Here is a 54629-nt window from a genome sequence, read left to right as displayed (position 1 = left end):
TGGAGTTTATTGCTGACGGTATCCAGCCGGGGGTACTCGATAAACTTCGGCAGGGCAAATACCCACCGCAGCTCAATTTAAATCTGATCAAGCAATCGGCCGAAAACAGCCGCCAGATGCTGTACCTGTTTATGCGCCAGGCGCTGAGAGATGATATCCGCAATTTGCTGATTATCCACGGCAAGGCGCGTCACGACACATCCCATGCCAATATTATTCGCAGCTATCTGATGCGCTGGTTGCAGCAGTTCGATGAAGTGCAGGCCTTTTGCAGCGCTCAGCCTCACCACGGCGGTAGCGGTGCGTGTTACGTTGCGCTGCGCAAAAGCGAACGGGCGCGGCTGGAGAATCGCGAGCAAAACGCCCGCCGCACCCTTTGAGGTCTAGCCGGAGTGAGATTTTCGAATAGTAGCCAGCAGGATCTCCGCACTCAGGCTCAGCGGGACGCCGGACCGGGTCAGAATACCGACCGGCTCTCCTGGCCCGTGTGAGGCAATGGGCAGGGCGGCCAGAGAATTGTGCAGCAGATCCCCCTTAATTGCACCGGAAGGAACGAACCAGACATAGTTGTAGCGCAGCGCTAGCTGGCGGGCCAGCGACGTGGCGGAGGTTTCGACCAGCGTCGGCGGCAGGCTGCATCCCTGCTCTTTTAGCATCGCTTCGGCCAGCCTGCGTGGGGCGGTACCCTCAGGTGAGATCACTACGGGCCAGGACATCGCGCGGGAAAGCGTGACGTTGTCACTCATTAGCGGATGATCGGGGCGAACGACCAGCCGCAGCGATTCGAGAAACAGCAGTTCATAAGTCAATCCGGTCATCAGTTCGGCATCCGCCATGCGTCCAATGCCGACATCAAATTCTCCGGCCTTCAGCCCGGCTATCAATACGTTATTGTGCAGCGTAGCCACCTGTACGATGGTTTGCGGCCGCTGCTGATGGAACCGATCGAGAATAGAAGGTAGCATACCGAGCGCCACGGTGGTTAACACGCAAATCCGCAGCACTTCCGGCTCCTGCGGCAGTGGCGTATTAAACGACTGTCCTGCATGATTGAGCGCATCAAGCACTTTCACGGCGTGAGTGAGAAACTGTTCGCCCATTATGGTCAGCTGCGCGCCAAGCCGTCCTCGCTCGAACAGTCTGGCTCCGGCCAGCTCTTCCAGTTCATTCAGCGTTTTTGATAACGCGGGCTGACTCAGCGACAGCGTTTCCGCAGCGCGGCCGAGAGTGCCCTGTTGCGCAACGGCAACAAAGGTGTGCAGGTGGCGCAGTCGAATGCGCTGATTAAATTGATAATTTTTATTCATAGCCCAGATTAGTTACCTGGCGGTATGACTGGCAAGCTTGCTTTGTGGTTTTTGTTAACCTTATTGCAAAATTTATTTAACATTTGCCGCTTATAGCGCGGTAACTATTACTTTTCAGGGCGTTAAATCACTCAATCTTAATGTGTGCTTATGCTTTGGTCAGGTTAAAAGTACATGCAATTAATCAGGAGAACTTCATAACAATCCGTTATGATAACCGGCTATTTTTCCGCTAGATCGTACAGCAGCGCCTCCGGGGCGCAGCAACCCGCTTAGCAGGCTGGGGCGGGGTGACGATCGACCAGCCAGGGAGTACGCAGTGAACAGTACCGCGGCCATTGATATCCATGCATTAATCAACCGTAATGCATTAAGCCGTTACCAGAAGTGCGTCATTGCACTGAGTTTTGCCGTTGTCGCCATGGACGGGATGGATATTGCGCTGATAGGTTTTATCGCACCGGCGCTTAAAACGGCGTGGGGTGTCAGCAATCATCAGTTGGGTGCGGTCATTAGTGCTGCTCTGATTGGCCTGGCGCTGGGCGCGATGTTTGCCGGACCGCTGGCTGACCGGTTTGGCCGGCGAGTGATGATTATCAGCAGCGTGTTTTTCTTTGGCCTGTGGACGCTGGCAACCGCATTTTCGCAGAACCTCGACCAGCTAATGTTGTTCCGCTTTCTCACCGGCTTAGGGCTTGGGGCTGCGATGCCTAATGTCGGTACTCTGGTGGCGGAATATTCCCCCGAGCGTAAACGTGCTTTCCTGATCACCGTAGTGTTTTGCGGCTTCACCTTTGGTGCAGCCAGCGGAGGCTTTGCCGCATCGTGGCTGATTCCTAACTACGGCTGGCATTCGGTACTCATTCTGGGCGGCGTTTTGCCGCTGATAATTGTGCCGTTCTTACTCCGCTGGCTGCCTGAATCCGTGCGTTTTATGATGACGCGCAATGCCCCAGCCTGGAAAATTCGCCGGATTGTCGAAAAGATGCACCCTGGAATGACGACCGATCGCTGCCATTTTGCCCTCAGCGAAATAGCCACGACCGGCGGAGCCGTACGTCTGGTGCTGTCCCGACAGTATCTGTTTGGCAGCGTGATGCTGTGGGGCAGCTACTTTATGGGGCTGTTCCTGGTCTATCTGATCGGCAGCTGGCTGCCGACGCTGGTCAAAGACATTGGCATGACGGTCACCCAGGCCGCGCTGGTCACGGCGATGTATCAGGCGGGAGGTACGATTGGTTCTCTGTTTGCCGGTTGGGTAATGGATCGCTTTAACGCCAATCTCGCGCTGGCGGCAATCTATTTCACCGGTGCGATTGCCACCGTATGCATCGGCTATGCACCGGCAGACGTTTTGGTGCTGAGCACTATCGCTTTTTGTAGCGGCTTCTGCCTTAACGGAGCGAATACCGGAATGAATGCGCTGTCCGCCAGCTACTATCCAACGCGTGCGCGTGCCACCGGTTCCAGCTGGATGCACGGAGTGGGGCGTGTCGGGGCGATCATCAGTGCTTTTGCCGGTGCGCAGATGTTGTCGATGGGATGGAATATTACCGATGTCTTTTCCTTCCTGGCGATCCCGGCGGTGCTGACCACCCTGATGCTGATGGCAAAATCGCGTTATGGTTACCGGCCATAGCAGGGTATAACATCTGCTTCGCGGCCGCAGGCTAACGAAATCAGGGGAGACAACGCCCCTGATTTCGTCTGTAAATATCGAAATTTCTCGTACTCCCCACCCTCTATCTCTTCATTTTTTACCTGCCTGATAAAAAAATATCTGACGCTTTTTTTTGGCTGCCTGTGCACCAAATTGGTTAGCTGCTGCATTAACTCGTTCTATTTGCGTCGTCCCGCATTGTTACGACTTAAATATCCTTAAACCACCTCCGCCAGGAGGTGGTTTATCTTATCTACTGCAGGCGGCTGTCCTGCACTATCGTAAAGCGCCCCGGTCCCAGCAACATGACCGCCAGCGCCCCAAACAGATACAGTGCTTCTCCCTCCAGCGCCCAGGCACCGACTGAGGTGCGGTCCCAGAATGCGCCGGTTTTCACCAGCAGCGTGGCGACCACCAGGTTAATCACAATAATGAACGCCGCAGGACGAGTCATCAGCCCGATAATCATCATCGCCGGGGCCAGAACCTCACCAATATAGACACCGTAAGCCACCAGCCCGGGAATGTTATGAGCCTGCAACAGCCCGGCGATCCAGCCTACTCCGTGCTGTAGCTTAAATACGCCATGAAACAGCAGCAGTGCGCCCAGCGAAACGCGCAGCACCAGCCTGCCCAGATCGGGGCGATCGCTGAGCCGGGTAAAACCGTTATTAAGCGAGGAGAACATAAGTGAAGTCCTTAACGTTATGAGGAAATGCTCGGCGGCAAAAGGCGTGCGCCGCAGGCTGGCGATGGTGACATACGTCAGGATCGGCCTCCTATTAGCATAATCTGCAAATCAATTTTCACCAGCCGGGGGCGAAACGTAACTGACCTGCCAGGCTCATTTTTCTGTGCTAAGGACCGTTTCATCATGGGAAGAAAGCCACGCCACCAGCTCATCCAGCAGCGGTGGGGCTTCCTCTGCCGGACGACGAATCAGACTGTAAACCGCGCCGGTTTTCACTCTGCCGCTGAATGGCGCAACCAGCCGCTGCATAGCCAGATCTTCCGCAATCAGCGTTACGTCCGCCACCGTCACGCCGTAGCCCTGTATGGCTGCGCTAATCGCCAGATCCATAGTGGCGAAATGCTGATTGCGCTGCATGGCAATGGACATCTGCTGCGATTTCAGCCACAGCTGCCAGTCGCGGCTGTCGGCGGTGGGATGCAAAAAAGTCATGGCGGTCAGTGTAGCGGCATCTGCGGAGCGCGAAGTCAGCAGGCCACCTGCGAGCACCGGCGTCAGCTCCTCCTCGAACAAACGCAGGCCGCGCCCGCTGCTGCCGTAAAGGATCGCAGCATCATAGTGTTCAAGCAGAGTGCTGTGATCGACGGTGGTAGTCAGCGAAACGTGCAGTTCGGGTCGCAGTTTCTCCAGCGCTACCAGCTTCGGCAGCAGCCAGCGCATGGCGCAGGTTGGTGCCTTAAGCCGAATCACCGCCTGCTGTCTGCTGGCCTGCGCGGCGTCGAAAATCTGCTGATAACCAGCCTGTAGCGCGGGGAGCAGGGCGGAACCCTGCGGCGTCAGGCGCAGCCCGCGCGCGTGGCGATCGAACAGGCTGAAGCCCAGCCAGGATTCCAGCGAAGCGATCTTACGGCTGACGGCCCCCTGAGTGATGCACAGCTCCCCGGCGGCACGGGTCAGATTGAGGTGGCGTGCGGTGACAATAAAAGCGTGAATGGCGTTCAGCGGCAGCGGACGCTGGGACATAGGTACACCCTGAGCTATGTTTAAAAGTCATAGCTATTATGACAACAATTCGCTTGTCGCCTCAAGCCGCGCCACGTTGAATAGCATAAGCAAATTCACCCGACGGTTTACCCTCTGACTGGAGCTTCCATGACTATCACCTCTTCGGTGCAGCAGCGCTCAAAATTACCCGATGTCGGCACCACCATTTTCACGGTGATCGGCCAGCTTTCCGCGCAGCATAAGGCGATTAACCTTTCGCAGGGCGCGCCAAACTTCCCCTGCGACCCGGCACTGGTAGCGGGCGTCAGCAGGGCAATGCAGCAGGGCCATAACCAGTATGCGCCGATGACCGGCGTCACGGCTCTGAAGCAGATTCTGGCGGAGAAAGTCGAAACGCTTTACGGCCAAAAATATGATGTCGCCAGCGAAGTGCTGATTACCGCCAGCGCCAGCGAAGGGCTGTACTCGGCGATTGCCGGGCTGGTGCATCCGGGTGATGAAGTGATCTTCTTCGAACCCGCCTTCGACAGTTATGCGCCCATCGTTCGCCTGCAGGGCGCAACCCCAATCGGCCTGAAGCTTCAGGTACCGGACTTCGCCATTAACTGGGATGAAGTCAGCGCGGCGATCACCTCGCGTACCCGGATGATTATCATCAATACGCCGCACAACCCAAGTTCACAGGTGCTGAGCCGCGAGGATCTTGACCGCCTTGCCGCACTGACCCGCAATACCAATATTGTGGTGCTCTCCGACGAAGTTTATGAACATATTCTGTTTGATGGCCGCAAACATAACGGCATGGCAACCCATCCCGAACTGGCGCAGCGCAGCGTGATCGTCTCCTCCTTCGGTAAAACCTTCCACGTGACCGGCTGGCGCGTGGGCTATCTGCTGGCTCCGGCCGAGCTGATGGAAGAAGTGGTGAAAGTGCATCAGTTTATGATGTTCTCTGCCGATACGCCGATGCAGGTGGCGTTTGCCGACTATCTGCAACAGCCGGAAAATTATCTCGGTTTAGGCGCTTTTTATCAGCAGAAGCGCGATCTGATGGCCTCTCTGCTGAAGGATTCGCCGTTTACCCTGCTGCCGTCCGCCGGATCGTTCTTTATGCTGGCCAGCTATGCGGATTTCAGTGACGAAACGGACAGTGAAATGGTACAACGTCTCATCGTTGATTACGGTGTGGCAACTATCCCACTGTCGGCGTTTTATACCGATGGAACCGACAATAAATTGATCCGTCTCTCTTTCGCAAAAGACGAAGCCACCTTGCAGGCCGGCGCGCGCGCGCTCTGCCAGGTCAAGCCTCGCTAATCAAAAATCATAAGGGGAAGTGAATGAAGAAATTGAATGCGCTGTTTGTGGCAATTGGCCTGCTGACATCCGTCTCCGCGCTGGCGCAGGAAACGCTGCGTTACGGTCTGGAATCTCAGTATCCGCCGTTTGAAAGCCGCAACGCGTCAGGTCAGCTGGAAGGGTTTGATATCGATCTGGGCAACGCTATTTGCCAGGCCGGTAACTTCAAGTGTAGCTGGGTGGAGAGCAGCTTTGATGCGCTGATCCCGGCACTGTCGGCGAAGAAGTTCGACGCCATCAACTCGGCGATGAATATCACCGAAGCACGCGCGAAGAGCATCGGCTTCACTAAGCCTATTTACCGTATTCCAAGCATGCTGGTGGGTAAAACCGACGCGGGCCTGAAGGATGCGACCCCGGAAGCGCTGAAGGGCAAGAGCATCGGCGTTCTGCAGGGTTCTATTCAGGAAACCTACGCCAAGCAGTACTGGGAGCCGAAGGGGGTGACTGTAACCTCCTATCAGGATCAGAACCAGGTCTATAACGATATGGTTGCCGGCCGTCTGGACGGTACGCTGGTGATGTCTGCTGCGGGCCAGTCTGGTTTCCTCGATAAGCCACAGGGCAAGGGATTCGGCTTTATCGGCAAGGCGGTTGAGGACGATACGATTCTCGGCACCGGTATTGGTTTCGGTCTGCGTAAGGACGATACCAAGCTGAAGGGCGAGCTGGATGCGGCGATTACCAAGGTGCAGACCGACGGTACGATCACCAGGCTGGCAGCGAAGTATTTCCCGGGTATTGATGTTTCTGTGAAGTAAGCCCATTAAACCTCCGGCATGCCGCTTTGCGAGATGCCGGAGAGTGAGCATTTATCTGGCCGTTATCCTTGGTGATGGCGGTTTTTTTTGCGATGAAATTCAACCCCAGCGACTTGTTGCGGTGACACTGGCGATCGGCGTGCAGCTTCCGCGACAGTCGGGCGGTCCTCGCGCCGCCTTGCGGTACCTTCGGTTACAGCAGTGTGCCTGTCGGACCGGCCTGGTGCGGGCGTCCTGCCCGCGCCAGGCCTGATGTCAGCATCCCTGCTGCCATCTCCTGGCCCACCGCCTTCACCTCAGTGCTGCGGATTACCCGTCAGCCGCGGAGGCTGCGCGCCTGTGGGCAATCTGCTCGCTGCTTAAAATAGCGTGATCGCAGATATATTCCCAAGTTCCGGGCACTTCAATTCTGTAATGAACCGGTGTTTTCTGTGAAACCTATCAGCAAGGCTTAAATATCAAAGAGTGATTTCTTTTCACCAGATGTCGATGTCTTAATTACTGAATTGTGATTTTTTCATTTCCAGCCAGCAGACACTTATGCAGCAAAGCAGGCGGGCAGGTGGCTTACTGAAGGGCCATCCGCAGCGCTGAACGGAGAGAGGAAGCCCGGATTTGCCCACACGGACGTAGGCAAAAGACGCAGCCGCGCAGGACGCGCGTCTGCGGCGTTCCGTGAGGCTGACGAACGAAGAGAAGGCACAGCGAAGCTGCGCGAGGACCGGCCCGGCAGGAAGACACCCGCCCACCAGCGTCAGCACCCAACTCACAGGCAACATACCCAGTCCACCAGCGTGGACACTAAACTCACCGGCAACACACCCAGCTCATCCCTACTGACAGAAACTGTCACCCGCCAACGCTATCCTTCCCGACATCAAACCAACCCACGAAATCAAAGGAAATCACCATGAACGCACTCAACTACACCATCCTCTACGTCGAAAACCCGAAAAAAAGCGCTGAATTCTACCAGCGCCTGTTCCAGACCGAACCGGTGGTGACGGAGGACATCTACTTCATGTTCGTCCTGCAAACATTGATACATAAGCGGGCAGAGTCTGCCCGCTAACCGGCTTACTTAACGAAAGGACGCGCCGCCAGCAGGCAGATTTTCTCCGCCAGCTCATAGGACTTCACAAACGAGGGAATCGGCAGAAACTCAAACTTCGAATGGAAATTATGTGCGCCGGTAAAGAAATTCGGCGTCAGCAGGCCTTTCACCGACAGTGCCGCGCCATCGGTGCCACCGCGCATCGGGATCACCTTCGGCTCCACGCCAATCTCCTTCAGCGCTGCAAAAATCAGATCGATTGGCAGACGATCTTCACCGATGGCGTTGCTGATATTGCTGTAGGTATCGCTGATGCTGACGTCAACGCGCCCGGTCGGGTAACTTTTACGAATAATCTCCGCCACATCGTGGATCTGCTGCTTGCGTCCGGCGAAGCTTGCCAGGTCAAAATCGCGAATTGATGCTTTTAACACCGCTTCGCTGGCGTTAGCATGCATATCGTTAAACCAGGTGTAGCCTTCGCGGCCCTCGGTATGTTCAGGCGTTTGCTGGCGATCGAAGTGGCCAATAAAATCCCATGCCATCAGCAGCGGGTTGACCAGCACGCCCTTGCCGGACATCGGGTGCGCGGTCACGCCTGTCAGGCGAATCTCCGCCGCCGCCGCGTTAAAGTTCTCATACACCACTTCACCCAGCTCGCAGCAGTCAATGGTATAGGCAAAATCCACATTAAAGCGGGTTTCCAGATCCAGCGCCTTCGCGCCGCGCAGCCCGATCTCTTCATCCGGCACAAAAGCCATCACGATATCGCCAACCGGGGCATCGGCAGGCAGCTGCTCCAGCAGCGTCATCGCCACGGTAACGGCGGCTTTGTTGTCCGCGCCCAGCACCGAGGTGCCGTCGCTGAAAATAATATCCTGGCCGATATAGCCATTGATTTCCGGGTGCTCAGCGGTGCGCAGCCAGATGTCCTGCTCCTTATTCAGACACAGGTCTTTACCCTCAAAACGCAGCGTCTGTGGATGAATATGCGGCGACAGGCCAACATCGACAGTATCAATATGGGTGATAAAACCGATTCTCGGCGCACCCGGCGTATTCCCCGGCCGGACGGCGGTCACGGTCGCGAACTCATCAATCACCACGTCCTGTAAACCCAACTGGGTTAGCTCTTCCGCCAGCAGGCGAGCCATGTCGTGCTGTTCGGGCGTACTGGGCAGGATGGTGGCAGCGGCATCGCTCTGGCTGGTGACTGCCAGATAGCGGTAAAAACGGTCGGTCAGCTTCTGCGCGAGGGAGTCAGTCATCAAAATTCCTTAATCGTTGCTCAGCATATTGCTGTATTTATGTAATATTTATTACTCGGATACTCTCTGGTTTTACGCACCACCCCCTGACAATGTCAAATAAAAAGCGAGGATGGAGATGAAGAAATCGGTACTGGGCACGCTGTTAACGGCGTTGGCAATCTCAATGGCCTCCGCGGCATCGGCAAAAACACTGGTGTATTGTTCTGAAGGATCGCCGGAAAACTTTAACCCGCAGCTCTACACCTCCGGCACCAGCGTGGATGCCAGCGCGGTGCCGGTCTACAACCGGCTGGTGGACTTTACGCCGGGCACCACGGAGCTGATCCCGAGCCTGGCGGAAAGCTGGGATATCTCTGAAGATGGCACGGTGTATACCTTCCATCTGCGCAAGGGCGTCAAGTTCCAGAGCAACAAAGCGTTTAAGCCCACGCGCGATTTTAATGCCGATGATGTGATCTTCTCGTTTATGCGCCAGAAAGATCCGGCCAACCCCTACCACAACGTATCTAACGGCACCTATGCCAACTTCGAAAGCCTGGAGTTTGGCTCGCTGCTGAAAAATATCGAGAAGGTGGACGATCACACCGTGCGCTTTACGCTTGCTCATGCCGAAGCGCCGTTCCTCGCCGATCTGGCCTGGTACTTTGCCTCGATTCTCTCAGCGGAATACGCCGACGCGATGCTGAAAGCCGGTACGCCGGAGAAAGTGGACAGTGTGCCGATCGGCACCGGTCCGTTCGAGCTGGTGCAGTATCAGAAGGACTCGCGCATTCTCTACCGCGCCTTCCCGGAATACTGGCAGGGCAAGGCGAAGCTTGACCGTCTGGTGTTCAGCATCGTGCCGGATGCCTCAGTGCGCGCCGCCAAGCTGGAGAAAAACGAGTGTCAGGTGATGCCGTTCCCCAATCCCGCTGACCTGAAGCGGTTGGGTGAAAACCCGAATATCACTCTGGAGCAGAAAGCCGGGCTGAATACCGGGTTCCTCGCTTTCAACACCCGGAAAGCGCCGATGGATAACGTCAAAGTGCGTCAGGCGCTGACGCTGGCGATCAACAAACCGGCGATCGTTGATGCGGTATTCCAGGGGACCGGTACTGCCGCGAAAAACCTGCTGCCGCCGGGCGTGTGGAGCGCCGCCGAAGATATGCAGGACTATGCGTACGACCCGGAAAAGGCCAAAACACTACTCAAGGAAGCGGGTATCGCCCCGGGCACCAGCGTTGAGCTGTGGGCCATGCCGGTTCAGCGCCCGTATAATCCGAATGCCAAACGTATGGCGGAAATGATTCAGGCGGACTGGCAGAAGGTCGGCATCAAAGCCACTATCGTCACCTTTGAGTGGGGCGAATACCTCAAGCGGGTGAAAAACGGCGAGCATCAGGCGGCGCTGATGGGCTGGACCACCGCCACCGGCGATCCGGATAACTTCTTCGGCCCGCTGTTTAGCTGCACCTCGGCTAACGGCGGTTCGAACTCGTCGAAGTGGTGCTATAAGCCGTTTGACCAGCTGATTACTCAAGCCCGCGCCGAGCAGAACCATGAGAAACGCGTGGCGATGTACCGCGAGGCGCAGCAGATTATGCACGATCAGGCCCCGGCGGTGATGATTGCCCACTCAACGATCTTCGAACCGGTGCGCAAAGAGGTCAGCGGCTATGAGGTTGATCCGTTCGGCAAACATATTTTCTATCCGGTGGATATTAAATAATCGTTAAAAGTCGTAGCGCGTTCTTATGCGTTCATCCTGCTGTTTCAGCTCATGCTGAGCAAATGCCAGGAACAGCGCCAGCGCGGCGGAGTGTGGGCGGCCAATCGCGGTTTGCACCTGTAGCGAGCGCTGGCTAAGCTGTTCGCTGCCGAGCGACTTCAGTACCAGGCCCTGTTCTTCGGCCTGGTACATCACCGTAAACTGGCTGCAGATGGTGATGGCCTGCGGCGTGCTCAGCAGGAAGGAGTAGAGCGTGCTGAAGTTATTACAGGTCAGAGTGGGTTCCACAAAGGTGCCGCTCATCCGGCAGGAGAGATCGAAAAGCTGACGTACCGTGGTGCCCGCATCCGGCAGCGCCAGCGGCCAGGCCAGCAGGTCGGACAGCTGAATCCGCTGATGTGCCAGCGGGTGATTTTGCTGCATCACCAGCAGAACCGGTGCAGGCCAGGCGGCCACCACATCCACACCGCGCTCCGGGTGCAGACTGAACTGAAAGGCGACGTCGCATTCGCCGCGCCGAATCACTTCCGCTACCTCCAGCGCGCTGCCCACCGTCAGATGGAAGCTGACTCCCGGATGCAGCAGGCGGAATTCGGTAAACAGTACCGGCAGCAGGCTGAACGCCATGCCGTCGGTACAGGCCACGCGTAGCGCGACGCGGCGCACGGCCTTCAGTCCCTTAATCTCCGCAATGGCGTGTTCCATATCCATCATGCTTTTCCGCACGTGGTTCTCAAATATTTGCCCGGCGTCGTTCAGTACCATGCCGCGCGCATGGCGCTCAAACAGCGGTGCCCCGACTCTGGCCTCCAGCCGCTGGATCTGGCGACTGATGGCAGAAACGGCAACGAACAGCTGCTGGCTGGCGGCGCTTAACGAGCCGCTGCTGGCAACGGCCAGAAAATAGCGAATTTCAGTGCTGTGCATAGCGATGCTCTTTAACGGTGCGCGATCGGTGATGGTGCAGATGAACATTGCTTTTAAAGCAAGTCTCGTTTGTTATTTTGATAATTGTGGCAAAGCTGAATATTAGCTTAGATGGAGTGATAACAACATCGATCCGCGAAAGAGATCGTTAAAACGCAAACCAACACATAACTACGGAAAAAGTCTATGACAGCTGAACAGGCAGTAGCCCGCGCGACGGCGTATTTTGACAGCGGGGAGTTTAAGCGCGTGCTGGCGAAGCGCGTGGCGATACGCAGCGAAAGCCAGCGCGACGATCGTGACGAAATTATCCAGCGCTATTATGACGAAGAGATGATCCCGGCGATGCAGGGGCTGGGGTTTACCTGTCAGCAGCTGCCGAATCCGCAGGCACCGGCGCGTCCGTTCCTGCTGGCGACGCGTATTGAAGCCCCCGCGCTGCCGACCGTGCTGTGCTACGGCCACGGCGACGTGGTGTTCGGCGACGATGAAAACTGGCGCAGCGGGCTGGACCCGTGGCAGCTGGTGGAAGAGGGCGACCGCTGGTACGGGCGCGGCAGTGCCGATAATAAGGGCCAGCACTCGGTCAATATCGCCGCGCTGGGGCAGGTGATTGCCGCGCGCGGTTCGCTGGGCTTTAACTGCAAGTTTCTGTTTGAAATGGGCGAGGAAGTGAGCTCTCCCGGTCTGGCGCAGCTGTGCCGCGATCGTCAGTCAGAACTGGCCGCCGATATCTTTATCGCCTCCGACGGCCCGCGCCTGAACGCAGAGCGCCCGACGCTATTTCTGGGATCGCGCGGGGCGGTGAACTTCCGTCTGAGCATTCACGCCCGCGACCGCGACTACCACTCGGGCAACTGGGGTGGCCTGCTGACCAATCCCGGCACTCAACTGGCGAACGCGCTGGCCTGCCTGGTCAATCAGCACGGTCAGCTGCAGGTTGCCGCGCTGAAGCCGCCGGCCATCAGCGCAGCGATTAAGGCTATTCTCGATGATATTAACGTGGGTGAAGGTGATGGTCCGGCTATCGATCCCGCCTGGGGTGAAGCGGGGCTGACGCCGACCGAGCGGCTGTACGGCTGGAATACGCTGGAGGTGCTCAGCTTCCTGACCGGCAACCCGGCGCGGCCGATGAACGCCATTCCCGGCAGTGCCACGGCGGTATGCCAGCTGCGCTTTGTGGTGGATACCGACTGGCAGCATATCGGTGAGCACCTGCGCGAACATCTGGATCGCCACGGTTTCCAGCAGGTTGAGGTTGAAGTGCTGCGCGGTTCCCCGGCTACCCGGCTCGATCCGACCGACCCGCTGGTCGGCTGGGCGCTGGGACTGATGGCGAAAATCAGCGGCAAAAAACCGGCGCTGCTGCCGAATCTGGGCGGTTCGCTGCCGAATGATGTCTTTGCAGATATTCTTGGCCTGCCAACGCTGTGGGTGCCGCACTCTTATCCGGCCTGCGGCCAGCACGCGGTGGATGAGCACATGCTGAAGTCCATCGCGCGGGAAGGATTGCAGATGATGACCCGCCTGTTCTGGGATCTGGGTGAGCAGGGAACCGCGCTTCTTGCCCGTCATCAGGCCCATCGTGCGCAGGGAGGTGCAAAATGAGCACCGTTGCCCAAACTCCGACGACGGTAAAGCCGAATCTGTACAAAACCCTGTTTGCCACCTGCGTCGGTAACGCGCTGGAGTGGTTTGATATCGCGGTTTATGGTTTTTTCGCCAGCTATATCGCCCATGCATTTTTCCCAACCGAAGATCCGTCTGTATCGCTGCTGCTGACCTTCGGCAGCTTCGGGGTGTCGTTCCTGATCCGCCCGCTTGGCGCAATTGTGCTGGGTGCCTACGCCGACCGCGTCGGGCGCAAGAAGGCGCTGCTGCTGTCGATTATGCTGATGATGGTTGGTGGGCTGATCATCACCGTAATGCCGACCTACAGCAGCATCGGGTTGATTGCACCGATTATGATCCTGCTGGCAAGGCTGATTCAGGGCTTCTCGGCCGGCGGTGAGTTCGGCAGCTCCACCGCGTTTCTGGTTGAGCATTTCCCGGAGCGCCGTGCCTTTATCGCCAGCTGGCAGTTCGCCACCCAGGGGGCCAGTACGCTGATGGCGTCGGCGTTTGGCCTGGGGCTGACGGCCTGGCTGACCGAAGCGCAGATCCAGGAGTGGGGCTGGCGTATTCCGTTCGCCTTCGGCCTGCTGATCGGTCCGGTGGGGCTGTATATCCGTCGCCATGTGCATGAACCGGCCAGCTTCGTCGGCCAGGAAAAACACGCCGCGCCGTTGAAAACGTTGATGGGCCAGCAGAAAAACCTGCTGCTGCTGGCAATGGGGCTGATGGTGATCTCCACCGGCGTGAACTACATGCTCAACTACGTGCCGACCTACGCCACCAAAAACCTGCATCTGCCGGGCTCTACGGCGTTCACCGCCACGCTGGTGGCCGGGATTATTCTGACGGTGGTGACGCCGCTGATGGGGCTGTGGGCGGAAAAGGTCGGGCGTTTGCCGCTGATGTGGGGTTCGCTGATCATGCTGGCGGTGACCATTTATCCGGCGTTTCTGCTGGTGGTCAATCACACCAGCCCGACCACACTGATCCTGCTGGTCGGCTGGATGGCGCTGCTGAAATCGGTCTATTTCTCCACGGTGCCGTCAATGATGGCCGATCTGTTCCCGATGACCACCCGCGCGAGCGGTATGGCTATCAGCTATAACGTGGCGGTGACGGTGTTTGGCGGCTTTGCGCCGCTGATCTGTACACTGCTGATTGGCATGACCGGCAGCAGTCTGGCGCCAAGCTACTACCTGATGTTGCTGGCCCTGTTCAGCGCGGTGGCGCTGTTCTACAGCCAGCGCCAGGTACGCTATTCGCCGTTATAATGTGACATTGTCACTAATCGTGCCATAACGCCTCGCGCACCTTCACTGCGCGAGGCAACAATCCCAGTGCATAAAAGCGGTCGGCGATGGTCTGCTGTTCGCAGATCACCGCCAGATCCATGCGTTTCGTCTGATGGCTGCGGCGCATTTGTCGTGAGGTGAAGCTGGCCGCCGCAGGTTGCCGAACATGCTGAAAGCGTTGCCCGCCAGCTGCTGGCTGCCTCGCCATGAGCTGACCGATTCCGGGCGTTCAGGGGCAATTTGCGCAATTTTAACGCGCAGTATTCCGCGTCGTGTGGCCTGAAAATTGGCCCGACGGAGCTGGAATGCCGCGCCTTCTACAAAATCTGCATTTTTTACTCCAGGCTTGCTCAGCGGTAAGGTATAGTCCGCTTTTTTGCACGGGGGTAACATGCTGACCAACTCAACGACACGTCTTAACAAATACATTAGCGAAAGCGGGATTTGCTCTCGCCGCGATGCCGACCGCTTTATCGAACAGGGAAATGTTTTCATTAACGGCAAGCGCGCCACGGTGGGTGACCGGGTGTCGGACGGTGACGTCGTCAAAGTTAACGGTCAGCTGATTGAACCGCGCGATGCTGAAGATCTGGTGCTGATTGCGCTGAACAAACCGGTGGGTATCGTCAGTACCACGGAAGACGGCGAGAAAGACAACATTGTTGATTTCGTTAACCACAGCAAGCGCATTTTCCCCATCGGGCGACTGGATAAAGACTCGCAGGGGCTGATCTTCCTGACCAACCACGGCGACCTCGTGAATAAGATCCTGCGCGCCGGTAACAACCACGAAAAAGAGTATCTGGTAACGGTGAACAAACCGGTTACCGAAGAGTTTATTCGTGGTTTAGGTGCCGGAGTACCGATGCTGGGAACGGTCACCAAAAAGTGCAAAGTCAAAAAGGAGTCTACCTTCGTCTTCCGCATCATTCTGGTTCAGGGGCTCAACCGCCAGATCCGCCGCATGGCCGAGCACTTCGGTTATGAAGTCACCAAACTGGAACGCACGCGCATTATGAACGTCAGCCTGAAGGGCGTGCCGCCGGGCGAATGGCGCGATCTGACCGACGATGAGCTGATTGACCTGTTTAAGCTGATTGAAGACTCCAGTTCGGAAGATGCCCCGGCCAAAAAGTCACTGCCGAAATCCACCCCGAAGAAAAAACCTGCTGGAGCGAAACCAGGGGCTAAACCTGGCGAGAAAAGCGCCGGAGGGGGAGCGGCTGCCGGACGCAAGCGTTTTGCTCAGCCGGGGCGTAAAAAGAAAGGGCGCTAGGAACGATTTCAGCGTTTCTGCCACGATGAATACCCGCTGTTAACCGTACAGCGGGAATCTGATGCCATGCCCGGACGCGAAATTTGCGCTAAAGCTGGCCCGTGGTGCCTCAGGCCGATTGTTGTATCACCAGCTGGCCGGAAAGGGTGATGCGCTGGGTTTGCAGCTCCGGCTCTTTCAGTTTGCGCATGATCAACCCCGCCGCCTGGCGACCGGTCTCCTCGCTGGCTGAGGAGACATAGGTAAACGACGGCGAGGTGAGATTGACATGCAGCATATCCTCAAAGCCAATCAGCGCCACCTGCTGGGTAAGGAACACGTCCTTGCCGATGGTGCGGCCCACCTGATGAATACCGCCAATTGAACCAATCATCGCCGTAGGTGAATGGCAGAGCAGCGCGGTAATGGTGTTGTTTTTCTCCAACAGCTGGCGCGTTGCCAGACCTACCGATTCGGTGCTGTCCAGGCAGGCCGGTGTGAACTCATCGCGCAGCGCCAGCCCGCTCTGTTTCAGCGCGCTGTGCATGCCCAGCAAACGCTGGTGACGCACCCGATCGTTTTCCATTCCACCGATATAGGCTATGTTGCGGTGCCCGCGATCGATAAGATAGCGGGTGGCCTGGCTGGCCGCCTGACGGTTATCGCGCATCACCAGATTACACGGCTGCTCCGGCAGCGACTGAGACACCACTACCAGCGGCAGCGGACACTGGCATATTTTTTCCGGCAGGCGGTTGCTGGTGGCATCGCTGGCAAGATAGACCACGCCCGCCACGCCCTGCTGTTTAAAAGAGAGCAGGCAGCGCTCAAGATGCGCCTGGTCATCCTGCGGCTGGCCGAGAAACACCATAAACCCCTGGCGCTCCAGCTCTTTAACAATGCTGGCCATCACCTTAATCGAAAAGCTGTCGCTGAAGTCCCGCAGGATCAGACCGATCAGGTTTGAGGTGTTTGCACGCAGGTTAGCTGCCGCCACATTGTGCACGTAGCCCAGCTCATTGATTGCCGAGTGAACGCGTTCGATGGTCGCTTCGGAAATTTTTCCCTTCTGGCGCAGCACCAGAGACACGGTTGAGACGGAGACACCCGCCAGTTTAGCGACATCAATAATGCTGACCTTTTTCAAACGCGCTCCCTGAAATCCCAGAATAATCAGTCGGAAAGAGTAAAGCCTCCTGTACGAATACGGGAGGCTTAGCTACCTTAACAGCACCGGGCTATTTGCCAAGGGTTGTTGACATGGCCTGAGCAATAAATTGCGCACGTGCGCCGAAAATAACCTGAACGCCTTTGTCGCCAACAAACACAACGCCGCGTGCACCAACGCCGTTTAATCCTTCTTTATCTACGCGATCGCCATTCAGTACTTCGATACGCAGACGAGTAATACAGGAACCGACGGAATCGATATTTTTCGCGCCGCCCAGCAGGCCGATAATTTCACTAACCAGTTCGTCATCGGTTTTACCGCTGGCGCTGGATGACACTTCGGTCCGGCCCGGTGTTTTCACGTCAAAGCGGCGGATGACAAAGCGGAAAGTGAAGTAATAAATCAGCGCCATCGGCACGCCAATCATCACCGCGCTGAGGAAGTTGGTCTGATAACCGTTAAACGACGGCAGAATACCGAAGGAGATGTAGTCGATCAGCCCGGCAGAGAAGGACTTGGCGATATGCGCATGCAGCAGATACATGCACATGTAGGCCAGACCAGCCATGATGGCGTTGAAGACGTAAAGAATCGGCGCGACGAAAATAAAGGTGAATTCAACCGGTTCGGTAATGCCCGTCAGGAAGCAGGTCAGCGCGGCGGAGAACAGAATACCGGCGGCGATTTTTTTGTTTTTGGTGTGCGCTTCATGATACATCGCCAGGCAGGCCGCGGGCAGTGCAAACAGCATCAGCGGGAATTCGCCCTGCATAAACTTACCGGCATTCTGGTAGGTGCTGCTGCTGAATGATTTGGTGCCTTCTTCCAGCATTTTGAACCAGATTGTCTGGTCGCCGTGGATCACCTGACCGGCCTGCGTGGTGTAGTCACCGAACGAGTACCAGAACGACGGATACCAGATATGGTGCAGGCCAAGCGGGATCAGCGCACGTTCCACCAGGCCGAAAATAAAGGTTGAGGCGGCCTGATTATCGCCGTTAACGATCACCGACAGAGCATCGATCCCCGCCTGAATATGCTGCCAGACATAGGGCAGCAGCAGACCGAGAATAAACGACATAAACGCGGTAGCGATGGCGACAAAGCGCTTGCCGGAGAAGAAGCCAAGAAACTCCGGCAGCTGTAACGTATGGAAGCGGTTATAGCACCAGGCGGCGAGAATACCGCAGATCAGCCCGCCGAATACGCCCATTTGCAGGGTGGGAATACCCACCACCATGGCATATTTCCCGCCCTGCGAAGCCATTTCTGGCGTGATCGACAGTACGGTACCGATAGTAATGTTGGTAATAAACACCGAAACGGCGGCGGAAAGGGCAGCGATACCCGATTCCGACGCCAGGCCAACTGCCGAACCAATCGCAAACAGCAGCGGCAGGTTGTCGAAGATCACGCCGCCCGCATTCATCATCAGCGGCAGGTGGAATTTATCACCGAATGCCAGCAGCAAACCGGCGGCAGGCAACAGTGAGATTGGCAGCATTAGCGCGCGGCCAATCATCGACAGCTTTGATAACGATTTAATAAACCCTGATAACAGCCTCATCCCGATTTCCCCCGATTACCGACCATTATTCTGTGCACATTGTGGACTATTATTGCGAGTAGAACGTTTTAGTAGAACGTTCTACTTATCGTGAAAGAAGGTGCCGAGTTGTGCAACAGAATTCAGAATTTCAGGCACAGGAATTTGTGATTGTTTGAAGGCGATCAACTTCCGCAATAAGAGAATGACAGCATGCTATAGCGAGCTTTTTTGGTAAGCTGGTTTCGGACCTGGTTCAGGTTATTGATTGCTAAACGATAAGGGATTATTGAATGCATAAAGTCACGCTACTGCTTTTCTGCACGTTGTTAGCCGCCTGTACGCCGGCCAACAAAACCCGCCAGGGAGTAATGCCATCGCCGATTACGGTTAAACGGCCTGTTTACCCGGCTATCGCATTTAAACAACAACTTACGGGCGATGTCATGCTGTCGTACGATGTTGACGCTGACGGCAATGTGATTAATCCGGTGGTGGTGTCTGATACGGCCAATGGCGTGTTTAACAGAGAAGCGTTGAATGCCATTTCGGGCTGGAAATATGAACCCAACAAGCCGTATAAAGGCATGACAAAAAAAATCAAGTTCATGATAAACCGAAAGTAATCTTCGTTGTCTTGCCGGGCATTGCTGCCCGGCAAGGTCGCTGGGAACCGGCAATAAAAATTACTTATCCAGTGACCAGGTTGCGCTGCTGACGTCCACTTTCACCGGCAGCAGACCTATCTGGGTAAACTTATCCGCCAGCGCCTGCTGTTCAGCAAATACCTGCGCGGTCATGCGTTCTGCGCCGTACGGCATTCTCGCCAGCGCCCGCTGCCAGATCGGTTCCGGCAGTCCGGTCGAGGTCGAGAGGATCTTCGCCGCCTCCTGCGGATGACTGTTCGCCCACAGGCTGAGCGTGCCTAACTCATCCACCACCTGTTTCGCAGTTTGCGGCCAGGTATCGGCAAATTTGCGGCTGGCAAGATAGAAGGTGTAGTGCGGTACCAGCCCTTCGGCGTTTCTCACCAGCCGCGCTTTGGCGTTGGTTTCCACCTCAGAGAGGAACGGGTCCCAGATCACCCAGGCATCCACCGCACCGCGCTGGAAGGCGGCACGGGCATCCGCCGGTGGCAGATAAACCGGGGTGATATCCTTATAGCTCAGCCCGGCATCTTCCAGCGCGCGAACCAGCAGATAGTTAACGTCCGAGCCTTTGTTCAGCGCCACGCGCTTGCCTTTCAGGTCGGCAACCGATTTCACCGGGGAATGCTCGGGAACGACAATCGCTTCCGTTTTTGGGTTTGCCGGGGAGTGGCCGAGGTACACCAGATCGGCTTTCGCCGCCTGGGCAAAGGTTGGCGGGGCATCGCCCGTGGCGGCCAGATCGATGCTGCCGACGTTTAGTCCTTCCAGCATCTGCGGACCGGCAGGGAATTCAACCCACTTCACTGCGATCCCCTGTTTTTTAAACTGTTCATCCAGCGTGCCGCGATATTTCAGCAGAGCAAAAATGTTGGCTTTCTGATAGCCGATGTTCACCGTTTCCGGCAGTTTTTCCGCCGCATTCACCGAAATGCTGGTGGCAATCACCAGACTGCTAATCAGGCCGCTAAGAAGTGCTTTGTTCATGATATTCCCCAAAGAGATAAGCGCTGTCTGAAAAACATATCAAAATGCATGAAGGTGGCTTAACGAGTTGATCTGATAACGATATGCAGCGGGAACATAACGACGTGTAAGCGCACAGCGGTGCCGCAGGAACAGCCCGGAGGAGAAAGAATGCGGCGATGCGGAAGTGACATCCAGGAGCTGAAACACTACAGCGGTGTATCAGAAATATGAAGATGGAAGGGCATCACGCTGCCTGACAAACACGCGATGCGAGATCAATGCAAAACTGACAGGCGGCGTCCTGCGAGTGAAGACGCCGCCGGGTCAAATCGGTTACTGATATTGCAGATAGGCAACGTGGGTTTGCAGATATTCCTCCAGGCCGTGACGCCCGTCGGCACCGCCAATGCCGGATTTACGCCAGCCGGCGTGGAAGCCCTGCATTGCCTCGAAGTTTTCGCGGTTGATATAGGTTTCGCCAAACTTCAGCTGCTTCAGGGCCTGCATGGCGGTATTCAGGTTTTGCGTGAAGATCGACGAGGTCAGACCGTATTCGCTGTCGTTAGCCAGCGCGATAACTTCATCGAAGGTGCTGAACTTCATAACCGGCAGCACCGGGCCGAAAGTCTCTTCCTGCATGATGTTCATCTTTTGGTTTACGTTGGTCAGCAGGGTGGGTTCAAAGAAGAAACCGGTGCTGCCCGCGCGCTTACCGCCGGTGACCACCGTCGCGCCTGCCACAACTGCATCGGCCACTTTCTGCTCCACGCGTTGCAGAGCTGCTGAGGTAATCAGCGGGCCCATATCAAGCCCTTTCTGCGTGGCAGGATCGCCAAATTTCACCTGCTCAAACGCGGCGGTCAGGCGCTTAACCACCTCATCATAAACGCCTTCCTGCACGTAGAGCCGCTCGGCGCAGTTGCACACCTGCCCGGTGTTGATCATACGTGAAGCGACGATGGCCTTCACCGCAAGGTCCAAATCCGCATCATTCATCACGATAGCCGGTGCCTTGCCGCCCAGCTCTAATGACACTCTGGTGACGTTTTGCGCCGCCGCTTTCATGGTAGCAATCCCGGCGTTCACGCTGCCGGTCAGGCTGACCAGACCCACTTTCGGGTTGGCCGCCAGCTCCTGGCCGATTACCGGGCCGTAGCCGGTCACGAGGTTAAACACCCCGGCGGGCAGGCCGATCTCATTGACGATCTCGGCAAAGATAATGGCGTTGTTCGGCGTCAGTTCGCTGGGCTTGGTCACAATAGTATTGCCGGTCAGTAGCGCCGGGGCCGCCTTGCGGGCAATCAGGAAGAACGGGAAGTTCCACGGCAGGATACCGGTGGTGACGCCAATGGCTTTTTTGAACACCAGAATATTTTCCTGCGGACGATCGCTCTGCACGATCTCACCTTCATAGCGGCGGGCCCACTCGGCCATATAGTCGAGGTAGTCGGCGGTAAAGAACACTTCCGTTTCCGCCAGTTCCTGGGTTTTACCGCCTTCAGCAACGATCGTTGCGGTCAGTTCCGCCGCGCGCTGCCGCACGCCTGCGGCGATTTTACGCAGCCAGCTACCGCGCTCGATGGCCGGCAGCGCTTCCCAGCCCGGCTGAGCCAGCGCTGCGGCGTCGATGGCCCGTTGCGCATCTTCAACGCTGCCTTCAGGAATGCGTGACAGCAGCGCTTCGGTGGCCGGGTTGATCACATCTATCCAGCGGTCGGAACGATTCTCGACAAACTGACCATTGATATACATTTGTTGCTGAACTGGGTTCATGGCGGGTTCTCCGTGACGCATTTTTTATCGGTGTGTTAATTAACAGCGGAATAACTGTTACAGGTCTTAGAAAGTGCAACAGCTGTGGCGCAATCACCTTGAACTGGCTGCCAGCAATGAGAGCCGGGTGGCAAAAACGAAAAGAAGCAGCTGACCGATCTGGCATTTTTCATATTTAATGATAAATATTAGTAACTTAACGTAAAACCCGAGTGAATGCAGTGGCCGGGCATCAGATAAGCGAATTGTGATCGAGGTCGGCTGAAGGCGCTGAATTTTGCCAGATCTGCCACCGGTGGGGCAGCCAGCGTAAGGTTGCACGGTGGCGCTTATCCGTAGACTCCTTCGTCATACAGGGCAAACAACAACGAAGGAAAACAAAATGAGTGAAGCCATTCTCTCGGGTATTCTCTGGCATCTGGTCGGGGCGGCCAGCGCCGCCTGCTTTTATGCTCCGCTAAAGAAAGTCCGCAACTGGTCGTGGGAAACCATGTGGTCAGTAGGCGGGGTGATGTCGTGGATTATCCTGCCGTGGGCGATCAGCGCCACGCTGCTGCCCAGTTTCTGGGGCTACTACAGTTCGTTCTCTCTCTCCCAGCTGATGCCGGTGTTTCTGTTTGGCGCGATGTGGGGCATCGGTAACATTAACTACGGCTTAACCATGCGCTACCTCGGCATGTCGATGGGCATCGGGATCGCCATCGGTATTACGCTGGTGGTCGGTACGCTGATGACGCCGCTATTACAGGGGCGCTTCGTTGAGCTGTTCAGTTCCACCGGCGGTCGTTTGACGCTGCTGGGTGTGCTGGTGGCGCTGATTGGGGTGGCGATTGTTTCCCGCGCCGGGCTGCTGAAAGAGCGGGCGATGGGCATAGCGGCGGAGGACTTTAACCTGAAGAAAGGCCTGGTGCTGGCGGTGCTGTGCGGCATTTTCTCCGCCGGTATGTCATTCGCGATGGATGCGGCCAAACCGATGCATGAAGCGGCCGCGGCTGCGGGTATCGATCCGCTGTACGTGGCGCTGCCGAGCTATGTGGTGATTATGGGCGGCGGGGCGCTGATCAACCTCGGCTACTGCTTTATTCGCCTGGCAACCAAATCTAACCTGTCGGTTAAAGCCGACTTCTCGGTGGGAAAACCGCTGCTTATCGCCAACATCGGATTGTCGCTGCTCGGCGGGACGATGTGGTATCTGCAGTTCTTCTTCTATGCCTGGGGCCATGCCCGCATTCCGGCACAGTACGATTTCGTCAGCTGGATGCTGCATATGAGCTTCTACGTGCTGTGCGGTGGTCTGGTGGGGCTGTTGCTGAAGGAGTGGAGCAACGTCGGGCGCAGACCGGTTCGCGTGCTGAGCGTCGGCTGTGTGGTGATTATCCTTGCAGCCAATATCGTCGGGATGGGAATGGTGTCATAGCGTTGTCGTGACGTTGTCACAAAAGACTGGCCGCTGGGTCAGCCTTTTGCATCATGTAAGCGAAGCGCCTCGCTGCTGCTGAGAAAGCGCTGGCGCCAGGCGCTGGGGGTAAAGCCGGTTTCGCGAGTGAACACCACTGAGAAATAGTTGCTGTCATCAAACCCGCAGCGCGAGGCCACTTCACCAATCAGCAATTCGCTGCTGCGCAGCAGGTATTTCGCCTGGCACAGCTGAAGCTGGCGGAGATAGTGGCCGATAGTCATGCCGGTTTGCTGGCGGAACAGCTGCTTAAGTGCCCGTTCAGACAGGCGATGCTGTTGGCAGAACGTGACCAAATCGAACGGGCTGGCGATATGGCCCTGAAGAGCCGCCATCAGCAGATCCAACTGTTCACCTTCCGGCAGCTGCCACGGCAGATCGGAGGCATAACGGTGGCGTTTTAATATCAGCGCCAGCTGTAAAAACAGCGCTTCCGTCAGCTGACGTGACAGCAGATCGCTTTTACGGCTTTCCACTTCCAGCTGCTTAATCACTCCACGTGCCAGTGCCATACCCCGCGTGGTCAGCCGCCAGCATCCCTCGTTACGGGCCGGCAGCAGCTGCGGCCAGTCCAGCGCCAGCTGGAAGCGTTCCGGGCAATAGATAATATTATCCAGCACCAGATCCTGCACCGACTCGTAGCTGTGGCAGTCATCGGCATGCAGATAAAAAATATCGCCGCAGGTTACTGGCCAGGGGCGGTCATTCATCACGTGCAGGCCGTTACCGCGCCAGACCAGCACAATTTCATTGAATTCGTGAGCGTGGGGCGGAAAGGAGGGCTGCGGCGTGCGCTCGGCAACCGCAACCGGCATCTGTTCAGCGGGAATATAGTCGGCTTTGGCCAGCCGCAGAGGGGCAGTCACCATGCATGTCCTTTTCAGTCATTTTGCCGCAGTGTACGCGGAGAGCAGCCAAACTCCCGTTTAAACAGCGTAGAAAAGTGATTACTGTCACCAAAACCGCAGTGGAAGGCAATATCCGTCACCCGCATTTCGCTGTGGCGCAGCAGATGGCGTGCCTCCAGCAGGCGCAGGCGGTTGAGGTAGCGCTGCGGCGTACTGCCGGTCTGCTGCTTCAGCTGGCGATGCAGCGTGCGCAGGGAAAGTGAAAAGCTGTCCGCCAGATTTTCCCAGTCAACCTCTTCACTGTAATGGTCGGCCAGCCAGTCGAGCAGCGCGCGCAGGCGGCCGTCCTGATCGTCGCCCTGTGCCGCGCTGCGGCCCTGATGCAGCAGCACCAGCAGCTGCATAAAGCGCATCTCCTGTTCCGCCTGCCCGACAATGCCCGCAGGTGAGGGCGAAGCGACCAGTCCCTCAATCAGCTGCCTTGCCTGCGCCAGCACCTTATTGCCGATACGCCAGTGCGACGGATAAACCCCGTCATGCTCGGCGGGCAGCAGGTGCTGAAACCCGGTGAGAAAACGGAACGATTCCGGCCCGCGATACAGCACGTTGGTCAGCGTGAGATTCTCCGTTTGCTCATACATATGGCGGTCATGATTACGCACGAAGCAGACGCAGCCGCTGCACAGCGGCTGCGACTGGCCGTTGAAAACGTGGATGCCGGCACCCTGTTCAACGATTACAATTTCGTGGAAGTCATCGTGATGATGTTCCGGGAACGCCCCCTGCGGCGCTCGGGGTTCGATAGCAACCGGGTTGTGCCCGGAAGGGAAGAAATCGGCGCTGTGTAACACGGTCATGATGGATTCCTCGTAACATGCCAGCAACAGAGTGTACGAAGCCGTGAGCGCTACCACCTTGAATTTTTGACAGTAAATTTCCGCCATGGCGCTTATTTTTAAAGAAATGACCGGAAACATTGAGAAATGCGGCAGGTATCACATCCCGCTCTGCAAACGGCCCGGGATGCGAAAATGTGAACTGCTTCACGTTCATCTTTGCCATCTTGCCAGCAGGGGAAATGCGCTGGCAGTAGCAAGAAGGTGGCAAAAAAACGCTGTTTTACACTGGTGGCATCGAATCATCAGGAAGTAAATCATATGACTGTTCGTCACCTTGTGGCCGTTGACCTCGGCGCATCCAGCGGTCGCGTTATGCTGGCTCGCCACGATCTGTACAGCGGAAACATTACCCTTGAAGAAGTGAGCCGCTGCGTTAACCAGCCGATCGCCGTCGATACTCATCAGTGCTGGGATCTGGATGCGCTGGAAGCGTTTATCGTTGCCGCACTGAAGAAGCTGGATCGTCAGGGGATTACGGTGGACAGCATCGGCATTGATACCTGGGGGGTGGACTATGTGCTGCTGGATGAGCAGGGAGAGCGGGTGGGGTTGCCGATTGCCTACCGCGACGATCGCACCCATGGCGTGATGGCCGAGGCGGTTCGTGAACTGGGCCGCGATACTATCTATCAGCGCACCGGCATCCAGTTTCTGCCGTTTAACACGCTTTATCAGCTGCGCGCGCTCTGCCGCGATAACCAGCCGGATCTGGCCCGCGTAAAACATGCGCTGTTGATCCCGGACTATCTGCACTTCCGCCTGACTGGCAAGCTGAACTGGGAGTATACCAATGCCACGACTACCCAGCTGCTGAACATCCGCAGCGGCGAATGGGACAGCGATTTACTGAACTGGACCGGTGCTAACCCGGCGTGGTTCGGCAGGCCGTCGCAGCCGGGGCGTGAAGTTGGCCGCTGGCGCAGCCCGTCAGGGCAGGCCATACCGGTGATTGCCGTGGCTACCCATGACACCGCCAGCGCGGTGCTGGCGGCTCCGCTGTCGGGCGCGGAATCGGCATACCTCAGTTCCGGTACCTGGTCACTGATGGGCTTTGAGAGCCTTGAACCGTTTACCTCAAAGGCGGCTCTGGCCGCCAATATCACCAACGAAGGCGGAGCAGAAGGCCGCTATCGGGTGCTGAAAAACATCATGGGTCTGTGGCTGCTGCAACGCGTTTGCGACGAGCTGGCAATTGACGACCTCTGTCAGCTGATTTCCGATGCTGAACGGCAGCCAGTTTGCCAGTGGCTGATTAATCCCAATGACGAACGCTTCCTCAATCCGGCCAGCATGGTGCGGGAGATTCAGGATGCCTGTGCCGAACAGGCGATGCTGGTGCCGGTGACGCCTGCCGAACTGTCGCGCTGTATTTTCGACAGTCTGGCGCTCTATTACCGGGAAGTCCTGCTGCAGCTGGAAAAGCTGCGCGGTAAATCGTTCAGCCAGCTGCATATCGTCGGCGGCGGCTGTCAGAACCAGTTTCTTAACCAGCTGTGTGCCAATGCCTGCGGCATTCCGGTGTATGCCGGGCCGGTAGAGGCCTCGACGTTAGGCAATATCGGCAGCCAGCTTATCGCCTCGGGCGATGTGCCGGACGTCAGCGCCTTCCGCCAGCTGATTCAACATAATTTTCCCCTCATTCGTTTCGATTTCCAGGGCAGCGAGGCGTTTCGCCGTAGTCAGGTACGCTTTCAGTCACTGACCCATTCAGATAAGGAGCTATGTATATGACTCAGGCAATTGAACAGGCTTACGCGCTGGCGAAACAGCGCTTTGCCGATATCGGGATTGACGTGGAGGCCGCACTGGCACAGCTCGATCGCATACCGGTTTCCATGCACTGCTGGCAGGGCGACGACGTACGAGGATTTGAGAACCCGCAAGGGGCACTGACCGGCGGTATTCAGGCTACCGGTAATTATCCCGGGCGCGCCCGCAGCGCCGACGAACTGCGCGCCGATCTCGAACAGGCGATGGCGCTGATCCCCGGCCCGAAACGGCTGAATCTGCACGCTATCTATCTGGAAAGCGAACAGGCGGTGGATCGCCACGAAATCAAGCCCGAGCATTTTGCCGGCTGGGTGGCGTGGGCGAAGCAGCAAAAAATCGGGCTGGATTTTAACCCGACCTGCTTCTCGCATGAATTGAGCACCGACGGCTTTACGCTGGCGCATGCCAACGCAGAAATCCGCCAGTTCTGGATCGAACACTGCAAGGCGAGCCGTAAAATCTCCGCCTGGTTTGGCGAGCAGCTGGGCACGCCGTCGGTGATGAATATCTGGGTACCGGACGGCATGAAGGATCTGACGGTGGATCGCCTGGCTCCGCGTCAGCGGCTGATGAACTCGCTGGATGAGATTATCAGCGAAAAGCTAAATCCGGCGCACCATATCGATGCCGTTGAAAGCAAGCTGTTCGGCATCGGTGCCGAGAGCTATACCGTCGGCTCTAACGAATTTTGCCTCGGCTACGCCGCCAGCCGTCAGACCGCGCTGACGCTGGATGCCGGGCATTTCCATCCGACCGAAGTGATTTCCGACAAGATTTCTACCGCCATGCTGTATGTGCCGCGCCTGCTGCTGCACGTCAGCCGTCCGGTGCGCTGGGACAGCGACCACGTGGTGGTGTTGGATGATGAAACCCAGGCGATCGCCAGTGAAATTGTCCGCCAGAAGCTGTTTGATAAGGTACATATCGGACTGGATTTCTTCGATGCCTCAATTAACCGCATCGCCGCCTGGGTTATCGGCACGCGCAATGCGAAAAAAGCGCTGCTGCGCGCACTGCTGGAACCGGTCGAGCAGCTGAAAAAGCTGGAGATCGAGGGCGACTACACTGCACGCCTGGCGCTGCTGGAAGAGCAGAAATCCCTGCCGTGGCAGGCGGTATGGGAAGCCTGGTGCCTGCGCCATGATGTCCCGGCGGGAGCCGGCTGGTTAGGCGACGTCCGTTATTATGAACAACAGATTCTCAGCCAACGTTAAGGGTATACACATGCATCAGATTCTCAATTCCTGGTTCGTTCAGGGCATGGTCAAAGCGACCAGCGATATGTGGCTGAAGGGCTGGGACGAGCGCAACGGCGGCAACGTATCGCTGCGCCTGCTGGATGACGAAGTGCGGCCGTTCGCCGCTGATTTTTACGCCGAACCACGCACGCTGGAACTCAGCCAGCCCGCCCCCGATCTGGCCAACTGCTGGTTCCTGGTCACCGGCTCGGGCAAATTTTTCCGCAACGTGCAGCTCGATCCGGCGGACAGCCTGGTTCTGCTGCGGGTCAGCGCCGACGGTCAGGCCTATACCATTCACTGGGGGCTGAGCAACGGCGGCGTGCCGACCTCCGAGCTGGCCTCGCACTTCCAGTCTCACAGCGTGCGTAAGAAAGTCTCTAACGGTGCGGATCGGGTGATTATGCACTGCCATGCCACCAACTTTATGGCGCTGAGCTACGTCGTGGATCTTAACGCCGCCAGTTTTACCCGCCTGCTGTGGGAAGGCAGCACCGAGTGCCTGGTGGTGTTCCCGGACGGCGTTGGCATTGTGCCGTGGATGGTACCGGGTACCGATGGCATCGGCACGAAAACCGCCGAGCAGATGGCCTCGCACACGCTGGTGATGTGGCCGTTCCACGGGATCTTCGGCGCGGGCCCAACGCTGGATGAAACCTTCGGCCTGATTGATACCGCAGAGAAATCGTCTGAAGTGGTGGTTAAGGTGCTGTCGATGGGCGGTATGAGGCAGAGTATTACCACCGAAGAGCTGGTCGCGCTGGGCGAACGCTTTGGAGTTAAACCCTGGGCGGCGGCGCTGGCAGCGAAGCATCCCCATGTTGCGTAAGGCGTTTGTCATGCAGGTACACCCGGATAAGCATCAGGCGTATCAGCAGCGGCACAGCCCGATCTGGCCAGAGCTGGCGCAAACGCTGAAGGATCACGGGGCACACAACTACAGCATTTTCCTCGACGCGTCGCGCAATCTGCTGTTTGCCTGTGTGGAGATCGAATCCGAGGAACGCTGGAACGCGGTGGCAGAAACGGAGGTGTGCCAGCGCTGGTGGCGGTCGATGAGCGAAATTATGCCGTCGAATGCGGATCACAGCCCGGTGAGTGCCGAGCTGCCGTCGGTGTTTTATTTACCGTAAGCCACTTTTCTTCGCGTGATAGATAGTAAAAGCCCCTGACTGTTGTCATGCCGCTCAGGGGCTTTGTCGTTTCTATCGTTAACGCAGGTGTTGAATTAGCCGTTAATTCTCAGCTGTGGGTAACGCTTCATGCTCCACGCGCACCAGCCCAGTGACAGCAGACCAATACCACCGCCGACATAGCCAATGCTGGCCATATTCAGATGCAGGCTGACCTGGCTACCCAACAGCGCACCGCCGCCGATACCGATATTGTAAATGCCCGACAGCAGCGACATAGCGACATCGGTGGCGTCCGGGGCCAGTGCCAGCACGCGCACCTGTACCGCCAGGCCAATAATCATCATCGCCATACCCCAGACGATGCACAGGGTAGAGATGGCCAGATCGTGCGTGGCGGCCAGATAAAGTGACAGCATACAGGCGCTGATTAACAGGATTGCGCCGAGTAAGAAGCTGGCCGGAAATTTATTTCCGAACAGGCTGAACAGAATACTGCCGATAATGCCAGCCGCACCGAAAATTAACAGCAGGAAAGTCGTAAAGCCGCGGCTTAAACCTGCCACGCTCTGAATAAAGGGTTCAATATAGCTGTAGGCGGTGTAATGCGCGGTAACCGTTACGGCAATCAGCAAATATAGCGAAACCAGCGCCGGGCGGCGGAACAGCATCGGCACGCTTTTTAACGATCCGGTATGTTCACTTGGCAATTTCGGCAGCAGCTTAAACAGCAGTCCCATGGTAATCAGCGCGGCTACGCCAATCACGGCGAAGGTCATACGCCAGCCCAGCAATTGACCGATCATGCGGCCGATAGGCAGGCCGAGTACCATCGCCAGCGCCGTCCCCGTTGCCAGCATGCTTAACGCCTGTGTTTTTTTACCCGACGGGGCAACGCGGATGGCCAGCGATGCGGTAATTGACCAGAAGATAGCGTGCGAGAAGGCAATACCAATGCGTGACAGCACCAGGGTGGTAAAGTCCCACGCCACGGACGACAGCGCATGGCTGGCGATAAACAGAGTGAAAATCACCATCAGCAGCAAACGGCGTTCAACGTTGCGCGTTAACAGCATCATCGGCAGTGACATCAGCGCCACCACCCAGGCATAAATAGTCAGCATCAGGCCAACCTGAGACGTCTGCATTGAGAAGCTTTCGCCAATATCAGACAGCAGGCCGACCGGAACAAATTCGGTCGTATTAAAAATAAACGCAGCAATAGCCAGCATAACCACGCGTAGCCATGCAGTCTTACGAGAAACAGTATTTGGATGCATTATTGAATTAATGATGTGTTGATGAAGTGTTAATCCATATTATGGATCATAAATTTAGTCGGGATATTGTCTTTTATTTATGTGACAGATGAAACAGAAAATTCAATAAATTTGTAAATCAGAATTTATATGTAACTTAAGCGAATCAATCATTCTTTTACTATTACCGTCAGTCATCTCAGTTTCATGCGGTTGAGTTTGACCTTTCACCTGCCAGACGGCAGAATCGCGAAGAAAATCAGGCCGTAAAGGCACCCGTCGAGGAAGCGAAATCGTGAGCGTTCTGAATAATGCCCTGCTGGAGGAGATCCTGCAACAGGTACGGCCGCTAATCGGTAAAGGTACAGTGGCCAGCTATATTCCCGCACTGGCCGAGGTGCCTGCCGATCGGTTGGGCATCGCGGTCTGCATGCTGGACGGCACGCTTTATCAGGCAGGTGACGCGGACGAGCGCTTTTCTATCCAGTCGATCTCAAAGGTACTGTCGCTCACCCTGGCGTTAACGCGCTATGAGGACAGTGAAATCTGGCAGCGGGTAGGGAAAGAGCCGTCCGGGCAGCCGTTCAATTCGCTGCTGCAGCTTGAACTCGAGCAGGGCAAGCCGCGCAATCCGTTTATTAACGCCGGGGCGCTGGTGGTGTGCGATATGCTGGAAACCCGTCTGACCGCGCCGCGCCAGCGGATGCTGGAACTGGTGCGCGTCCTTACTCAGCAGCCGGAGATTAACTACGATCGCCACGTTGCTCGCTCGGAGTTCGAGCACTCGGCGCGAAATGCGGCGATTGCCTGGCTGATGAAGTCCTTTGGCAATTTTTCCAATGATGTGCAGACGGTACTGCAAACCTATTTTCACTACTGCGCGATGACCATGAGCTGCGGCGAACTGGCGCGCTGTTTCTTATACCTGGCCAATCAGGGGCGGGGCCTGGGACAGGGCGAACCGCTGCTAACGCCAAAACAGGCGCGGCAAATTAATGCCTTAATGGTCACCAGCGGTATGTACGACGGCGCAGGAGAATTTGCGTGGCGGGTGGGTATGCCGGGAAAATCGGGCGTGGGCGGTGGGATTATTGCGATTGTCCCGGGCGAAATGAGTATCGCAGTCTGGTCGCCGGAGCTGGATGTTTCCGGTAATTCGCTGGCGGGCACCGCCGCGCTGGAACTGCTGGCCGAGCGTATCGGTCGGTCGATTTTCTGACTCTAACAGCAGACTAATGAAGATTTTTTTCGGCTCATTAATCAGTTGGCTCTGATTATCAATTGTTGATCCAGCTCAAAGCCTTTTGCAGCACAATTTGCTAATATTTCGCGCAATGAATTAACAGTCATGGCGCGAGGATTGTGGATTGTGCAAGGTGAACAACGAGATGAGTATTCCAGCACGTCAGCTGACCCTGAACCACCAGCTGCGCCAGTATGGCAATCTGGTGAAACTGGCGATGATCCGTACCACGCCGCAGATTATTGAAGTATGGACCATGAGCGGCAGTCGCCTGCGCTTCCATCCTGCGCAGCAGGTTGAGGCGAAGTGGGTTGTCCAGTAAGCAGGCGATAAAAATGCCTGCCTGTAAGCTTTTCGAAGCGTCAGCCTTATACATTTCCGTAAGATATTTAGCACTAAGCCAGGCGGACTGCTCAGTGTAATCCGCCTGGTCATTTATCCGCCCTGCAAACTATCTGTTGTATTTTGACTCTTCGATATCACTCCGCTTTATTCCTGGCAGCGCAAACGGCAGGCTTTAACGACGGCGTACATCCCTGAATTTCTGCATTTCCCTGAACGTTAGCTTTTCCCTGAGTTGTGCCGCGTCGTAAAATAACTGCACCGATCACCAGTGCCAGCATGATTATCCACTCTGTACCCAGTGAGGAGAGTACGGCGTGCTGGTCATTGCCTGCCGAGATCAGCTCGTGGCTGTACACCGCCCCCAGCACCATCGGGCCAAGGCCGAAAGCCGCCTGCTGTACCGTTGACAGCATTGCGCTTCCTGCTCCGGCATGGCTTTTCGGCACTTCCGCCAGCCCGATGCGGAAGCAGCAGCTGACGATAAACGCCTGGCCAAATCCGATAAGCGCGGTTGCCGGGATTAGCTGCACAATACCCACGTGAGGCCAGCCGTGGTTAAACGTCCAGGCCAGGCCGAGTAGCGCGGTCATCTGGATCAGGCAGCCGGTAATCAGCGTGGGAACCTTACCCAGCCGCTCTACGACTCGGGTGGAGAGCAGGGAACTGATAAAGTAGGCGACGCCCAGCGTGATAAAGGCGTTACCGGACTGGAAAGCGCTAAGACCGAGGCCGGACTGAAGCGTCAGTGCCACCACGAACATAAAACCACTCCAGCAGCAGAAGAACAGCACCGCAATTGTCAGGCCAAAGCGAACGCCGTTCAGGCGCATCAGTGCCGGCAGCGGCGGCGGCGCTCCGCCGCGTTTCTCCAGAGCCTGTTCCACCTGCCATAAACGGCGCAGCAGCAGGATCGCCAGGCATAGCGGGATGTTAATCAGAAAAACACTGCGCCAGCCGTAGCCGCCGGGATCGGCATTAATCAGGAGTCCGCCGGGTACCTGGCCAATAATAAACGCCATACCGCCAATTATTCAGTCACTGCTCTTCGATATTTTCGGCTACAACCCGGCGTGGTGCCGGCTGATGGCGGAGTCGGAAGAGTTTCGCGAGCTGTGGCCACGCTACGAAATCCGTGCGATAGATAATCAGGTGAAGCGTTTTTACCACCCAAAAGCCGGAATGATGACGCTCAGGCAGAATAACTGGTGGTCGGCGCCGCGCAATGGCGATCGCCTGTTGGTGTACATTCCTAACGATGAGGAGAGTGCTGCCGCGCTGCGTAGTATTACTGACTGAATCGCTCGGTTGAGCAGTGAGCAGAAAATGACTAATAACGACTGAGACATTCTGGTTAGCAGAAAATACCTGAAGACTGAGTCGCCATATTCCGCAGAAAAGCCCCCATTCCCTGTTATTTTGCGTTACCCTGGACAGGTCAGGCGGCATGCTTCATGTCGCCATTTTCATTTAACAGGGAGTCACACTGATGAATCAACGTCCAACGGTTGCCGTGCTGGGTCTTGGCGCAATGGGGCACGCGTTTGCTGCAAATCTGCTGAAAAAGGATTTCACCGTCTTTGGCTGGAACCGAACCCGGGCGCGGGGCGAGGATCTGCTTGCTGCCGGATTACAGCTGACCGACAGTGCGGAGCAGGCGGTAGCGTCCGCCGATGTGGTGATTGCCATGCTGTCTGACGGCGAAACCACCCAGGCGGTGCTTACCGATGTATTACCGCAGTTAAAGCCGGACGCTGTGGTCTGCCAGATGGGCACCATTGGCATTGCGGCAACGGAACAGCTTATCGAGACCTTTAAACAGCGTCGCCCGGATGCGGTGTTTATTGACGCTCCGGTTTCCGGTACCAAAGCGCCGGCGGAGAATGCGCAAATCCTGATCCTCGCCAGCGGCGATCGCCATCGTGCGGCGGCCATCGAGCCGGTATTTGCCGCGATCTCAAAGGGCGCGAAATGGCTGGGCGAAGCCGGTGCCGGTTCGAAAATGAAGCTGGTGGCGAATGCGTGGCTGGTTTCCATGGTGGAAGGGCTGGCGGAAAGTACCCGTCTGGCCGAGCAACTTGGCTTCTCGCCGGAGGATTTCTGGCAGGTGCTGGACGGCGGTCCGCTGGCTGCCCCGTATGTGAAAGGCAAGCTGGCGATGATTGCTGAAGGCGAGTATTCGCCGCAGATGCATCTGACCTGGGCGTTGAAAGATGCGCGACTGGCGCTGGAAGCCGCGGGCGATACCGCGATGCCGGGTCTGGAAACTATTGCCGCCCTGTGGCAGAAAGCGGTCAATGCGGGCTACGGCGAGAAAGATCTCTCGGTAATTTATCGCTATTTACAGGAAAAAAACGCCTGATGTAACGGGGTGCTGTTGGGCACCCCGACAATATTTCCCGTCAAATCATTATGATAGAACCAAGATAGCACCAATAGCCCATAGTGCTTAGTGAACGGCTTCAAAAGTATAACCAGGTTTGTTATATTATTAGCCTGATGTTTTTTATAGTTAACTGATTTTTAATGCTTTTTATTTCAGTGTTTCATCCGCAGATGGACGGTAAAAAGCCAGGATCACATCATGCTTGATAATCGTTTTCCTACCGCCCTACAAATGGTGCTCTGCATTGCCAAGGCGGATAGCGAGGATAAGCGCTGCACCAGCAAGATTCTCGCCGATGGCCTCGACGCCAACCCGAGCTTCGTACGTAAACTGATGGTGCCGCTGACCCGCGACGGTATTATTGTTTCCACGCTGGGCCGCTGTGGCACCATTCGTCTTGGTCGCCCGGCAGAGCAGATCACACTGTGTGAAATCTACACCTCGGTGACCAATGACAAGCCGCTGATGGCCAGCCGACCGGAAGTCCCGGCGCGCTGTGTGGTCAGCGCTAACGCCTGCCGCTTTTTTAAAGAGCTGGCGAAAGAGGCCGAGCAGGCGTCCCTTGACGTGCTGGCCCGACGTACCGTTGCCGATGCGCTGCGCGAAATTATGCAGCGTGACTGGACCGACGCCGAAGCGCGCTGCACTTCCTGATTCTTCCTCTTAAAAATTCCCTCCCGCAGGCCGGTATCGCTGCGGGTTTATGACGTTCTCTGATTTAAGTTTTGCCCGTCTGCAGTCGCTCATAATGGATGATTTACGGTTTAAGCAGCATTTAATGCAACAATAAAACTTGCATTAAAATCGGCGTTGTCTTACCGTTGTTAAGTGCACTCATCATAGTTGCCTTTTACTCTCAGCGAGAATCAGGCCGGGGCACGTCAGGTTGATAACAACACCAAATTTAACAACATCAGGGGATGACCGATGAGCCATGATGATTTTATTAACGATCTTGTAAAGTGGATCGATACCCATATTGAAGGGAAGATGGATTTAGACACCGTTGCCGATCGCGCGGGCTATTCGAAGTGGCATTTACAGCGGATGTTTAAACAGCACACCGGCTATGCGCTGGGTGAATATATTCGTGAACGTCGCCTGAAAAAATCCGCTGAACGCCTCGCCAGGGGCGGTGAGCCGATTCTGGATGTCGCCATCAGCTTTGGCTTTGATTCGCAGCAGTCGTTTAATCGCAGCTTCAAACGTCAGTTTGGTCAGTCGCCGGGCGCATGGCGCCGCCAGGTCCAGATTGCCGCTCACGCCTGATAGTGTTATTGCTGGCAGGCGGAGCGGAATTCCGCTCCACCGCCGGCAGTGTTAATTTTCTACCACTTCACCGTTCCGCGCTGCCACGCCAGCGATCGATCGCGAATGGCAAACAGCAGGCTAATCAGCGACGAGAACAGCAGGGCCATCACAATCAGCGCCCCGTACATATTGGCATAGGCCGCCCAGCCCTGAGCCCATTGCAGATACCAGCCCAGTCCCGATTTCACCCCCATCATTTCGGCCGCCACCAGCACCGAGAATGACGCACCCAGCCCCATAAACAGCCCGACAAACACCTGCGGCAGCGATGCAGGCACCGCCACGCGCAGCACCAGAAACAGTGTGTTGGCACCCAGCGTGCGCGCCACATCGTAGTAGCGCTGATCAACGCTGGCGACGCCCGACCAGGTCAGTACCGTCACCGGGAACCAGGTGGCAAGCGCGATCAGGAATACGGCAGCGGAGAAGCTGGACGGGAAAAAGTACAGCGACAGCGGCAGCAGTGCGGTTGACGGCACAGGGCCGAGAAAGCGCAGCAGCGGATGCACCCAGTAGCCCAGACCTCGCGACCAGCCGATGGCCACGCCGGTAATAAAACCGGTGATGCTGCCAAAAATAAAGCCCAGCGCCAGCAGGCACAGCGAATTCAGCACGCTGTCGCCCAGGCGGAACCAGTCTGTGGCCCAGGCTTCAACCAGCGCACGCGGCGGCGCGAAGAACGGGGCAGGCAGCAGGGCCAGCTTGGCGGTCGCCGCCTCCCAGATGCCGATCAGGATCGCCAGTGCCACCAGCCAGGGCCCGCCGCGCTGCAGCGGAGCCAGAAGCTTAGGGATCGCCAGCAGGCGTCCGAAGACCACGATTAAGGTTAGTGCGGCAACAAGGATGAAAAACACCCGGTGCGTTTCAGCAACAAAACGCGGTGGGGCGAACCCCACCAGCTTATCCGGCCAGTAAATCATCAGTGCCACCAGCCCCCACCAGGCAAAAACCGTCAGGATCAGCGCCGGGCTAAGCCGGACCGATGCGGAGCGACTGGCTATCCGCTGTGGAGTCAGGGTTTCACTGGACATACTTCCTCCTTATGCTGAATGCTGGTGCGCCGGAGCAGCAGGCAGCACGTCCGGCACATAGTGAGCCGCGAAGCGCTGCGCGTCGGTATCTTCGCGGATCACCTTGATAGTTTTCAGCTCGTTCAGATAGGTCACCACTTCCTTACGCAGCTGTTCGCCGGTGGAGTGATGGTTGTGAGTATGTTCGCGCAGCATGGCGGCGATATCATCCGGGGAAACGTTGCCCGGTACGAACGGCGCGAAGATCTTCGCGGTTTCTGCAGGGTGATCCGCCGTCCACTGCTGGGCGTCGATGATAGCCTGAGTAATCGCTCGTGCCACTTTCGGCTGCTCACGCACCAGCGATCCGCGCAGCCCCAGCACGCAGCAGGTGAGGTTGTGATATTCGCCGTTCAGGTTGTTATCAACTTCTATCAGGCCGTCGTGCTTTTTAATCAGCCAGCCCTGCGGATCGTCGGCTGCCAGCGCCTGCACTTCACCCTTACGCAGCGCTTCCCCGAACAGATCGGCGGGATACTGCACCCAGTTGACCTGCGTATCAGGATCGATACCGAGCCTGGCAAGCTGAATAGCAAAGAAGTTACGCAGCGGGCTGGCCTGATCGGTCACCGCCACATTTTTGCCTACCAGGTCGCGCACGCTTTTGATGCCGCTGTCTTTGCTGGTCAGCAGGCGCATACAGCCGCCGTGCGTCCCGACGGTCAGATCGACATCAAAGCCCTGTTCCAGCGGCTTTAGCCAGCGCAGCGCCATACCAATACCGCCATCCGCCTGACCGGTGGCAATCGCCTGCAGCAGGGCATCCGTTGGGCCGCTAAAGTTAACCGGTTCAACATTCAGGCCGTACTTTTTAAAGAATCCCTGCTTCAGAGCGACTGAAATCGGCGACTGACACACTGCCGTCTGCCCCCAGGCCAGCTTAACGGTGGTTAGCTTGCTGGTGTCTTCAGCCGCTGCCCACACCGGTAACGCCGGTGCTGCCACCAGTCCTGCACCCACCACACCCAGAGTCTGAATAAAACTACGCCGTGAAATCCCACGTGAAATCGTCATGCTTGTTATCCCTGTTGACTGAATTATGTCCGCACTATGGCAATTTTTTTTACATCGCCAAAATAACAATCCTTCATTTTCAATTGCGAATTCGCGTTATCCACCGGGCTGTAAACCTTTGCCACTATTGATATTTCACGTGCGGTAAAAAAAACGGAATAGTCAGCGTATTGCGGATTAATGAGGTGAACCGATGTCACTGACAGAACAACTGGATACGGCCTCCGGGCTGGAATTAACCATCAATCAGGTCAGTCATGCTTTTCATCTCGACGGGCAGAGCCTGGCGGTGCTGGACAATGTGTCACTGAACGTTGATGCGGGAGAATTCGTTGCGCTGCTGGGGCCGTCCGGCTGCGGGAAGTCCACGCTGCTGCGGCTGGTGGCGGGTCTGGATCATCCAACCCAGGGCGAGATCTTTGAGGATCGCCAGCCGCTGACCGCGCCGCATCCCAGCCGGGTGGTGGTGTTTCAGGACCCGACCCTCTATCCGTGGCGCCGGGTGTGGCGCAACGTCGCCATCGGCCTGCAAACGCAGGGCAAACTGACGCCGGAAGGGGGCGAACGCATCGATTTGACGCTGGAAAAAGTGGGCCTGAGTCAGTTTGCTAATGCCTGGCCGCATCAGCTTTCCGGTGGTATGGCGCAGCGCGCGGCGCTGGCCCGCGCGCTGGTGAATCATCCGCGGCTGTTAATTCTTGATGAACCGCTGGGCAAGCTTGACTCGCTAACCCGCATTCGCATGCAGCACGAACTGGTGGAACTGTGGCGCGAACAGCGCTTTACCGCCCTGATGGTGACGCATGACGTTGAAGAAGCGCTGCTGATGGCTAACCGGGTGGTGGTGTTCAGCCCGCGTCCGGCGCGAATTATTGAAACCATTCATATCGATCTGCCGTACCCCCGCCGCCGCAACGATCCACGCCTGATCGCGCTGCGATCAAAAGCGCTGGCGCTGCTGGGTGCTGAAGCCACTGAAGTGACCGAGGATGCTGATAATGACCATTAATAATTCCATTACCGAGCTGGTTGGCAACACGCCGCTGCTGCGACTGTCACGCTTTCGTCAGCAGTTTGAACTGCCTGCGGAGATCCTCGCCAAGCTGGAGTACTTCAATCCTAATTACAGCGTGAAAGATCGTATCGCGTTGTCGATGATCGAAGCGGCCGAACGCAGCGGCAGACTGAAGCCGGGCGACACTATTGCCGACTCGACCAGCGGCAATACCGGCATAGGCCTGGCGGCAATAGCCGCAGCGAAAGGCTATCCCTTCCGCGTATACCTCCACGACAAGCTGAGCGAAGAGCGTTTCCAGATCCTCCGCGCGCTGGGAGCCGAAGTGATCCCATTCAGCCAGGTCGAAGGCTTTACCGAGGTGCTGGAACAGAGTGATGGCGATTTTGTTGCCGCTTCGCGCTGGCTGGCCGAGAACGTGATTAATCGCCAGCCGAATGTATTCCATACTGCCCAGCTGGAAAATCCGGCCAACCCGGCGGCGCACCACCGCAGCACCGGCCCGGAGATCTGGCAGCAGACCGAAGGACAGGTGGATATCGTTATTGCCGCAGTCGGCACCGGCGGCACGGTTTCCGGTATCGGCCGCTATCTGAAGCAGCACAACCCGGCGATTCAGGTGATAGCCGTTGAACCCGGCCCGCATTCAATACCCACCGCAGAGAATCCCGACCTGCGCGAATTAACCGGCGTGCATGCCTTCAGCGACGTACTCCCGGAGCGCGTACCGCCAACGCTTGATCGCAGCATTGTCGATGAAGCCTTCCCGGTAGAGCACTGGCAGGCGACCGCCGCCGCCCGTGAAGTGGCGGTTAGCGACGGCATTCTGATCGGCGAATCCGCCGGCGGCGTGCTGTATGCCGCTCGCGAGGTGGCGCTGCGCCCGGAAAATCACGGAAAGTGCATCGTGGTGCTGCTGGCCGACAGCGGCCTGAGCTACCTGTCCACCGGCTTGTTCAACCATAACATTACCCCCGGCCAGCTGCAGGTTGCTGCGCTGGTCAGCAATCAACAGATAAAAAGCGCCTCATAACCCAACGCAGAGAATTTTCATGAGCCAGATTACATCGTTACCGATCCTTGACCTGTCGCAGCTGGACGGCACCGCCGAACAGCAGCAGGCGTTCCTCGACAAGCTGGGCCGTTCCGCCCGCGACGTCGGCTTCTTTTATCTGATCAACCACGGCATTGATGCCGAGCTGTCGGCGCAGGTGCAGCAGCTTTCCCGCCGTTTCTTCGCGCTGTCGGAGGCGGATAAACAGCAGGTGGGGATGATCCACTCGCCGCATTTTCGCGGCTATAACCGCGCCGGTTCCGAACTGACGCGCAGCCAGCCGGACTGGCGCGAGCAGTTTGACGTCGGTGCAGAACGCGCGCCGCTGCCGCTGGGTAGCGGCGACGCTGGCTGGAAGCGCCTGCAGGGGCCGAACCTGTGGCCGGAAGCGCTGCCGGAGCTGAAGCCGGCACTGCTGGCGTGGCAGAAGGCGATGACGACCATGTCTCTGCGGCTGCTGCGGGCCTTTGCCCGTGCTCTGGAACTGGCTCCCAACGCCTTCGATTCCCTGTACGGCGATAAGCCAAACGAACATATCAAACTGATCCGCTACCCGGGCCAGACGGCGGAAACCTCCAGCCAGGGCGTGGGTGCGCACAAAGATTCCGGCTTCCTCAGCTTCCTGTTGCAGGATCAGCAGCGCGGTTTGCAGGTGGAAGTGGCTCCTGACCAGTGGGTAGATGCTTTGCCGCTGAACGATGCCTTTGTGGTAAATATCGGTGAACTGCTGGAGCTGGCGAGCAACGGCTATCTGCGTGCCACGGTGCACCGCGTCGTCGCACCGTCTGCGGATCAGGATCGGCTGTCGGTTGCCTTCTTCCTCGGCGCGCAGCTCGATGCGGTGGTGCCGGTATTTAATCTGCCGGAACCGCTTGCCCGCCTGGCGCCTGGCCCGGCCAGCGACCCGCTCAATCCGCTGCTGCGCGACGTGGGCTGGAACTATCTGAAAGGGCGTCTGCGTTCCCATCCCGATGTGGCGCAGCGCTGGTACAACGAATTATTACAACAACAACCTCAACACACAGCCTGATTTAAGGAACAACAATGAACAAACGTTTTGCCGCTTTATCATTCTCAGGGATGGCCTTATCCGTGGCGATGGCCTTCAACGTTAACGCTGCCGAACCGCTGCGCGTGGCCGCCGATCCGGTACCGCACGCTGAAATTCTGAATTTTGTGAAAAAACTCGATCCGTCGCTGGATCTCAAAATTATCGAGCTGAGCAGCGGCGTCAACGCCAACGAACTGCTGGCACACGGCGATGTGGATGCCAACTATTTCCAGCACGTGCCGTATCTGCGCGATCAGGAAAAAGCGCTGGGCCAGAAATTTACCGTTGCCGCCACGGTGCATATCGAGCCGCTGGGCATCTATTCACGCAAGGTGAAAAGCCTGAAGGATGTGAAGGAAGGTGCAACCATCGCCGTACCGAATAACACCACTAACCTGAGCCGTGCGCTGTATCTGCTGCAGGCGCAGAGGCTGATCAGGCTGAAAGCGGGCTATAACGATCCGTCGAAGGATCAGGCGACGCCGAAAGATATCGCCGAAAACCCGAAAAAGCTGAAGATTCTGGAGGTGGAATCACCGCAGATCCCACGCGCGCTGGATGACGTTGACCTGGCGGTGATCAACGGGAACTACGCGCTGGAAGCGGGGCTGACGCCATCGAAAGATGCGCTGGGCCTGGAAAGCGCCACCAACAACCCGTATGCGAACATTCTGGCGACCACGCCAAAACTGGCCGATGACCCGCGTATTCGCCAGCTGGCGAAAGACCTGGAGTCAAAACAGGTTGCCGATTTTATTCAGCAGAACTATCGCGGATCGGTGATCCCGGTAGCGGGTAAATAAAATGATTCGCCTGGAGCAGGTCAGTAAAATTTACGCCGGGGGGCAACCCCCGGCACTGGATGACGTGTCGCTGGTTATCCCGGATGGGGCAATTTACGGTATTCTTGGCCGCAGCGGCGCGGGAAAAAGCACCCTGATCCGCTGTCTTAATTTACTGGAAAGGCCAACGTCCGGGCGCGTGCTGATCGACGACCAGGATATCACCGCTCTGACGCCGCGCGCACTCCGGCAGCAGCGTCAGCGCAGCGGGATGATTTTTCAGCATTTCAACCTGCTGCATTCGCGCAACGTGGCCGATAACGTCGCGGTGCCGCTGGAGATCGCCGGGGTGAAACGTTCACAGCGTCAGCAGCGGGTTAACGAACTGCTCGATCTGGTGGGGCTCAGTGATAAGGCGGACGCCTGGCCGTCGCAGCTTTCCGGTGGTCAACAACAGCGCGTGGGTATCGCTCGCGCGCTGGCGGCCAGGCCCGATTACCTGCTGTGCGATGAAGCCACCAGCGCACTGGACTCGGAAACCACCGCCTCGGTGCTGACGCTGTTAAAGCAAATCAATCAGCAGTTCGGCCTGACGGTGGTGATGATTACCCACCAGCTGGAGGTGGTGAAATCCATCTGCGATCACGCCGCGCTGCTGGAACGAGGACGCCTGCGCGAGAGCGGGGCACTGAGTACGCTGCTGCGCCAGAAAGATTCTCTGTTGCGCAATGCGCTGCTGCACGATGCGGAGAGCGAACGCCGCTTCCTGCAGCGTCACGGCATTGAAGGAGGTCCACTGTGCGCGGTAGCCTGAGCCTTGAAGACCTGTGGCAGCTGATGCTGCAGGCAACCCTGGAAACGCTGTATATGGTTGGCTTCTCCGGGCTGTTTACCCTTATGATTGGATTGCCGCTGGGCGTGCTGCTGTTTATCAGCCGTCGCGGTGGCCTTCTTCCGCTGCCGCGCGTCAACGCGATTGTTGGAGCCGTGGTCAACGTGGGCCGTTCGCTGCCGTTTCTGGTGCTGCTGATTGCGCTGATCCCCACCACCCGCTTTATTGTCGGCACCACGCTCGGCAGCAGCGCGGCGATTGTACCGATTACTATCGGCGCGGTGCCGTTCTTCGCCCGCATCGTGGAAAGCGCGCTGGATGAAGTGGCGAAAGGGCGCATCGAGGCGATGCTGTCAATGGGCGGCAGCGACTGGCACGTGGTCAGTAAGGTGCTGCTGCCGGAGGCGCTGCCCGCGCTGCTGGCCGGCGTGACGCTGACGGTGGTGATGCTGATCGGTTTCTCTTCGCTGGCCGGGGTGATTGGCGGCGGCGGGCTGGGCGATCTGGCGATTCGCTACGGCTATCAGCGGTTTAATCAGCCGGTGATGATTGCCACCGTGGTCGTGCTGATTGCGCTGGTGCAGGTTGTGCAAATGACCGGCGACCGGCTGGTAAGAAGCCTGGCACATCGGCGTTAATTCATCACCATAGCGTGATGGCATAGTATACTGTTTGAATTCGCGTTACTTTTCTTCTTTCAGACAGGGTACGTCATGGAAATTCGTCATGCCATCAAAACGCAGTGGTGCCAGACCGTTAGCTATGGGCTGATTTTTATCGCGCTGTTTGCCATTTTCCCTCTGCGGCTGCTGCCGTGTTTTCTGGCCGGGTTCATCGTCTATGAAATCATTCTGGCGATGACCCCGTACATTGAACGGCTGGTGAAAGGACCGATTGCCCGCTGGATCAGCATCTTATTCCTCAGCATGGTGATTATCCTTGGGCTTGTTACCGGCATTACCAAACTGATTAGCTTCCTGCTGCATGACTTCCAGAACCCGGCGATGTTTCACGCCACCGCCACGAAAATCCTTGAGGATGCCCAACATACCCTGTCGCCGGTGGTGACCCGCTACCTGCCTGCGGACATCGATGAACTTCAGCACAAGGTGATCACCTGGCTGCGCGAGCATCTGGTGGTGGTACAGACCTTTGGCCGCAGCGCCGCCCACACCTTTGCCACCATGCTGATCGGCATGCTGCTCGGGGCAATTATTTCACTGCGTAACAGCAAAGTACGCAGCGACGATGCGCCGCTGAAAGCGGCGATGCTCGACCGCCTGCGTACCCTGGCGGACTCCTTCCATAACGTGGTGTTTGCGCAGATCAAAGTCTCGCTGGTGAATACAGTGCTGACCTGCGGCTTCCTGTTTGGCATTCTGCCGCTGTTCGGCCTGCATCTGCCGTTCGCCAAAACCGTGGTGGTGGTGACCTTCATTGCCGGGCTGCTGCCGATTATTGGCAATCTGATTTCCAATACGGTGATCGTGCTGATTGGGCTTTCCATCTCGCTTGAGGCGGCGCTGATTGCTCTGGTCTACCTGATCCTCATCCACAAGCTGGAGTACTTTATCAACGCGCGTATTTTCGGCACCCGCATCAGCGCCAAAACCTGGGAGATCCTGCTGGCAATGCTGGTGTTTGAATCTGCCTTCGGGCTGGCGGGCGTGGTGGCGGCACCGGTGTATTATGCCTATCTGAAAAGTGAACTGCGGGCAGCGCGGCTGATCTAACCTTCATCAAGGATTTTTATGTTAGCGTTCGGCAGCTCGCTGTGGCACCAGTTTGTTATCGCGATCCCCCTGTTTGTGCTGATCGGCCTCGGCTGGCTGCTGGTGCGCTGGCGGCGCTGGCCGGAAAGCATTACCGAAGCGATGAACCGGCTGGTGTTCCGTGTGGCGCTGCCGTCGATGCTGTTCCGCCTGATGTGCGATTTCAGCAGCGGCCCGCCGGTGGATGCCCGTCTGCTGCTGGCGTTCTTTGGCGGCTGCCTGCTGGTGTTTATTCTCGGCAGGGTGATTGCCAGCCGAGTGTTCCACCTTGATGGCGTGTCCGGGTCGGTGTTTGCGCTGGGTGGCATCTTCTCCAATAACGTTCTGCTCGGCCTGCCGATTGCACGCGTGATGCTTGGTGACGAGGCGATCCCTGCGGTGGCGCTGGTGCTGGTGTTTAACGGCCTGCTGCTGTGGACGCTGGCAACCGTCTCGGTTGAGTGGTTCAAACACGGTTCACTCAGCGTGAAGGGCTTTGGCAAAACGGCAGTCAGCGTGCTGCGCAACCCACTGATTATTGGCATCCTCAGTGGTACGCTGTTCAGCCTTACCGGGCTGCCGCTGCCGCAGATGATTGACCAGCCCGTATCCATGCTCGGCCAGATCGCCGTGCCGCTGGCGCTGGTTGCGCTGGGTATGAGTCTGGCGTGCTATCGCATTAAAGATGGCCTGGCTATTGGCGGTGTACTGAGCGCGATCAAGCTGGTGGTCCATCCGCTGGTGGTGTGGGGGCTGGCCTGGCTGCTGGGCCTGCCGCCGCTGGAGAGTAAAGTGGTGGTGCTGCTGGCCTCAATGGCGGTGGGCGTGAACGTGTATCTGATGTCCCAGCAGTTTAACGCTCTGACCGGACCGGCTGCGACAAGCATGCTTTTGACCACGTTATTTTCGGCAATTTCCACGCCTGTTCTGATACTTACGATGGACCGGGTTTATGCGTGATATTAGCGGAAAGCGTAAGGAAACAGGTCTTCTGCAAAATCCCTGCATTCTTATAAAGAAACGGCCTTCCATTCTTTGCCCCGGTCATCATGATATTTGTCCGTCATCGACCTGCTTTTAAGTGCCAACAGAGCACGGGTATCGATAGCCCGGGCTCGATAAAGCCGCTCTGACAAGAAACGCTGGTGGTGCCTTGCGATTACTGCCTGTAAATGTGATTGCCTGATAAAATTCCCCGGGATGCTCTGGCGCGCTTTTTCTTGAAACAATCCGTAACTATGATGATGAAATGAAATCCCTGAACAAAGTATTAAACAATCCTAATTTGAAAATTAATGTTGGTGACAAAACAGCTTTAGCCAATGCATTGGCCCACATGGATGCAGCTGATATGGCGGATAAGCTCGGAAAACTAGCTAAAGGTTTTAAAGTTGCGGACGTTGTACAGTAAATTGAAAAGGTTAGGGAGAAGAGTATTACAGGTATAGAAACAGGAAATCGGGCACCATTGGTTCTGGCGGTTGAATCATGGGTCGTTGGAGGCTTGGTATCATCACTGGCAGTATCCCTTTTCGCAGCGGTGCTAAGTATTTTTAGTGTTACTGCATTAGCGCCTACAGTTACAGCAATACCAGGTGTTTTTGTTGCAGTTTTAGTTGCTTCACTTATTGATGATAAGCTAGTTGATAAAATTAATAATGTAATAGTTAAGCCGCTTTACTGAATTAATGGGCGCTCAGGAACGTCCTTTAATTGCTCTTTTTACACTACATATTATTGCCGCGATCGTAAAAAAACATATGAACAATGAGGCTTATTAGCATAAAATAAATCAGTAAGGATTGAGACCAATGCGTAGTGTTTATTATGATGGGTTGTTGAATGCTCTGTAAGTAAAATAAAAAACATGAAGCAACATGTAAATAATGGCATAGCTGAAGCCGGTCTCGTTTCAGATGCGGTAGCTGCCCGGGAGCTTATGCCTGAACCCCTGGCAGATGACAGGCTGGCACTTATAGTCAGATCCTCTCACCCATTTAAATGCAGAGATAAAATCTCTCTTTCCGAGGCGCCTGGAGCCATTTATTGGTTTGTATCCCGGTAATGCGCTTCAGGATCGCATCAGTGAACATGAAAAAGATCTTGGCCGTCCACTGACCTATCGCATAAGAATGAGCAGCCTTGAAGGAATGGGGGAGATGGTCAGCAGTGGGATTGGCGTAGGGGTTCTTCCCTTATCACTGGCTGAACGCTTCAGTAAAAAATTCCCGTACCACATCCTGCCGCTAACCGCCCGGTGGGCGCGGCGACGAATATGCATATAAAACACCGGATTCACTGAGCCCGGCCATGACACGGCTGGTCGATTTTCTTAGGGTTCAGGATTGAGCAATATCAGTTCAGTCAGTAGTTCGCAGTTCTTTATGCATCAGTGCATTTTGCAGCGTTACGCCGCGCCGGACGGGAAATCCGCGTTTGACCACGTGGAAACCGTGCCGTAGAAAGAAACCTTCAGCCGTTTTGCTCACATTCGACGTCAGCTCACTTAGTCCAAGCCGTCGGGCTTCATCGTGGATGGCATTCATCAGCAGCGTGCCGACCCCCTGTTTCGGATAGCTTCCGGATACGAAGAAATGGTCGATATAGCCATTAGGTTGAACATCAGCATATCCCGCAATTTCACCCTCGACTTCAATCACAAACGGTCGCAGTTGCCTCATATGACAGGCCCATTTTTGCAGGTCCATATCCTCCGGTGCCCACGCTGCGATTTGATCGGGAGTGTAGTCACGCGATGCAATGTCACGTATTGACGAGAAAAAAATGCGGAATAAAGCAATCTCATCGCCGTTTGTAAATCTTCTGACTTCCATCGCACATTTTCCTGTAGCGTCTCTGAGAGTTAACGTTTTAATCTGCCGGGTTATTGCTCAAAAGTCACGCATTCTGTACTACTGCATGAGGCCGATCGGATAACGGATATACAGTCAATAATTGTAAACAGACCCGGAAGGTTTCAAGGAATAAGAAACAATGTTTTGGCTATGTTTTATTCTGTTGAAAATAGAGTGATGACGTAATTTAAAATTAAGATCTTTATTCTAAATATGACCATTTGACATATTTATACGCAATTTTCTTTCTTTTTCCTCCTCTCTTTGGATGTGGGAGTGTAGTGGATTTTATCTGAATAATATAAGAGACAAGGTTAGATATGGATATAACAAGCAATGCAAATGCTATGAGAAGCAGGGTTAAGTCGCTCATTTTATTTCCTTTATGTCCTTGTTGAAAAACGTCCTTTCCTAATATTAATCATCAATATTGAATGATTGCAAGCATTTATTTTGTTGTGCTCTATATTTAGGAGTATTATTAATTTTCGGTTGTCATTTTGCAACTGGGTTCTTATTTTTCTATATTTTAATCGTTTTACTATATCAATAGATTGGTTAATGATATCTCATCTTTGGCTTCATGATCTATCTTAATGATTTTAATTGTTTTTTATATTTACCAGTTGTTTATTTTATCAAGAGGGAAAAACGGTTGTTTAGATTGAATGAAGATGTTTGATGGTGAATTAATTAAGATTTTGTCCATGAAATAGTTCAGCTCTTTAATATGAATCATGGTCTGTTTTTTCCTGAATCATCCAGTTTTAAAATGTTATAATTCAATCGAGCTCCATAAATTTATGTGGAAATACGTGTTTTTTTTCAGTATAGAACAGGAGCGTTAAGGCTATTCTTATCGCGTTCGGTTTTTACTGACCAACCAAAATGCCAGCAGGGTTATACCATACAGACCTTAACCGACATGTTTGACTGAAGCGTCTGGTCAGGTTTTAAACAGCACCAATTTCGCTCTCTGATTGCTCAACATCTTCCCATTCTGGCGCGTAAAAAAAGAATGCTGGTGACCTATGATGATTATGGCAACGTCATAAGGGGTAGACGTTCTGGCAGTGAAGTACGGCATCCAGCTGGTGCAACAGTGTAAGAAATACGCGTCACCCGTGGGGAAAAAAGTCGTTCAGGAAATAATTGCCGGTTAAGGATTTTATGGTACGGATGTTGGGCTGGTGGTCAGTAATAACACCTGTACGCTCTCTGCCCGTCAGCTGGCGTTGTCGCATTCGATTATCCTGCTGCATCATGAAGATCTGGCCAACATCGATGACCTGTTGGGAATACAGGATCATTCAGCTTGAGCGATGATTACCCCCCAATGAAACGTCCCTGCATAGCTACGATGACGGCCAGGCGGGGACGCAGTATCGTCGCTATCGTGAATAAGCACCCGAACAACGACGGGCCTGCAATATTTTCAACATCAAGAATGTCACTACTCGGTATTATTCAACGCCAAACCATTTTTTAAAGCCCAACCTGCCAACGGCCGCGATCGTGACTTCCCGAAATCCCGCAGTCCGGACGATCCACTGCTGGCGTTCACAGTGGCTGAAAAATGCCGCACCGGCTTCACCGCCAAGATGAAAGCGCCTTTCACTCCAGTCCAGGCAGCCGCAGCAGAGTTTCCGCCGGCTTTTGGGGTTAAGCTCGATACCCATTTGGGCAAACTGCTGATGCCCTTTATCCGTCAGTACCGTGCCGTCGTCGGTAAGCCACTCCAGATTGACCATGGCGTCGAAGATATCGACCGCAACCTCACCGGCCAGATGATCGTAGCAGGTACGGGCAAGGCGCAGTGGCACCGGCGTACTGATCCTGGCGGCGGAGTGCGGGCGCCACGAAATACCCATCATCCTTTCCAGCAGCTCGGCAATATCCTGCCCGGCCAGCCGATAATAACGATGCCGGCCCTGCGACAGGCAGGTAATCAAACTGCCGCTGACCAGCCGGGAGAGGTGGGCGCTGGCAGTTGATGAAGCAATGTCGGCAACCACGCTCAATTCTGTTGCCGTCCACGCCCGGCCGTCCATCAGTGCGCAGAGGATCTTCACCCGCGAGGGGTCAGACATAGCGGCGGCAACGTTCGCTATGGTGTGTTCAAGCGCATGACTGTTATCAACTGACTCAACGGGTTTCAGCATATTAATCCGGATTGACCGCCCATTTTTCGGTTAGCGTTGCGGCAACCTTATCATTGTCCGTCAGTAGAATCAGTTGGTTTGCATGATCGCTGTACTGTACGAGAATGCTGATGCCATCACGAGCGAGAGCGGTGGCTATCTCACCCAGTTCACCGGGCCGTTCCTGCTTAAGTTTGCGGATCAGCGGGGTGCGCACTTCGGCTACCTGAAACCCCGCTTTCTCCAGCACGGTTTTCGCGTGAATGCCATCCTCTACTAAAAAATGAGCGTGTGCCCCGGCATCCGCAGTAAACACGCCGCCGCCCTCAAGCCCGACGCCATTTTGCCTCAGCAGAGTCGCCATCGCTGCCAGTTCACCGGGAGCATTCCGTAAAAGAATATGAATATCATGCATCGTTTTTTTCCCTGTTTTCTGATGAGTATTCTCGTGCCAGCTGAACCACTCTGATGCGGTAAAACGCAAAAATCGACTGGCGACCCTCCTTCTGAGCCGCCCGGTGCAGAACATTGCTTTTCCATTGCTGCACGGCTCCCTCATCCCGCCACCAGGAGAGCGACAGTATCTTGCCCGGGGTGGTCAGGCTTTGGAAACGCTCAATGGAGATAAAACCGTCTATGTCCGCCAGCAGCGGTTTTAATTCTGCGGCAAGTTGCAGGTAGCGAGCCTGCTGAGCTGGCGTCACATCCGCTTCAAAAAGTACGGCAATCATGTTTCGGTCCTTTTGTGATGAAGTTCTGGCGTCACTTTAGCGGCCTGAGATATTCACGCTTCGATGGCTAACGAAATATCGATGCTACAGCCGGAGAGGGGGAAATATGCAGGGAGCCATCATGGTCTAAACTGAGGGTTCAGCCAGTTAAAGGAGCAAGCAATGCCGAAGCCTGAAAACCCTTCAGACCAGCAGCGCAGAAAAGAGAAAGATCACCCGGCGAAAGACGATCCACGGGAACACGGGGAAATTCCGCGAGCGCCGGATAATAGTGATGATGATGAGAGAGAGCCGCGGGATAAACAGTAAATCCGGACTGGTGGTATGCGTTGAATCTACAATCCTGGCCTGCAGTGGCACCGGAGCGGGCAAGGATCTCAACCTGGATGACAAGCGCGAATATTTACTCAGCCATGCTTGCTTCGCAGGCGAGCTTCAGCCGGTTGTGCACGTCTGGCGGGATCGGTGCGGTCAACATCATCCGGTAATTGCGGCACGCCGGGGTGTCCTTACGCGGCTGCACGGGTTTCTTTTCCGAGCAGGCGGCAAGAACGAGTGGTAAAGCCAGTGAAAGCAGCAGTATATTTTTCACGGTATCTCCCTGTGGGTGACTTAAAACGTGTGACCTGAAACGAATAAACCTGGCCTGAAAAATCGATTCCGATCGTAAAGCGTGATGAATGTTAAGATTTTGTTAAATAGCGATTGCGATAAAATAATTTATTTCATTATTCTTTCCATACGGTTTATGTATTTCATTTTGTATCTGAAGATATTACCCGGATCTGCCTCTGGAGAAGAATAATGAAGCATCTGAAGAAAATTTTGCTGGTCGCCACACTGAGCTGTTCCACGTCTGCACTGGCAGAAACCATCGGCGTTTCGATGGCCTATTTTGACCAGAACTTCCTGACTATTATCCGCCATGCCATCGATAAAGAAGCGAAAGAACGCGGTATCAAGGTGCAGTTCGAGGATGCACGCGGTGATGTTGGTCGTCAAACGGATCAGGTGCAGAGCTTTATCAGCGCCGGTGTGGATGCGATTATTGTTGATCCGGTGAACTCGGCCGGCACGCCGGCGATGACCAGGCTGGTCAGCGCGGCAAAAATTCCGCTGGTTTACGTCAACCGCACGCCGGGCGATCCGAAACTGCCGCCGGGCGTGGTGTTTGTCGGTTCTGATGAGAAGCAGTCCGGCACGTTACAAATGGAAGAACTGGCGCGTCAGGCAAACTATGAAGGTAAAGTTGCCGTGATGATCGGCAACCTGACTGACGCCGGGGCGTTGCAGCGTACTAAAGACGTGGAAGAGGTGGTGGCCAAATACCCGAAAATGAAGGTGGTGCAGAAGCAAACCGCTAACTATTCCCGCAATGAGGGGATGGACCTGATGCTGAACTGGCTGACCAATGGCGAGGAGATTGATATCGTCGCCGCGAACAATGATGAGATGGCGATTGGCGCGATTATGGCGCTGCAGCAGGCCGGTAAAAAGGACAGCAAAGTGTTGGTGGGTGGGATCGATGCGACACCGGACGGTCTGAAAGCGCTCGCCAGCGGTAAGATGCAGGTCACCGTCTTCCAGGATGCCGTAGGACAGGGTAAAGCCTCGGTTGATGTGGCGCAGCGGATGATCAAAGGCGAGAAACTGGATTCCTATCACTGGATTCCGTTCGAACTGGTCACTCAGGCCAATATGAAGCAGTACGAAAATAAATAACAAACCGTACGGACTTCGTCAGATAAGGGACCTCAGTGGTCCCTTTTTTATTTTATAATCCTTTAACGGACCTTCTGATTCTCAGCCTGAGAACGCCAGTTACTGAACGGAATATGAATAAAAAACTGATTATCGCCGGAATCCTCGCTCTTATCGCCAGCTACGCCGGGCTGAGGCCTTCGGCCGAACACAGCCCGAGCCAGCAGCAGTCTCAGCAACAGCAACACTCTTCGAGTTCCGCATCGGGAAGGTCGGTTACAGAGCAGAATCAGCAACGTTCCGGGAGTTCAGCGCAGGATACGCGCACGATCACTGCGCCGCAACGCGATGATATCAGCGTACTGACACAGCAGAATCGCGTAGCGAACTACCTCCAGCAGCATCAGCGCCTGCCGGAATACTATATCCGTAAGAATGAAGCGCGCCGCCTGGGTTGGGACCCGTCCCGGGGTAATCTGTGCCAGGTTTTGCCGGGTAAGGCGATTGGCGGCGATCGTTTCAGTAACCGCGAAGGAGGGCTGCCGGAAAAGGCAGGGCGGAAATGGTTTGAAGCGGACGTTAACTATCATTGCGGTCGTCGCGGCCGCGACCGGATGCTGTGGTCCAGCGATGGCCTGATTTATGTCACCCGCGATCACTATCGCCATTTTGAACAGGTGAACTGAGATGCAGCTGGTCAGCTTTGATTTACACGACGTGCGCGATGAGCAGGACTTCTACCGGCAGTTTGCAGAGAAGTTCGGCCTGCATGGCTTTGGCAATAACCTTGATGCGCTGTGGGATGTGCTGACCGGCGAGGTTTCGCTGCCGCTGCGCATCATGTTAAGGCATCTGCCCGGGCATCCCGCCGAGGCTGGCTTGCAGCGTATCGTGACGGTGATGCAGGAAGCTGAATCCGAAACTGCAGGGGCCTTCAGTGTTCGAACCTGCCAGCCGCTGTAGCTTGCATAACGGATGCGCCGTCAGTATGGTGTGCGCATCGATACCGACCCGGACAAAACATGACTGCGAATCACTCAAAAGACCCGCTTCACGGCGTGACCCTGGAAGCCCTGCTAACCCGTCTGGTGGAACGCTACGGCTGGGACGATCTGGCCGCACGTATCAACATCAACTGTTTCAAAAACGAACCCAGTATCAAGTCCAGCCTGAAATTTCTCCGCCGCACACCGTGGGCGCGTAGCGAAGTTGAAGCGCTGTATATTGCCTCACTTAACGAGCCGCAGGATATCCCCGCCGACAGTCCGTGGGCTAACCATCGCGGGCGCGATCGGTAATTCAGCGTCACCGCCAGAACTGCGTGAAAATAGCCGGTATCCCTCCGCGGATAGCGGCTTTTTTTTGCCCGATCGATGCAGTTTCAGAACAGGCTTAACCCTGTTCCGCTTACTCCGGCACGTGAGGGACGCTATAATTGACCGTTCATTATTGGCTGGAGAAATTGCCGGATGTTTACCCGTTCCATCCTCACCGTTATCGTTGCCGCAGGCATTCTGACCGGCTGCGCGCCGCATTCTTCCGGCATTGCGTCCATCAGCGCTGTTGACGAGGGTTCGCCCGCCGCAGCTCAGGCGTCCAGCGTTTATGTGAACACCACGCATATTCAGGATCAAACTGCGGCGGCGGTGGATAGCTCCGCAGCGCAGGCGCAAAATCAGACTGCATCGACTGCATCGACTGCATCGACTGCATCGACTGCATCGACTGCATCGATGGGCTCGCAGGCTAACAGCTCCCCGGCAACGGCTTCGACGTCAACCAGCGAGGATGCCAGTGCAGGCAACTCGGCGTCTGCGGGTTCTCAGACATCGGCCACAGAAACCGAGACCGCAAAGGCAACTGCGCAGAATGCTTCCGTTGATGCAGCGAGTGCTCCCACTCACATCGCGGCGTCGGAGACAGCGAACGCGCAGGCTCAGAGCACAGCTGCTGCTACAACGACAGCTCCGGTAGCATCCGTTGATAGTCCAGCGGCTCAAGCCTCGGCAACTTCTGCGGGCACTGAAAACGCGCAGGCTCAGAGCACCACCGCGACTACTCCGACAGCACCGGCTGCCGTTGCCTCTGCGGATGCCGGCCCGGCAGAAACCGCCGACATCACCCCCCCGATTGTTCCGGTGGTAACCACCGCAGCTCAGATGCAGACCGATCCGGTGAACAAACCCCCCGCGCAGTCGGTCATTCACGTCTATCACGCGTTAACCAAGACCGATGACGGTTCGTCAATTATCTTGACGGTAGATGGCAAGGAGGCGGGGGTGCTTAAGCGCGGTGAAGTGACGTCGCTGAGCGTTGCGCCGGGTAAGCATAAGCTGGGTGGCTACGTTCGCACGCTGTTTGGTATGGGCCGCGTGACCATCCCCGCGCTGGATATCACCACATCATCCTGGGCCGTCACCAAAATTTCCTATGCGGTCACCAAAGATAAACCAGGCTTTACGCTGACTAAGAAAGGGAATAGCTGAAAGCAGGAAGTCCAAAGCTGAATGCAGAAACAAGGATGTCGGCGGTGGGATAAAAAAAGCCCCGGCGAATGCCGGGGCTGCAGGGGCGTTAAATTACAGCGCCATGTCCTGTTTTGCGCTTTCCGCACGTTTTTCCGGCTGAGCCTGCGGGGCCGCGTCGGTTGAGTTATTCATCTGAATAACCGGCGGCGTGGTCAGCTGCAGCGTCGCGGCGGTGTCATTCCAAACCTGCTGAGTCAGGGCAACGTTAC

61 protein-coding genes and 1 pseudogene (2 of these 62 cut by a window edge) are annotated in these 54629 nt (G+C 56.0%); 39 read left to right on the top strand and 23 right to left on the bottom strand.

From position 1 onward, the window contains the following. On the top strand, positions 1-380 hold the 3' portion of the coding sequence (gene smrA / locus AC07U6_RS01590) for a DNA endonuclease SmrA (RefSeq protein ID WP_494762772.1). 193 nt of this gene lie to the left of the window's left edge; 380 of the gene's 573 nt are visible here — the last part of the coding sequence; its start codon lies off the left edge, out of view; it ends in the stop codon at positions 378-380. A 3-nt stretch (positions 381-383) separates the two neighbouring features. Here the strand turns inward: smrA and AC07U6_RS01585 are convergent, their stop codons facing one another. Further along, positions 384-1307 (bottom strand): LysR substrate-binding domain-containing protein, encoded by a 924-nt coding sequence (locus tag AC07U6_RS01585; RefSeq protein ID WP_494762771.1) that lies wholly within the window; start codon positions 1305-1307, stop codon positions 384-386. Between the two features lie 319 nt (positions 1308-1626). Between AC07U6_RS01585 and AC07U6_RS01580 the strand changes: the two genes are divergently transcribed. Continuing rightward, positions 1627-2946: an MFS transporter gene (locus AC07U6_RS01580; protein WP_494762770.1), complete on the top strand. Its 1320-nt coding sequence runs from the start codon at positions 1627-1629 to the stop codon at positions 2944-2946. Positions 2947-3220: 274 nt separating this feature from the next. On the opposite strand, the gene AC07U6_RS01575 is transcribed toward AC07U6_RS01580, so the two are convergent. After that, entirely contained in the window at positions 3221-3655 is a 435-nt protein-coding gene (locus AC07U6_RS01575) for a DoxX family protein (RefSeq protein WP_494762769.1), read from the bottom strand. 156 nt (positions 3656-3811) lie between these two features. After that, positions 3812-4681, bottom strand: a complete 870-nt coding sequence (locus AC07U6_RS01570; RefSeq protein ID WP_494762768.1) for a LysR family transcriptional regulator — start codon at positions 4679-4681, stop codon at positions 3812-3814. 129 nt (positions 4682-4810) lie between these two features. Between AC07U6_RS01570 and AC07U6_RS01565 the strand changes: the two genes are divergently transcribed. The 3 genes from AC07U6_RS01565 (at position 4811) to AC07U6_RS01555 (ending at position 7855) form a co-directional block, all read left to right on the top strand. Continuing rightward, on the top strand, positions 4811-5980 hold the full coding sequence (locus AC07U6_RS01565) for a methionine aminotransferase (protein WP_494762767.1): 1170 nt from the start codon (positions 4811-4813) through the stop codon (positions 5978-5980). A 23-nt stretch (positions 5981-6003) separates the two neighbouring features. Then, a complete protein-coding gene (locus AC07U6_RS01560) occupies positions 6004-6783 on the top strand; it encodes a transporter substrate-binding domain-containing protein (protein WP_494762766.1) in 780 nt (259 codons plus the stop codon). Between the two features lie 910 nt (positions 6784-7693). Continuing rightward, positions 7694-7855, top strand: coding sequence for a hypothetical protein (locus tag AC07U6_RS01555; RefSeq protein ID WP_494762765.1), 162 nt, complete (start codon positions 7694-7696; stop codon positions 7853-7855). A 5-nt stretch (positions 7856-7860) separates the two neighbouring features. Here AC07U6_RS01555 and pepT read toward each other — a convergent pair whose 3' ends face one another. Further along, on the bottom strand, positions 7861-9105 hold the full coding sequence (pepT, locus tag AC07U6_RS01550) for a peptidase T (protein WP_494762764.1): 1245 nt from the start codon (positions 9103-9105) through the stop codon (positions 7861-7863). A gap of 118 nt (positions 9106-9223) precedes the next feature. Here pepT and AC07U6_RS01545 point away from each other — a divergent pair, with 118 nt between their 5' ends. Beyond that, on the top strand, positions 9224-10816 hold the full coding sequence (locus AC07U6_RS01545; protein WP_494762763.1) for an ABC transporter substrate-binding protein: 1593 nt from the start codon (positions 9224-9226) through the stop codon (positions 10814-10816). A gap of 3 nt (positions 10817-10819) precedes the next feature. Here the strand turns inward: AC07U6_RS01545 and AC07U6_RS01540 are convergent, their stop codons facing one another. Next, on the bottom strand, positions 10820-11743 hold the full coding sequence (locus AC07U6_RS01540; RefSeq protein WP_494762762.1) for a LysR family transcriptional regulator: 924 nt from the start codon (positions 11741-11743) through the stop codon (positions 10820-10822). A 186-nt stretch (positions 11744-11929) separates the two neighbouring features. On the opposite strand from AC07U6_RS01540, the gene AC07U6_RS01535 reads away from it, so the two are divergent. Together AC07U6_RS01535 and AC07U6_RS01530 are read left to right on the top strand one after the other, a co-directional pair. Next, entirely contained in the window at positions 11930-13351 is a 1422-nt protein-coding gene (locus AC07U6_RS01535) for a M20 family metallopeptidase (protein WP_494762761.1), read from the top strand. Then, positions 13348-14628, top strand: coding sequence for an MFS transporter (locus tag AC07U6_RS01530; protein ID WP_494762760.1), 1281 nt, complete (start codon positions 13348-13350; stop codon positions 14626-14628). The genes AC07U6_RS01535 and AC07U6_RS01530 overlap by 4 nt, the downstream gene beginning before the upstream one ends. 13 nt (positions 14629-14641) lie before the next feature. Here the strand turns inward: AC07U6_RS01530 and AC07U6_RS01525 are convergent, their stop codons facing one another. Continuing rightward, on the bottom strand, positions 14642-14857 hold the full coding sequence (locus AC07U6_RS01525; RefSeq protein ID WP_494764594.1) for a hypothetical protein: 216 nt from the start codon (positions 14855-14857) through the stop codon (positions 14642-14644). Positions 14858-15040: 183 nt separating this feature from the next. Here AC07U6_RS01525 and rluF point away from each other — a divergent pair, with 183 nt between their 5' ends. Further along, positions 15041-15925 (top strand): 23S rRNA pseudouridine(2604) synthase RluF, encoded by an 885-nt coding sequence (gene rluF / locus AC07U6_RS01520; RefSeq protein ID WP_494762759.1) that lies wholly within the window; start codon positions 15041-15043, stop codon positions 15923-15925. 109 nt (positions 15926-16034) lie between these two features. On the opposite strand, the gene AC07U6_RS01515 is transcribed toward rluF, so the two are convergent. Together AC07U6_RS01515 and AC07U6_RS01510 are read right to left on the bottom strand one after the other, a co-directional pair. Beyond that, on the bottom strand, positions 16035-17051 hold the full coding sequence (locus AC07U6_RS01515) for a substrate-binding domain-containing protein (protein ID WP_494762758.1): 1017 nt from the start codon (positions 17049-17051) through the stop codon (positions 16035-16037). 91 nt (positions 17052-17142) lie between these two features. Continuing rightward, positions 17143-18642 carry a PTS transporter subunit EIIC gene (locus tag AC07U6_RS01510; RefSeq protein ID WP_494762757.1) on the bottom strand — a complete coding sequence of 500 codons (1500 nt, stop codon included), beginning with the start codon at positions 18640-18642 and terminating at the stop codon, positions 17143-17145. 272 nt (positions 18643-18914) lie between these two features. Between AC07U6_RS01510 and AC07U6_RS01505 the strand changes: the two genes are divergently transcribed. Beyond that, positions 18915-19247: a TonB family protein gene (locus AC07U6_RS01505; RefSeq protein WP_494762756.1), complete on the top strand. Its 333-nt coding sequence runs from the start codon at positions 18915-18917 to the stop codon at positions 19245-19247. Between the two features lie 60 nt (positions 19248-19307). On the opposite strand, the gene AC07U6_RS01500 is transcribed toward AC07U6_RS01505, so the two are convergent. Together AC07U6_RS01500 and aldA are read right to left on the bottom strand one after the other, a co-directional pair. Continuing rightward, the gene (locus AC07U6_RS01500) at positions 19308-20255 is read right to left on the bottom strand and encodes a sulfonate ABC transporter substrate-binding protein (RefSeq protein ID WP_494762755.1); all 948 of its coding nucleotides are present in this window, start codon (positions 20253-20255) and stop codon (positions 19308-19310) included. Positions 20256-20570: 315 nt separating this feature from the next. After that, positions 20571-22010 carry an aldehyde dehydrogenase gene (gene aldA, locus AC07U6_RS01495; protein ID WP_494762754.1) on the bottom strand — a complete coding sequence of 480 codons (1440 nt, stop codon included), beginning with the start codon at positions 22008-22010 and terminating at the stop codon, positions 20571-20573. Positions 22011-22392: 382 nt separating this feature from the next. On the opposite strand from aldA, the gene rhaT reads away from it, so the two are divergent. Then, positions 22393-23427 (top strand): L-rhamnose/proton symporter RhaT, encoded by a 1035-nt coding sequence (gene rhaT, locus AC07U6_RS01490; RefSeq protein WP_494762753.1) that lies wholly within the window; start codon positions 22393-22395, stop codon positions 23425-23427. A 38-nt stretch (positions 23428-23465) separates the two neighbouring features. On the opposite strand, the gene rhaR is transcribed toward rhaT, so the two are convergent. Beyond that, a complete protein-coding gene (rhaR, locus tag AC07U6_RS01485) occupies positions 23466-24335 on the bottom strand; it encodes an HTH-type transcriptional activator RhaR (RefSeq protein WP_494762752.1) in 870 nt (289 codons plus the stop codon). A gap of 11 nt (positions 24336-24346) precedes the next feature. Then, on the bottom strand, positions 24347-25171 hold the full coding sequence (rhaS, locus tag AC07U6_RS01480) for an HTH-type transcriptional activator RhaS (protein WP_494762751.1): 825 nt from the start codon (positions 25169-25171) through the stop codon (positions 24347-24349). Positions 25172-25471: 300 nt separating this feature from the next. On the opposite strand from rhaS, the gene rhaB reads away from it, so the two are divergent. Genes rhaB through rhaM form a run of 4 tightly spaced genes read left to right on the top strand, consistent with a single transcriptional unit; the run spans position 25472 to position 29354 of the window. After that, positions 25472-26944: a rhamnulokinase gene (gene rhaB / locus AC07U6_RS01475; RefSeq protein ID WP_494762750.1), complete on the top strand. Its 1473-nt coding sequence runs from the start codon at positions 25472-25474 to the stop codon at positions 26942-26944. Further along, positions 26941-28197 (top strand): L-rhamnose isomerase, encoded by a 1257-nt coding sequence (locus AC07U6_RS01470; protein WP_494762749.1) that lies wholly within the window; start codon positions 26941-26943, stop codon positions 28195-28197. Before rhaB ends, AC07U6_RS01470 begins: the two co-directional genes overlap by 4 nt. Positions 28198-28207: 10 nt before the next feature. After that, positions 28208-29050 (top strand): rhamnulose-1-phosphate aldolase, encoded by an 843-nt coding sequence (rhaD, locus tag AC07U6_RS01465; protein WP_494762748.1) that lies wholly within the window; start codon positions 28208-28210, stop codon positions 29048-29050. Then, positions 29040-29354 carry an L-rhamnose mutarotase gene (gene rhaM, locus AC07U6_RS01460; protein WP_494762747.1) on the top strand — a complete coding sequence of 105 codons (315 nt, stop codon included), beginning with the start codon at positions 29040-29042 and terminating at the stop codon, positions 29352-29354. Before rhaD ends, rhaM begins: the two co-directional genes overlap by 11 nt. 95 nt (positions 29355-29449) lie before the next feature. On the opposite strand, the gene AC07U6_RS01455 is transcribed toward rhaM, so the two are convergent. After that, positions 29450-30634, bottom strand: coding sequence for a sugar transporter (locus AC07U6_RS01455; protein WP_494762746.1), 1185 nt, complete (start codon positions 30632-30634; stop codon positions 29450-29452). 271 nt (positions 30635-30905) lie between these two features. Between AC07U6_RS01455 and glsB the strand changes: the two genes are divergently transcribed. Together glsB and AC07U6_RS01445 are read left to right on the top strand one after the other, a co-directional pair. After that, a complete protein-coding gene (gene glsB / locus AC07U6_RS01450) occupies positions 30906-31832 on the top strand; it encodes a glutaminase B (protein WP_494764496.1) in 927 nt (308 codons plus the stop codon). Positions 31833-32001: 169 nt separating this feature from the next. Further along, positions 32002-32178, top strand: coding sequence for a hypothetical protein (locus AC07U6_RS01445; RefSeq protein WP_314420441.1), 177 nt, complete (start codon positions 32002-32004; stop codon positions 32176-32178). A 157-nt stretch (positions 32179-32335) separates the two neighbouring features. Here AC07U6_RS01445 and AC07U6_RS01440 read toward each other — a convergent pair whose 3' ends face one another. Continuing rightward, on the bottom strand, positions 32336-33220 hold the full coding sequence (locus tag AC07U6_RS01440; RefSeq protein ID WP_494762745.1) for an MFS transporter: 885 nt from the start codon (positions 33218-33220) through the stop codon (positions 32336-32338). Positions 33221-33284: 64 nt separating this feature from the next. Between AC07U6_RS01440 and AC07U6_RS01435 the strand changes: the two genes are divergently transcribed. The 4 genes from AC07U6_RS01435 to AC07U6_RS01420 all read left to right on the top strand — a co-directional run bounded on the left by AC07U6_RS01435 (position 33285) and on the right by AC07U6_RS01420 (position 35853). Next, positions 33285-33497 (top strand): MmyB family transcriptional regulator, encoded by a 213-nt coding sequence (locus AC07U6_RS01435; RefSeq protein WP_494762744.1) that lies wholly within the window; start codon positions 33285-33287, stop codon positions 33495-33497. Positions 33498-33687: 190 nt separating this feature from the next. Then, a complete protein-coding gene (locus tag AC07U6_RS01430; protein WP_494762743.1) occupies positions 33688-34560 on the top strand; it encodes an NAD(P)-dependent oxidoreductase in 873 nt (290 codons plus the stop codon). Between the two features lie 222 nt (positions 34561-34782). Then, positions 34783-35238 (top strand): RrF2 family transcriptional regulator, encoded by a 456-nt coding sequence (locus AC07U6_RS01425; RefSeq protein WP_494762742.1) that lies wholly within the window; start codon positions 34783-34785, stop codon positions 35236-35238. 273 nt (positions 35239-35511) lie between these two features. After that, positions 35512-35853 carry a helix-turn-helix domain-containing protein gene (locus AC07U6_RS01420; protein ID WP_105593739.1) on the top strand — a complete coding sequence of 114 codons (342 nt, stop codon included), beginning with the start codon at positions 35512-35514 and terminating at the stop codon, positions 35851-35853. A gap of 59 nt (positions 35854-35912) precedes the next feature. Here the strand turns inward: AC07U6_RS01420 and AC07U6_RS01415 are convergent, their stop codons facing one another. Then, positions 35913-36926 (bottom strand): ABC transporter permease, encoded by a 1014-nt coding sequence (locus AC07U6_RS01415; protein WP_494762741.1) that lies wholly within the window; start codon positions 36924-36926, stop codon positions 35913-35915. A 9-nt stretch (positions 36927-36935) separates the two neighbouring features. Then, the gene (locus tag AC07U6_RS01410) at positions 36936-37979 is read right to left on the bottom strand and encodes an ABC transporter substrate-binding protein (protein ID WP_494762740.1); all 1044 of its coding nucleotides are present in this window, start codon (positions 37977-37979) and stop codon (positions 36936-36938) included. Positions 37980-38172: 193 nt separating this feature from the next. Here AC07U6_RS01410 and AC07U6_RS01405 point away from each other — a divergent pair, with 193 nt between their 5' ends. From AC07U6_RS01405 to AC07U6_RS01370, 8 genes are all read left to right on the top strand, one after another. Further along, positions 38173-38988, top strand: a complete 816-nt coding sequence (locus AC07U6_RS01405; protein WP_494762739.1) for an ABC transporter ATP-binding protein — start codon at positions 38173-38175, stop codon at positions 38986-38988. Beyond that, positions 38978-40027, top strand: coding sequence for a PLP-dependent cysteine synthase family protein (locus AC07U6_RS01400; protein ID WP_494762738.1), 1050 nt, complete (start codon positions 38978-38980; stop codon positions 40025-40027). Before AC07U6_RS01405 ends, AC07U6_RS01400 begins: the two co-directional genes overlap by 11 nt. Before the next feature lie 19 nt (positions 40028-40046). Further along, positions 40047-41078: an isopenicillin N synthase family dioxygenase gene (locus tag AC07U6_RS01395; protein WP_494762737.1), complete on the top strand. Its 1032-nt coding sequence runs from the start codon at positions 40047-40049 to the stop codon at positions 41076-41078. 50 nt (positions 41079-41128) lie between these two features. Then, on the top strand, positions 41129-41902 hold the full coding sequence (locus AC07U6_RS01390) for a MetQ/NlpA family ABC transporter substrate-binding protein (RefSeq protein ID WP_494764495.1): 774 nt from the start codon (positions 41129-41131) through the stop codon (positions 41900-41902). Position 41903: 1 nt separating this feature from the next. Further along, on the top strand, positions 41904-42695 hold the full coding sequence (locus tag AC07U6_RS01385) for a methionine ABC transporter ATP-binding protein (RefSeq protein ID WP_494762736.1): 792 nt from the start codon (positions 41904-41906) through the stop codon (positions 42693-42695). Continuing rightward, positions 42692-43351 carry a methionine ABC transporter permease gene (locus tag AC07U6_RS01380; RefSeq protein WP_494764494.1) on the top strand — a complete coding sequence of 220 codons (660 nt, stop codon included), beginning with the start codon at positions 42692-42694 and terminating at the stop codon, positions 43349-43351. Before AC07U6_RS01385 ends, AC07U6_RS01380 begins: the two co-directional genes overlap by 4 nt. Positions 43352-43426: 75 nt before the next feature. Continuing rightward, positions 43427-44446, top strand: a complete 1020-nt coding sequence (locus AC07U6_RS01375) for an AI-2E family transporter (RefSeq protein ID WP_494762735.1) — start codon at positions 43427-43429, stop codon at positions 44444-44446. 18 nt (positions 44447-44464) lie between these two features. Beyond that, positions 44465-45424 (top strand): AEC family transporter, encoded by a 960-nt coding sequence (locus tag AC07U6_RS01370; RefSeq protein ID WP_494762734.1) that lies wholly within the window; start codon positions 44465-44467, stop codon positions 45422-45424. 50 nt (positions 45425-45474) lie between these two features. Here the strand turns inward: AC07U6_RS01370 and AC07U6_RS01365 are convergent. Further along, positions 45475-45615: pseudogene (locus AC07U6_RS01365) on the bottom strand (integrase); the annotation flags it as partial. A 77-nt stretch (positions 45616-45692) separates the two neighbouring features. On the opposite strand from AC07U6_RS01365, the gene AC07U6_RS01360 reads away from it, so the two are divergent. The 3 genes from AC07U6_RS01360 to AC07U6_RS01350 all read left to right on the top strand — a co-directional run bounded on the left by AC07U6_RS01360 (position 45693) and on the right by AC07U6_RS01350 (position 46749). Further along, positions 45693-45875: a colicin-like pore-forming protein gene (locus AC07U6_RS01360; protein WP_494764493.1), complete on the top strand. Its 183-nt coding sequence runs from the start codon at positions 45693-45695 to the stop codon at positions 45873-45875. Between the two features lie 57 nt (positions 45876-45932). Continuing rightward, a complete protein-coding gene (locus tag AC07U6_RS01355; protein ID WP_494762733.1) occupies positions 45933-46148 on the top strand; it encodes a hypothetical protein in 216 nt (71 codons plus the stop codon). A gap of 367 nt (positions 46149-46515) precedes the next feature. After that, positions 46516-46749 carry a LysR substrate-binding domain-containing protein gene (locus AC07U6_RS01350; RefSeq protein ID WP_494762732.1) on the top strand — a complete coding sequence of 78 codons (234 nt, stop codon included), beginning with the start codon at positions 46516-46518 and terminating at the stop codon, positions 46747-46749. Positions 46750-46824: 75 nt separating this feature from the next. Here the strand turns inward: AC07U6_RS01350 and AC07U6_RS01345 are convergent, their stop codons facing one another. Continuing rightward, entirely contained in the window at positions 46825-47298 is a 474-nt protein-coding gene (locus AC07U6_RS01345) for a GNAT family N-acetyltransferase (protein ID WP_494762731.1), read from the bottom strand. A 1211-nt stretch (positions 47299-48509) separates the two neighbouring features. Here AC07U6_RS01345 and AC07U6_RS01340 point away from each other — a divergent pair. Further along, positions 48510-48638, top strand: coding sequence for a hypothetical protein (locus AC07U6_RS01340; protein WP_494762730.1), 129 nt, complete (start codon positions 48510-48512; stop codon positions 48636-48638). Between the two features lie 144 nt (positions 48639-48782). On the opposite strand, the gene AC07U6_RS01335 is transcribed toward AC07U6_RS01340, so the two are convergent. Genes AC07U6_RS01335 through AC07U6_RS01325 form a run of 3 tightly spaced genes read right to left on the bottom strand, consistent with a single transcriptional unit; the run spans position 48783 to position 50191 of the window. Then, positions 48783-49481, bottom strand: coding sequence for an ArsR/SmtB family transcription factor (locus AC07U6_RS01335; protein WP_494762729.1), 699 nt, complete (start codon positions 49479-49481; stop codon positions 48783-48785). Between the two features lies 1 nt (position 49482). Continuing rightward, positions 49483-49875 (bottom strand): amino acid-binding protein, encoded by a 393-nt coding sequence (locus AC07U6_RS01330; protein ID WP_494762728.1) that lies wholly within the window; start codon positions 49873-49875, stop codon positions 49483-49485. Beyond that, positions 49868-50191 carry an antibiotic biosynthesis monooxygenase family protein gene (locus tag AC07U6_RS01325; protein ID WP_494762727.1) on the bottom strand — a complete coding sequence of 108 codons (324 nt, stop codon included), beginning with the start codon at positions 50189-50191 and terminating at the stop codon, positions 49868-49870. Before AC07U6_RS01325 ends, AC07U6_RS01330 begins: the two co-directional genes overlap by 8 nt. A gap of 162 nt (positions 50192-50353) precedes the next feature. On the opposite strand from AC07U6_RS01325, the gene AC07U6_RS01320 reads away from it, so the two are divergent. Then, positions 50354-50500 carry a hypothetical protein gene (locus AC07U6_RS01320; RefSeq protein WP_494762726.1) on the top strand — a complete coding sequence of 49 codons (147 nt, stop codon included), beginning with the start codon at positions 50354-50356 and terminating at the stop codon, positions 50498-50500. 94 nt (positions 50501-50594) lie between these two features. Here AC07U6_RS01320 and AC07U6_RS01315 read toward each other — a convergent pair whose 3' ends face one another. After that, positions 50595-50783 (bottom strand): hypothetical protein, encoded by a 189-nt coding sequence (locus AC07U6_RS01315; protein ID WP_494762725.1) that lies wholly within the window; start codon positions 50781-50783, stop codon positions 50595-50597. 212 nt (positions 50784-50995) lie between these two features. Between AC07U6_RS01315 and AC07U6_RS01310 the strand changes: the two genes are divergently transcribed. The 5 genes from AC07U6_RS01310 (at position 50996) to AC07U6_RS01290 (ending at position 54378) form a co-directional block, all read left to right on the top strand. Further along, positions 50996-51913 carry a sugar ABC transporter substrate-binding protein gene (locus AC07U6_RS01310; RefSeq protein WP_494762724.1) on the top strand — a complete coding sequence of 306 codons (918 nt, stop codon included), beginning with the start codon at positions 50996-50998 and terminating at the stop codon, positions 51911-51913. 113 nt (positions 51914-52026) lie between these two features. After that, the gene (locus AC07U6_RS01305; protein WP_494762723.1) at positions 52027-52578 is read left to right on the top strand and encodes a ribonuclease domain-containing protein; all 552 of its coding nucleotides are present in this window, start codon (positions 52027-52029) and stop codon (positions 52576-52578) included. 1 nt (position 52579) lies between these two features. Continuing rightward, positions 52580-52855 (top strand): barstar family protein, encoded by a 276-nt coding sequence (locus AC07U6_RS01300; protein ID WP_494762722.1) that lies wholly within the window; start codon positions 52580-52582, stop codon positions 52853-52855. A 59-nt stretch (positions 52856-52914) separates the two neighbouring features. Next, positions 52915-53190: a VF530 family protein gene (locus tag AC07U6_RS01295; RefSeq protein ID WP_494762721.1), complete on the top strand. Its 276-nt coding sequence runs from the start codon at positions 52915-52917 to the stop codon at positions 53188-53190. Positions 53191-53361: 171 nt separating this feature from the next. Beyond that, positions 53362-54378, top strand: coding sequence for a hypothetical protein (locus AC07U6_RS01290; RefSeq protein ID WP_494762720.1), 1017 nt, complete (start codon positions 53362-53364; stop codon positions 54376-54378). A gap of 93 nt (positions 54379-54471) precedes the next feature. Here AC07U6_RS01290 and mqo read toward each other — a convergent pair whose 3' ends face one another. Then, positions 54472-54629, bottom strand: partial view of a malate dehydrogenase (quinone) gene (gene mqo, locus AC07U6_RS01285; protein WP_494762719.1) — the final stretch only. The gene runs 1498 nt beyond the window's last position; the window shows 158 of its 1656 coding nt (coding positions 1499-1656); the start codon falls outside the window, past its right edge; its stop codon occupies positions 54472-54474.

Source organism: Erwinia sp. GW821-FHT03D09 (genome assembly GCF_059420805.1).
This window is presented reverse-complemented; position numbering and strand designations above follow the sequence as displayed.

What these genes read in the sequence shown, in the direction of transcription:
- AC07U6_RS01525 (WP_494764594.1), bottom strand. Translation starts at nt 14,857, where the DNA reads ATGGCGAGGCAGCCAGCAGCTGGCGGGCAACGCTTTCAGCATGTTCGG.
- AC07U6_RS01530 (WP_494762760.1), top strand. Translation starts at nt 13,348, where the DNA reads ATGAGCACCGTTGCCCAAACTCCGACGACGGTAAAGCCGAATCTGTAC.
- AC07U6_RS01420 (WP_105593739.1), top strand. Translation starts at nt 35,512, where the DNA reads ATGAGCCATGATGATTTTATTAACGATCTTGTAAAGTGGATCGATACC.
- AC07U6_RS01545 (WP_494762763.1), top strand. Translation starts at nt 9,224, where the DNA reads ATGAAGAAATCGGTACTGGGCACGCTGTTAACGGCGTTGGCAATCTCA.
- AC07U6_RS01570 (WP_494762768.1), bottom strand. Translation starts at nt 4,681, where the DNA reads ATGTCCCAGCGTCCGCTGCCGCTGAACGCCATTCACGCTTTTATTGTC.
- AC07U6_RS01430 (WP_494762743.1), top strand. Translation starts at nt 33,688, where the DNA reads ATGAATCAACGTCCAACGGTTGCCGTGCTGGGTCTTGGCGCAATGGGG.
- AC07U6_RS01585 (WP_494762771.1), bottom strand. Translation starts at nt 1,307, where the DNA reads ATGAATAAAAATTATCAATTTAATCAGCGCATTCGACTGCGCCACCTG.
- AC07U6_RS01320 (WP_494762726.1), top strand. Translation starts at nt 50,354, where the DNA reads ATGCCGAAGCCTGAAAACCCTTCAGACCAGCAGCGCAGAAAAGAGAAA.
- AC07U6_RS01305 (WP_494762723.1), top strand. Translation starts at nt 52,027, where the DNA reads ATGAATAAAAAACTGATTATCGCCGGAATCCTCGCTCTTATCGCCAGC.
- rhaT (WP_494762753.1), top strand. Translation starts at nt 22,393, where the DNA reads ATGAGTGAAGCCATTCTCTCGGGTATTCTCTGGCATCTGGTCGGGGCG.
- AC07U6_RS01395 (WP_494762737.1), top strand. Translation starts at nt 40,047, where the DNA reads ATGAGCCAGATTACATCGTTACCGATCCTTGACCTGTCGCAGCTGGAC.
- rhaM (WP_494762747.1), top strand. Translation starts at nt 29,040, where the DNA reads ATGTTGCGTAAGGCGTTTGTCATGCAGGTACACCCGGATAAGCATCAG.
- AC07U6_RS01325 (WP_494762727.1), bottom strand. Translation starts at nt 50,191, where the DNA reads ATGATTGCCGTACTTTTTGAAGCGGATGTGACGCCAGCTCAGCAGGCT.
- pepT (WP_494762764.1), bottom strand. Translation starts at nt 9,105, where the DNA reads ATGACTGACTCCCTCGCGCAGAAGCTGACCGACCGTTTTTACCGCTAT.
- AC07U6_RS01500 (WP_494762755.1), bottom strand. Translation starts at nt 20,255, where the DNA reads ATGAACAAAGCACTTCTTAGCGGCCTGATTAGCAGTCTGGTGATTGCC.
- AC07U6_RS01335 (WP_494762729.1), bottom strand. Translation starts at nt 49,481, where the DNA reads ATGCTGAAACCCGTTGAGTCAGTTGATAACAGTCATGCGCTTGAACAC.
- AC07U6_RS01470 (WP_494762749.1), top strand. Translation starts at nt 26,941, where the DNA reads ATGACTCAGGCAATTGAACAGGCTTACGCGCTGGCGAAACAGCGCTTT.
- AC07U6_RS01330 (WP_494762728.1), bottom strand. Translation starts at nt 49,875, where the DNA reads ATGCATGATATTCATATTCTTTTACGGAATGCTCCCGGTGAACTGGCA.
- AC07U6_RS01455 (WP_494762746.1), bottom strand. Translation starts at nt 30,634, where the DNA reads ATGCATCCAAATACTGTTTCTCGTAAGACTGCATGGCTACGCGTGGTT.
- AC07U6_RS01440 (WP_494762745.1), bottom strand. Translation starts at nt 33,220, where the DNA reads ATGGCGTTTATTATTGGCCAGGTACCCGGCGGACTCCTGATTAATGCC.
- rluF (WP_494762759.1), top strand. Translation starts at nt 15,041, where the DNA reads ATGCTGACCAACTCAACGACACGTCTTAACAAATACATTAGCGAAAGC.
- AC07U6_RS01310 (WP_494762724.1), top strand. Translation starts at nt 50,996, where the DNA reads ATGAAGCATCTGAAGAAAATTTTGCTGGTCGCCACACTGAGCTGTTCC.
- AC07U6_RS01535 (WP_494762761.1), top strand. Translation starts at nt 11,930, where the DNA reads ATGACAGCTGAACAGGCAGTAGCCCGCGCGACGGCGTATTTTGACAGC.
- AC07U6_RS01390 (WP_494764495.1), top strand. Translation starts at nt 41,129, where the DNA reads ATGGCCTTATCCGTGGCGATGGCCTTCAACGTTAACGCTGCCGAACCG.
- AC07U6_RS01510 (WP_494762757.1), bottom strand. Translation starts at nt 18,642, where the DNA reads ATGAGGCTGTTATCAGGGTTTATTAAATCGTTATCAAAGCTGTCGATG.
- rhaS (WP_494762751.1), bottom strand. Translation starts at nt 25,171, where the DNA reads ATGACCGTGTTACACAGCGCCGATTTCTTCCCTTCCGGGCACAACCCG.
- AC07U6_RS01410 (WP_494762740.1), bottom strand. Translation starts at nt 37,979, where the DNA reads ATGACGATTTCACGTGGGATTTCACGGCGTAGTTTTATTCAGACTCTG.
- AC07U6_RS01385 (WP_494762736.1), top strand. Translation starts at nt 41,904, where the DNA reads ATGATTCGCCTGGAGCAGGTCAGTAAAATTTACGCCGGGGGGCAACCC.
- AC07U6_RS01370 (WP_494762734.1), top strand. Translation starts at nt 44,465, where the DNA reads ATGTTAGCGTTCGGCAGCTCGCTGTGGCACCAGTTTGTTATCGCGATC.
- AC07U6_RS01555 (WP_494762765.1), top strand. Translation starts at nt 7,694, where the DNA reads ATGAACGCACTCAACTACACCATCCTCTACGTCGAAAACCCGAAAAAA.
- AC07U6_RS01290 (WP_494762720.1), top strand. Translation starts at nt 53,362, where the DNA reads ATGTTTACCCGTTCCATCCTCACCGTTATCGTTGCCGCAGGCATTCTG.
- AC07U6_RS01575 (WP_494762769.1), bottom strand. Translation starts at nt 3,655, where the DNA reads ATGTTCTCCTCGCTTAATAACGGTTTTACCCGGCTCAGCGATCGCCCC.
- AC07U6_RS01300 (WP_494762722.1), top strand. Translation starts at nt 52,580, where the DNA reads ATGCAGCTGGTCAGCTTTGATTTACACGACGTGCGCGATGAGCAGGAC.
- AC07U6_RS01375 (WP_494762735.1), top strand. Translation starts at nt 43,427, where the DNA reads ATGGAAATTCGTCATGCCATCAAAACGCAGTGGTGCCAGACCGTTAGC.
- AC07U6_RS01435 (WP_494762744.1), top strand. Translation starts at nt 33,285, where the DNA reads ATGGCGGAGTCGGAAGAGTTTCGCGAGCTGTGGCCACGCTACGAAATC.
- AC07U6_RS01540 (WP_494762762.1), bottom strand. Translation starts at nt 11,743, where the DNA reads ATGCACAGCACTGAAATTCGCTATTTTCTGGCCGTTGCCAGCAGCGGC.
- rhaR (WP_494762752.1), bottom strand. Translation starts at nt 24,335, where the DNA reads ATGGTGACTGCCCCTCTGCGGCTGGCCAAAGCCGACTATATTCCCGCT.
- AC07U6_RS01425 (WP_494762742.1), top strand. Translation starts at nt 34,783, where the DNA reads ATGCTTGATAATCGTTTTCCTACCGCCCTACAAATGGTGCTCTGCATT.
- rhaB (WP_494762750.1), top strand. Translation starts at nt 25,472, where the DNA reads ATGACTGTTCGTCACCTTGTGGCCGTTGACCTCGGCGCATCCAGCGGT.
- AC07U6_RS01560 (WP_494762766.1), top strand. Translation starts at nt 6,004, where the DNA reads ATGAAGAAATTGAATGCGCTGTTTGTGGCAATTGGCCTGCTGACATCC.
- AC07U6_RS01345 (WP_494762731.1), bottom strand. Translation starts at nt 47,298, where the DNA reads ATGGAAGTCAGAAGATTTACAAACGGCGATGAGATTGCTTTATTCCGC.
- AC07U6_RS01505 (WP_494762756.1), top strand. Translation starts at nt 18,915, where the DNA reads ATGCATAAAGTCACGCTACTGCTTTTCTGCACGTTGTTAGCCGCCTGT.
- aldA (WP_494762754.1), bottom strand. Translation starts at nt 22,010, where the DNA reads ATGAACCCAGTTCAGCAACAAATGTATATCAATGGTCAGTTTGTCGAG.
- AC07U6_RS01415 (WP_494762741.1), bottom strand. Translation starts at nt 36,926, where the DNA reads ATGTCCAGTGAAACCCTGACTCCACAGCGGATAGCCAGTCGCTCCGCA.
- AC07U6_RS01405 (WP_494762739.1), top strand. Translation starts at nt 38,173, where the DNA reads ATGTCACTGACAGAACAACTGGATACGGCCTCCGGGCTGGAATTAACC.
- AC07U6_RS01295 (WP_494762721.1), top strand. Translation starts at nt 52,915, where the DNA reads ATGACTGCGAATCACTCAAAAGACCCGCTTCACGGCGTGACCCTGGAA.
- rhaD (WP_494762748.1), top strand. Translation starts at nt 28,208, where the DNA reads ATGCATCAGATTCTCAATTCCTGGTTCGTTCAGGGCATGGTCAAAGCG.
- AC07U6_RS01445 (WP_314420441.1), top strand. Translation starts at nt 32,002, where the DNA reads ATGAGTATTCCAGCACGTCAGCTGACCCTGAACCACCAGCTGCGCCAG.
- AC07U6_RS01565 (WP_494762767.1), top strand. Translation starts at nt 4,811, where the DNA reads ATGACTATCACCTCTTCGGTGCAGCAGCGCTCAAAATTACCCGATGTC.
- AC07U6_RS01400 (WP_494762738.1), top strand. Translation starts at nt 38,978, where the DNA reads ATGACCATTAATAATTCCATTACCGAGCTGGTTGGCAACACGCCGCTG.